Source organism: Bacillus sp. JNUCC-21 (assembly GCF_041222765.1).
Taxonomy (GTDB): domain Bacteria; phylum Bacillota; class Bacilli; order Bacillales; family Bacillaceae; genus Bacillus; species Bacillus velezensis.
Window position 1 is genome coordinate 3,072,159 of sequence record NZ_CP166019.1, and the last position, 57,671, is coordinate 3,129,829.

59 protein-coding genes and 1 other annotated feature (2 of these 60 cut by a window edge) are annotated in these 57,671 nt (G+C 47.5%); of the genes, 18 read left to right on the forward strand and 41 right to left on the reverse strand.

Annotation, left to right across the window (positions count from 1 at the left end):
- The 7 genes from JNUCC21_RS15475 to JNUCC21_RS15505 all read right to left on the reverse strand — a co-directional run.
- Positions 1-5 carry the beginning of a YtxH domain-containing protein gene (locus JNUCC21_RS15475; protein ID WP_003152380.1) on the reverse strand. 409 nt of this gene lie to the left of the window's left edge, so 5 of the gene's 414 nt are visible here — the first part of the coding sequence; its start codon is at positions 3-5; its stop codon lies beyond the left edge, outside the window.
- Between the two features lie 32 nt (positions 6-37).
- Positions 38-460: a DUF948 domain-containing protein gene (locus JNUCC21_RS15480; RefSeq protein ID WP_007408777.1), complete on the reverse strand. Its 423-nt coding sequence runs from the start codon at positions 458-460 to the stop codon at positions 38-40.
- A 155-nt stretch (positions 461-615) separates the two neighbouring features.
- A complete protein-coding gene (gene murC, locus JNUCC21_RS15485) occupies positions 616-1,914 on the reverse strand; it encodes a UDP-N-acetylmuramate--L-alanine ligase (protein WP_015418019.1) in 1,299 nt (432 codons plus the stop codon).
- Positions 1,915-2,154: 240 nt separating this feature from the next.
- Positions 2,155-4,758, reverse strand: coding sequence for a DNA translocase FtsK (locus JNUCC21_RS15490; protein ID WP_353762763.1), 2,604 nt, complete (start codon positions 4,756-4,758; stop codon positions 2,155-2,157).
- Between the two features lie 167 nt (positions 4,759-4,925).
- Positions 4,926-5,531 (reverse strand): YtpR family tRNA-binding protein, encoded by a 606-nt coding sequence (gene ytpR / locus JNUCC21_RS15495; protein WP_022552814.1) that lies wholly within the window; start codon positions 5,529-5,531, stop codon positions 4,926-4,928.
- 14 nt (positions 5,532-5,545) lie between these two features.
- Entirely contained in the window at positions 5,546-6,355 is an 810-nt protein-coding gene (locus tag JNUCC21_RS15500; protein WP_012118213.1) for a DUF1444 domain-containing protein, read from the reverse strand.
- Between the two features lie 15 nt (positions 6,356-6,370).
- Positions 6,371-6,694 (reverse strand): thioredoxin family protein, encoded by a 324-nt coding sequence (locus JNUCC21_RS15505; protein WP_369878302.1) that lies wholly within the window; start codon positions 6,692-6,694, stop codon positions 6,371-6,373.
- Positions 6,695-6,891: 197 nt separating this feature from the next.
- On the opposite strand from JNUCC21_RS15505, the gene JNUCC21_RS15510 reads away from it, so the two are divergent.
- Positions 6,892-7,338, forward strand: a complete 447-nt coding sequence (locus JNUCC21_RS15510) for a YtoQ family protein (protein ID WP_012118214.1) — start codon at positions 6,892-6,894, stop codon at positions 7,336-7,338.
- 33 nt (positions 7,339-7,371) lie between these two features.
- Here the strand turns inward: JNUCC21_RS15510 and JNUCC21_RS15515 are convergent, their stop codons facing one another.
- On the reverse strand, positions 7,372-8,445 hold the full coding sequence (locus JNUCC21_RS15515; RefSeq protein ID WP_003152370.1) for a M42 family metallopeptidase: 1,074 nt from the start codon (positions 8,443-8,445) through the stop codon (positions 7,372-7,374).
- A 157-nt stretch (positions 8,446-8,602) separates the two neighbouring features.
- On the opposite strand from JNUCC21_RS15515, the gene JNUCC21_RS15520 reads away from it, so the two are divergent.
- Positions 8,603-8,920, forward strand: a complete 318-nt coding sequence (locus JNUCC21_RS15520) for a PepSY domain-containing protein (RefSeq protein WP_003152366.1) — start codon at positions 8,603-8,605, stop codon at positions 8,918-8,920.
- Positions 8,921-8,975: 55 nt separating this feature from the next.
- Here the strand turns inward: JNUCC21_RS15520 and JNUCC21_RS15525 are convergent, their stop codons facing one another.
- From JNUCC21_RS15525 to trmB, 3 genes are all read right to left on the reverse strand, one after another.
- Positions 8,976-10,673 (reverse strand): NAD-dependent malic enzyme, encoded by a 1,698-nt coding sequence (locus JNUCC21_RS15525; RefSeq protein ID WP_239033932.1) that lies wholly within the window; start codon positions 10,671-10,673, stop codon positions 8,976-8,978.
- Positions 10,674-10,751: 78 nt separating this feature from the next.
- A complete protein-coding gene (locus JNUCC21_RS15530; RefSeq protein ID WP_239033931.1) occupies positions 10,752-11,597 on the reverse strand; it encodes an MBL fold metallo-hydrolase in 846 nt (281 codons plus the stop codon).
- A 58-nt stretch (positions 11,598-11,655) separates the two neighbouring features.
- Positions 11,656-12,309 carry a tRNA (guanosine(46)-N7)-methyltransferase TrmB gene (gene trmB, locus JNUCC21_RS15535; RefSeq protein ID WP_003152359.1) on the reverse strand — a complete coding sequence of 218 codons (654 nt, stop codon included), beginning with the start codon at positions 12,307-12,309 and terminating at the stop codon, positions 11,656-11,658.
- Between the two features lie 185 nt (positions 12,310-12,494).
- On the opposite strand from trmB, the gene JNUCC21_RS15540 reads away from it, so the two are divergent.
- Positions 12,495-12,773: a YtzH-like family protein gene (locus JNUCC21_RS15540; protein ID WP_003152357.1), complete on the forward strand. Its 279-nt coding sequence runs from the start codon at positions 12,495-12,497 to the stop codon at positions 12,771-12,773.
- Here the strand turns inward: JNUCC21_RS15540 and JNUCC21_RS15545 are convergent, their stop codons facing one another.
- The 4 genes from JNUCC21_RS15545 to thpR form a co-directional block, all read right to left on the reverse strand.
- Positions 12,774-13,571 carry a phosphotransferase family protein gene (locus JNUCC21_RS15545; RefSeq protein ID WP_003152355.1) on the reverse strand — a complete coding sequence of 266 codons (798 nt, stop codon included), beginning with the start codon at positions 13,569-13,571 and terminating at the stop codon, positions 12,774-12,776. It abuts the gene before it with no gap.
- 270 nt (positions 13,572-13,841) lie between these two features.
- The gene (locus tag JNUCC21_RS15550; protein WP_108654998.1) at positions 13,842-14,771 is read right to left on the reverse strand and encodes a YegS/Rv2252/BmrU family lipid kinase; all 930 of its coding nucleotides are present in this window, start codon (positions 14,769-14,771) and stop codon (positions 13,842-13,844) included.
- Between the two features lie 52 nt (positions 14,772-14,823).
- Positions 14,824-15,756, reverse strand: coding sequence for a hypothetical protein (locus JNUCC21_RS15555; RefSeq protein ID WP_369878303.1), 933 nt, complete (start codon positions 15,754-15,756; stop codon positions 14,824-14,826).
- Positions 15,757-15,782: 26 nt separating this feature from the next.
- On the reverse strand, positions 15,783-16,334 hold the full coding sequence (gene thpR / locus JNUCC21_RS15560) for an RNA 2',3'-cyclic phosphodiesterase (RefSeq protein WP_012118221.1): 552 nt from the start codon (positions 16,332-16,334) through the stop codon (positions 15,783-15,785).
- 89 nt (positions 16,335-16,423) lie between these two features.
- Between thpR and cysK the strand changes: the two genes are divergently transcribed.
- Complete coding sequence (gene cysK / locus JNUCC21_RS15565; protein WP_020954278.1) at positions 16,424-17,395, forward strand: cysteine synthase A; 972 nt, start codon at positions 16,424-16,426, stop codon at positions 17,393-17,395.
- Positions 17,396-17,432: 37 nt separating this feature from the next.
- Here cysK and pepV read toward each other — a convergent pair whose 3' ends face one another.
- On the reverse strand, positions 17,433-18,824 hold the full coding sequence (gene pepV / locus JNUCC21_RS15570) for a dipeptidase PepV (protein WP_305175905.1): 1,392 nt from the start codon (positions 18,822-18,824) through the stop codon (positions 17,433-17,435).
- A gap of 95 nt (positions 18,825-18,919) precedes the next feature.
- Here pepV and JNUCC21_RS15575 point away from each other — a divergent pair, with 95 nt between their 5' ends.
- Positions 18,920-20,224 carry an NCS2 family permease gene (locus JNUCC21_RS15575; RefSeq protein WP_072589476.1) on the forward strand — a complete coding sequence of 435 codons (1,305 nt, stop codon included), beginning with the start codon at positions 18,920-18,922 and terminating at the stop codon, positions 20,222-20,224.
- 33 nt (positions 20,225-20,257) lie between these two features.
- On the opposite strand, the gene JNUCC21_RS15580 is transcribed toward JNUCC21_RS15575, so the two are convergent.
- Both JNUCC21_RS15580 and JNUCC21_RS15585 read right to left on the reverse strand, forming a co-directional pair.
- Positions 20,258-21,418, reverse strand: a complete 1,161-nt coding sequence (locus JNUCC21_RS15580; RefSeq protein ID WP_043021702.1) for an ABC transporter permease — start codon at positions 21,416-21,418, stop codon at positions 20,258-20,260.
- Positions 21,415-22,119 carry an ABC transporter ATP-binding protein gene (locus JNUCC21_RS15585; protein WP_014418670.1) on the reverse strand — a complete coding sequence of 235 codons (705 nt, stop codon included), beginning with the start codon at positions 22,117-22,119 and terminating at the stop codon, positions 21,415-21,417. Before JNUCC21_RS15585 ends, JNUCC21_RS15580 begins: the two co-directional genes overlap by 4 nt.
- Before the next feature lie 280 nt (positions 22,120-22,399).
- Here JNUCC21_RS15585 and JNUCC21_RS15590 point away from each other — a divergent pair, with 280 nt between their 5' ends.
- Positions 22,400-22,621 (forward strand): DeoR family transcriptional regulator, encoded by a 222-nt coding sequence (locus JNUCC21_RS15590; RefSeq protein ID WP_003152337.1) that lies wholly within the window; start codon positions 22,400-22,402, stop codon positions 22,619-22,621.
- A 127-nt stretch (positions 22,622-22,748) separates the two neighbouring features.
- On the opposite strand, the gene JNUCC21_RS15595 is transcribed toward JNUCC21_RS15590, so the two are convergent.
- Both JNUCC21_RS15595 and JNUCC21_RS15600 read right to left on the reverse strand, forming a co-directional pair.
- Entirely contained in the window at positions 22,749-23,468 is a 720-nt protein-coding gene (locus tag JNUCC21_RS15595; protein WP_007408795.1) for a pseudouridine synthase, read from the reverse strand.
- A 56-nt stretch (positions 23,469-23,524) separates the two neighbouring features.
- A complete protein-coding gene (locus JNUCC21_RS15600; protein ID WP_003152313.1) occupies positions 23,525-25,162 on the reverse strand; it encodes a polysaccharide biosynthesis protein in 1,638 nt (545 codons plus the stop codon).
- Between the two features lie 207 nt (positions 25,163-25,369).
- On the opposite strand from JNUCC21_RS15600, the gene JNUCC21_RS15605 reads away from it, so the two are divergent.
- Together JNUCC21_RS15605 and JNUCC21_RS15610 are read left to right on the forward strand one after the other, a co-directional pair.
- On the forward strand, positions 25,370-26,635 hold the full coding sequence (locus tag JNUCC21_RS15605) for an NAD(P)/FAD-dependent oxidoreductase (protein ID WP_059368198.1): 1,266 nt from the start codon (positions 25,370-25,372) through the stop codon (positions 26,633-26,635).
- A gap of 179 nt (positions 26,636-26,814) precedes the next feature.
- The gene (locus JNUCC21_RS15610) at positions 26,815-28,350 is read left to right on the forward strand and encodes a BCCT family transporter (RefSeq protein WP_007613202.1); all 1,536 of its coding nucleotides are present in this window, start codon (positions 26,815-26,817) and stop codon (positions 28,348-28,350) included.
- A gap of 35 nt (positions 28,351-28,385) precedes the next feature.
- Here JNUCC21_RS15610 and JNUCC21_RS15615 read toward each other — a convergent pair whose 3' ends face one another.
- Positions 28,386-28,568, reverse strand: coding sequence for a sporulation protein Cse60 (locus tag JNUCC21_RS15615; RefSeq protein WP_003152309.1), 183 nt, complete (start codon positions 28,566-28,568; stop codon positions 28,386-28,388).
- A 200-nt stretch (positions 28,569-28,768) separates the two neighbouring features.
- Here JNUCC21_RS15615 and JNUCC21_RS15620 point away from each other — a divergent pair, with 200 nt between their 5' ends.
- Genes JNUCC21_RS15620 through melA form a run of 5 tightly spaced genes read left to right on the forward strand, consistent with a single transcriptional unit; the run spans position 28,769 to position 34,163 of the window.
- Positions 28,769-29,794, forward strand: a complete 1,026-nt coding sequence (locus tag JNUCC21_RS15620; RefSeq protein WP_038459551.1) for a LacI family DNA-binding transcriptional regulator — start codon at positions 28,769-28,771, stop codon at positions 29,792-29,794.
- Between the two features lie 41 nt (positions 29,795-29,835).
- Positions 29,836-31,113: an ABC transporter substrate-binding protein gene (locus JNUCC21_RS15625; protein ID WP_072589477.1), complete on the forward strand. Its 1,278-nt coding sequence runs from the start codon at positions 29,836-29,838 to the stop codon at positions 31,111-31,113.
- A complete protein-coding gene (locus JNUCC21_RS15630) occupies positions 31,110-32,024 on the forward strand; it encodes a carbohydrate ABC transporter permease (RefSeq protein ID WP_369878304.1) in 915 nt (304 codons plus the stop codon). Before JNUCC21_RS15625 ends, JNUCC21_RS15630 begins: the two co-directional genes overlap by 4 nt.
- Positions 32,021-32,842 carry a carbohydrate ABC transporter permease gene (locus tag JNUCC21_RS15635; protein WP_369878305.1) on the forward strand — a complete coding sequence of 274 codons (822 nt, stop codon included), beginning with the start codon at positions 32,021-32,023 and terminating at the stop codon, positions 32,840-32,842. The genes JNUCC21_RS15630 and JNUCC21_RS15635 overlap by 4 nt, the downstream gene beginning before the upstream one ends.
- A 22-nt stretch (positions 32,843-32,864) precedes the next feature.
- Positions 32,865-34,163 carry an alpha-galactosidase MelA gene (gene melA, locus JNUCC21_RS15640; RefSeq protein ID WP_007408804.1) on the forward strand — a complete coding sequence of 433 codons (1,299 nt, stop codon included), beginning with the start codon at positions 32,865-32,867 and terminating at the stop codon, positions 34,161-34,163.
- 36 nt (positions 34,164-34,199) lie between these two features.
- Here melA and JNUCC21_RS15645 read toward each other — a convergent pair whose 3' ends face one another.
- The 4 genes from JNUCC21_RS15645 to JNUCC21_RS15660 form a co-directional block, all read right to left on the reverse strand.
- The gene (locus JNUCC21_RS15645; RefSeq protein ID WP_012118234.1) at positions 34,200-34,676 is read right to left on the reverse strand and encodes a GNAT family N-acetyltransferase; all 477 of its coding nucleotides are present in this window, start codon (positions 34,674-34,676) and stop codon (positions 34,200-34,202) included.
- A gap of 84 nt (positions 34,677-34,760) precedes the next feature.
- The gene (locus JNUCC21_RS15650) at positions 34,761-35,072 is read right to left on the reverse strand and encodes a rhodanese-like domain-containing protein (protein WP_003152299.1); all 312 of its coding nucleotides are present in this window, start codon (positions 35,070-35,072) and stop codon (positions 34,761-34,763) included.
- Positions 35,073-35,188: 116 nt separating this feature from the next.
- Positions 35,189-37,603 (reverse strand): leucine--tRNA ligase, encoded by a 2,415-nt coding sequence (gene leuS, locus JNUCC21_RS15655; protein ID WP_015240416.1) that lies wholly within the window; start codon positions 37,601-37,603, stop codon positions 35,189-35,191.
- 108 nt (positions 37,604-37,711) lie between these two features.
- Positions 37,712-37,925, reverse strand: a binding site (T-box leader).
- 102 nt (positions 37,926-38,027) lie between these two features.
- On the reverse strand, positions 38,028-38,363 hold the full coding sequence (locus tag JNUCC21_RS15660) for a DUF4257 domain-containing protein (protein WP_015418038.1): 336 nt from the start codon (positions 38,361-38,363) through the stop codon (positions 38,028-38,030).
- A 387-nt stretch (positions 38,364-38,750) separates the two neighbouring features.
- Between JNUCC21_RS15660 and JNUCC21_RS15665 the strand changes: the two genes are divergently transcribed.
- The gene (locus JNUCC21_RS15665; protein ID WP_031378730.1) at positions 38,751-39,536 is read left to right on the forward strand and encodes an STAS domain-containing protein; all 786 of its coding nucleotides are present in this window, start codon (positions 38,751-38,753) and stop codon (positions 39,534-39,536) included.
- 41 nt (positions 39,537-39,577) lie between these two features.
- Here JNUCC21_RS15665 and JNUCC21_RS15670 read toward each other — a convergent pair whose 3' ends face one another.
- The 14 genes from JNUCC21_RS15670 to JNUCC21_RS15735 all read right to left on the reverse strand — a co-directional run bounded on the left by JNUCC21_RS15670 (position 39,578) and on the right by JNUCC21_RS15735 (position 53,229).
- Complete coding sequence (locus JNUCC21_RS15670; RefSeq protein ID WP_216061820.1) at positions 39,578-40,762, reverse strand: MFS transporter; 1,185 nt, start codon at positions 40,760-40,762, stop codon at positions 39,578-39,580.
- 195 nt (positions 40,763-40,957) lie between these two features.
- Positions 40,958-41,677 carry a TIGR02206 family membrane protein gene (locus JNUCC21_RS15675; protein WP_007408810.1) on the reverse strand — a complete coding sequence of 240 codons (720 nt, stop codon included), beginning with the start codon at positions 41,675-41,677 and terminating at the stop codon, positions 40,958-40,960.
- A gap of 107 nt (positions 41,678-41,784) precedes the next feature.
- Positions 41,785-43,725 carry an FtsX-like permease family protein gene (locus tag JNUCC21_RS15680; RefSeq protein ID WP_369878306.1) on the reverse strand — a complete coding sequence of 647 codons (1,941 nt, stop codon included), beginning with the start codon at positions 43,723-43,725 and terminating at the stop codon, positions 41,785-41,787.
- Positions 43,722-44,474, reverse strand: coding sequence for an ABC transporter ATP-binding protein (locus JNUCC21_RS15685; protein ID WP_012118239.1), 753 nt, complete (start codon positions 44,472-44,474; stop codon positions 43,722-43,724). Before JNUCC21_RS15685 ends, JNUCC21_RS15680 begins: the two co-directional genes overlap by 4 nt.
- 105 nt (positions 44,475-44,579) lie before the next feature.
- Entirely contained in the window at positions 44,580-45,584 is a 1,005-nt protein-coding gene (locus JNUCC21_RS15690; RefSeq protein ID WP_369878307.1) for a sensor histidine kinase, read from the reverse strand.
- Entirely contained in the window at positions 45,577-46,272 is a 696-nt protein-coding gene (locus tag JNUCC21_RS15695; protein WP_007613229.1) for a response regulator transcription factor, read from the reverse strand. Before JNUCC21_RS15695 ends, JNUCC21_RS15690 begins: the two co-directional genes overlap by 8 nt.
- A gap of 63 nt (positions 46,273-46,335) precedes the next feature.
- A complete protein-coding gene (locus tag JNUCC21_RS15700) occupies positions 46,336-47,646 on the reverse strand; it encodes an ABC transporter permease (RefSeq protein ID WP_369878308.1) in 1,311 nt (436 codons plus the stop codon).
- Positions 47,636-48,331 (reverse strand): ABC transporter ATP-binding protein, encoded by a 696-nt coding sequence (locus JNUCC21_RS15705; protein ID WP_007408816.1) that lies wholly within the window; start codon positions 48,329-48,331, stop codon positions 47,636-47,638. The genes JNUCC21_RS15700 and JNUCC21_RS15705 overlap by 11 nt, the downstream gene beginning before the upstream one ends.
- 15 nt (positions 48,332-48,346) lie before the next feature.
- On the reverse strand, positions 48,347-49,327 hold the full coding sequence (locus JNUCC21_RS15710; protein WP_369878309.1) for an ABC transporter permease: 981 nt from the start codon (positions 49,325-49,327) through the stop codon (positions 48,347-48,349).
- 36 nt (positions 49,328-49,363) lie between these two features.
- On the reverse strand, positions 49,364-50,350 hold the full coding sequence (locus tag JNUCC21_RS15715) for an ABC transporter permease (protein ID WP_015240425.1): 987 nt from the start codon (positions 50,348-50,350) through the stop codon (positions 49,364-49,366).
- Positions 50,351-50,365: 15 nt separating this feature from the next.
- On the reverse strand, positions 50,366-51,352 hold the full coding sequence (locus tag JNUCC21_RS15720; RefSeq protein WP_369878310.1) for an ABC transporter permease subunit: 987 nt from the start codon (positions 51,350-51,352) through the stop codon (positions 50,366-50,368).
- Positions 51,346-52,224 carry an ABC transporter ATP-binding protein gene (locus tag JNUCC21_RS15725; RefSeq protein WP_007613240.1) on the reverse strand — a complete coding sequence of 293 codons (879 nt, stop codon included), beginning with the start codon at positions 52,222-52,224 and terminating at the stop codon, positions 51,346-51,348. Before JNUCC21_RS15725 ends, JNUCC21_RS15720 begins: the two co-directional genes overlap by 7 nt.
- On the reverse strand, positions 52,217-52,609 hold the full coding sequence (gene ytrA / locus JNUCC21_RS15730) for a GntR family transcriptional regulator YtrA (protein ID WP_015240427.1): 393 nt from the start codon (positions 52,607-52,609) through the stop codon (positions 52,217-52,219). The genes JNUCC21_RS15725 and ytrA overlap by 8 nt, the downstream gene beginning before the upstream one ends.
- A gap of 347 nt (positions 52,610-52,956) precedes the next feature.
- A complete protein-coding gene (locus tag JNUCC21_RS15735; protein ID WP_003152272.1) occupies positions 52,957-53,229 on the reverse strand; it encodes a YtzC family protein in 273 nt (90 codons plus the stop codon).
- A gap of 236 nt (positions 53,230-53,465) precedes the next feature.
- On the opposite strand from JNUCC21_RS15735, the gene JNUCC21_RS15740 reads away from it, so the two are divergent.
- The 3 genes from JNUCC21_RS15740 (at position 53,466) to JNUCC21_RS15750 (ending at position 55,329) form a co-directional block, all read left to right on the forward strand.
- Entirely contained in the window at positions 53,466-54,434 is a 969-nt protein-coding gene (locus JNUCC21_RS15740) for a TIGR01212 family radical SAM protein (protein WP_007408822.1), read from the forward strand.
- Positions 54,431-55,012: a class I SAM-dependent methyltransferase gene (locus JNUCC21_RS15745; RefSeq protein WP_007613246.1), complete on the forward strand. Its 582-nt coding sequence runs from the start codon at positions 54,431-54,433 to the stop codon at positions 55,010-55,012. Before JNUCC21_RS15740 ends, JNUCC21_RS15745 begins: the two co-directional genes overlap by 4 nt.
- A 122-nt stretch (positions 55,013-55,134) precedes the next feature.
- Positions 55,135-55,329 (forward strand): hypothetical protein, encoded by a 195-nt coding sequence (locus JNUCC21_RS15750; RefSeq protein ID WP_003152265.1) that lies wholly within the window; start codon positions 55,135-55,137, stop codon positions 55,327-55,329.
- 53 nt (positions 55,330-55,382) lie between these two features.
- Here JNUCC21_RS15750 and JNUCC21_RS15755 read toward each other — a convergent pair whose 3' ends face one another.
- Together JNUCC21_RS15755 and JNUCC21_RS15760 are read right to left on the reverse strand one after the other, a co-directional pair.
- Entirely contained in the window at positions 55,383-56,462 is a 1,080-nt protein-coding gene (locus JNUCC21_RS15755; RefSeq protein WP_072589832.1) for a tetraprenyl-beta-curcumene synthase family protein, read from the reverse strand.
- A 20-nt stretch (positions 56,463-56,482) separates the two neighbouring features.
- On the reverse strand, positions 56,483-57,262 hold the full coding sequence (locus JNUCC21_RS15760; RefSeq protein ID WP_052827754.1) for an alpha/beta hydrolase: 780 nt from the start codon (positions 57,260-57,262) through the stop codon (positions 56,483-56,485).
- A gap of 46 nt (positions 57,263-57,308) precedes the next feature.
- Here JNUCC21_RS15760 and JNUCC21_RS15765 point away from each other — a divergent pair, with 46 nt between their 5' ends.
- Positions 57,309-57,671 carry the 5' portion of a gamma carbonic anhydrase family protein gene (locus tag JNUCC21_RS15765; RefSeq protein ID WP_025285156.1) on the forward strand. It continues 153 nt past the right edge of the window, so only the first 363 of its 516 coding nucleotides appear in the window; the start codon lies at positions 57,309-57,311; the stop codon falls past the right edge of the window.

Below are 57,671 nucleotides of genomic sequence, written 5' to 3' on the forward strand. Positions count from 1 at the left end.
CTCATTATGATTCCTCCTTAGTGGATTTTTCTTATGATTAAAGCGATGTTTTTTTCTTTTGCTTCCACTTGTCCCATATTTCCATAGCGGCCTGGCTCCAGGTGACAACCTGACTGATCTTATCCTGATTCTCTCTTACAGAGGCCGTAACGGAACCTGCTGCCTGCTTTATGGATGTATTAAACTGCTGGACGGAAGTTCCCACTTCCTGGACAGCATGGACAACCGTATTTAATTTCTCTGATTTTTCCTGAATGTCTTCCGCGAGACGGTTTGTCTTATGTAACAGCTCGGTTGTCTCTGCGGTAATGCCTTTCATCTGCCCTTCAAGGCCGTCTAAAGTCGAGGCAACGTTTGTTAAAGTCATCTGCACGGACTTTAATGTTTTGGACAGATAGATGACGAGGATGAGAAATGCAACGGCAATGAGTGCGACGCTTAAGTAAAGAATGATGATCATCTAATACCTCCTTAATGCAGGATATAGTGGTATATACCCAATTCTTAAAATGATAAACATATATGAAAGATCTGTATGTATACTATTTCTCCGTTTCTCGGTAAATCCCTTTGCAGCACGCGCAAAAAAGCAGTGAGAGCCCCACTGCTTTTTCGTTACGCTATGACGTTTTCATAGGCTCTCATATATTTTTGAATGTCTCCGGCGCCCATGAAGATCAGCACTGCGCCTTCATGCGCTTTTAACACGGATGTGTCATTTTCTTCAATGAGTTCTGCGTTAGCGATTTTTTCCTGAAGATCCGTGATCGTGAGCTTGCCGACGTTCTCGCGGGCAGAGCCGAAAATGTCGCACAGGTACACGCGATCGGCCGCGCTTAAGCTTTCTGCGAATTCATCCAGGAATGATTGCGTCCGTGTAAACGTATGCGGCTGAAATACCGCGATGATTTCACGTTCGGGATATTTTTGACGCGCCGCCTCAATCGTGACTTTGATTTCAGTCGGATGGTGGGCGTAGTCGTCGATCAGTACCTGGCTGCCGATCACTTTTTCATTGAATCTGCGTTTGACGCCGCCGAATGATTCAAGTCCGCGCTTAATCATGTTCACGTCTATCTCTTCATAGTGGCAGAGCGCAATAACCGCTAAGGAATTGAGGACATTGTGATGCCCGTATGCCGGGATGTAGAACGTATCGTAAAACGTATTGCGGACAAAGACGTCAAATGTCGTGCCTTCCGTATTTTTCACGATGTTTCTCGCTTGAAAATCATTTTCTTCTCCCGTGCCGTAATAAACGACAGGCACATTGGCGTGAATTTTCGGCAGGTACTCGTCATCACCGCAGGCAATGATGCCTTTGTTGACTTGAAGCGCCATGTTTTGGAAAGCATCAAACACATCGTCAATGTTGGCGAAATAATCAGGGTGGTCAAAATCAATATTCGTCATAATCGCATAATCAGGCTGATAGCTAAGAAAATGACGGCGGTACTCGCAGGCTTCAAATACAAAGTATTCGCTGCTTTCATTTCCTCTGCCCGTTCCGTCCCCGATAAGAAACGAAGTCGGCTTCGCCTGCTGCATCACGTGTGCCAAGAGGCCCGTTGTGGACGTCTTGCCGTGTGCGCCCGTTACCGCGACACTTGTGTATTTTTTCATATATTCAGCTAAAAATTTATGATATCTGATGACAGGAATCCCTTCAGCGAGCGCCTTTGCGATTTCCGGATGAGAATCAGGGAATGCGTTTCCGGCGATTACCGTTAAGCCGGGTTTGATGTTATCGGCGCTGAACGGATAGATCGGGATATTTCTTTTTTCAAGGGCAGCCTGAGTGAAAATCTGCTTCTCGATATCCGATCCCTGCACCTGATACCCTGTATCATGCAGGATTTGAGCAAGCGGGCTCATACCTGTCCCTTTTATTCCAACAAAATGATAAACAGTCATAATCGTACCTCCAACAAACGTCTATCTGTTCCCCAGTATATGACGCTCATTTCATTTTGCGACCGCCGCGGGCGAAAAGCCCGCACAGCGGCGCTTCCATTTATTTTTACGTTATCGTCAGTATCTGTAACTTTCTTTTTGATTAAACCTGCCGCATGATATTTCAGCGCGTGACAGTGATGCAGTTTTGATGGTCCATCCACTATCATACCATGTTTGTGAGAAAAATGAACGATATTCTTATTCTTGAGCAATGTCAGCGGCCGTAATCAGCACTTCACGGGGTTTGCTGCCCTTCGCTTCTGAGATCATGCCTTCGGCTTCCATCATGTCAATCAGCCTCGCGGCGCGGTTATAACCGATTCTGAACCTTCTTTGAAGGCTTGAGGTGCTGGCGCTGTTTTGCTCCACGACGAATTGGCACGCCTCAGGAAACAGTTCGTCTTCTTCCTTAAGGGCGGTTCCCTGCCTGATCAGTTCTTCCTGTTCAAACAAATAAGAAGGCGGCAGCTGCTTTCTGACATGAGAGACGACGCGGTCAATTTCTCTGTCGGATACAAAGTTGCCCTGCAGGCGCACCGGTTTTCCGGTACCGTTTTCCCAGTACAGCATGTCGCCTTTTCCGAGCAGCTTTTCCGCTCCCGCCATGTCGATGATCGTTCTCGAATCTACCTGGCTTGAGACGGAGAATGCAATCCTCGTCGGTATGTTTGCCTTGATCATTCCGGTAATGACATCGACAGACGGACGCTGTGTCGCGACAAGCAGATGAATGCCGCAGGCTCTCGCTTTCTGCGCGATTCTGGCAATGCTTTCTTCCACATCGTTCGGCGCGACCATCATTAAATCGGCAAGCTCATCAATGACCACTACGAGGTACGGAAGCTTTTCGCCTGTCTTATGATCGGCGGTTAATTCATTAAAGCGGCCGATATCTCTCACACCCGAATGGGCAAACAGTTCATATCGCCGTTCCATCTCTTCCACAACCCATTTTAACGCGGCGGTCGCGGCTTTGGCGTCCGTGATGACGGGGCTGACCAAATGCGGAATTTGGTTATAAGGCGCAAGCTCGACCATTTTCGGATCAATCAGAAGCATTTTGACATCACTCGGATCCGCCTTATAAAGCAGACTGACCAAAATGGTATTGATGCAGACGCTTTTTCCCGATCCTGTCGCACCCGCTATCAACCCGTGCGGCATCTTTTTCAAATCAATGACGACCGGGTTTCCGGAAATATCGACACCGAGCGCGGCTGTAAGCGGAGACGGATTCGTCCTGAAAGCGGCGCTTCTGATCATCTGCCTTAAATCGACGACTTTGCTTACGCGGTTCGGAACTTCAATGCCGATCGTGTTTTTACCGGGGATCGGCGCCTCAATCCGAATATCCTTGGCAGACAGGCTCAGTTTAATATCATCTGCTAAGTTTGTAATTTTGTTTACTTTCACTCCGGGCTCAGGATGCACTTCAAAACGTGTGACGGACGGGCCTTGTGTGACATGAACGACTTGGGCGCGCACATTAAAGTTTTTCAGCGTAACGTTTAAAAGCTCGCGCTGTTCTTCAATCCACGATTGGTCGTCATGTCTTTGCGCCGGCGGTACGTCCAGAAGCGACAGATTCGGAAAGACATAGCTCGCTCCGCCCTCTGGCGTCTTCGCCTGCTTGTGTTTATCGCTTTTAAGCATCATGACGTTAAACGGTACATTGCGCTCTTTCGGCCGCTCCGCTTTTTTCACAGTCTGAGGCTGTCCTTGATGCTCCGTTTTTTCTTCGGCAGGCCGGGACGGGGCATCGGCCGTCTCGATGCTTGCAGGTTCAGGCTCGGGGTCTGAATGCCGCGTGACTTCATTGTACTCAGGCTGCGAGTCTGTTTCCTGTTCCGCGTCGGTTTCAGCTGATTCGGGCTTGTCTTCAGACTGCGGCTGAACTTCCTCATCGTATCCGGGTTCTGTGTATGTATACACCGTTTCTTCTGCGGTTTCAAAAGGCGGTGCTTTTTCCGGCTCAGGCTCCTGATATTCCTCCTGCGGCGCCGCTTGTTCCTCTGTGTTTTCAGCCGTTCGGGATGCTTCATACTCAGGCTCTTTAATAGGCTGCGGGCGGGTTTGTTCATGCTCTTGTTCTTCTGTAAAGCCGGCAGACTCCGCGCTTTCCGTGTGCTCCCGCTCTTCAGTCTGCTGCGGTTCTGCTGCTGCAAACACTTGCTCTTTTGCATTCTCAGCCTCGGTGTGAAGCTCCTCTTTTTTAACGGCCGGGATTTCTTCCGTTTCTTGTTTCGCAAACGGTTCTGGCCGGTCATTCGTCTGTTTTGTTATGCCGGATGTTGTGAAGACGGGCTCTTTTTCTGTTTCCTGGCCGGCTTTTGGCGGAACAAATTGCTCCTCTGAAAGCAATGTTACGTTCTCTTCACGCCGCTTTTCGGAATTAGGCGCTTTTTTTATGCTGTGCTGAGATTGAAAGCCGTAAACCGGTGAAGGAATGGATGACGGTTTAAAGGGCTTTTTCACCGTTTCAGGCTCTTTATGTGTATGCTGTTTCCGCTCGGTTTGCTCCTTCCCGGCGGCATAATCCCGGGACGGCTGGCGGCGTTCGTGCCTTTCCCGCTGTCTTTGGTTTTGCTCCGTTCGCTTATAGCCGTCCGGAACGACGGGGAAGCGGAAATTCCCTTTCGGATATTCGTAATATATTTTAGGATCTTCCATGCGCGTGAATTTGCCTTCTGGCTGATCCGGTATCTGCTGTTTCGGGATTTGGGCATGCGTGTTTGGTTCACGTTCATGCTCTTCTTCTTTTTCACCTAAAAATAAGTCAAAAAATTTATTCAGCCAACTCATGTTTAATCACTCTCTAACTCCCTTTTTAGTAGTCTGGGACGATATTTAGTATACCATTGCCGGGCGGCTCAGAAAAGATTAAGCTCCCAACTGAAGAAAGCCGTTAAGCAGGCCTGCTTAACGGCTTTCTCTCACATCATTCGATTCTGTGCGCTTATTTATGGGAGTTAGAATTGAAATGCTTCGCCGGCCTCGCGGCTGTCTTCAAGAACAAGAATCCCTTTTTCCGCCGGCGCATCCGGCAAAGCGAGTTCTTTCGCGGAGCAGATCATGCCGCTTGACGGAACGCCTCTTAATTCAGCGTCTTTAATCACAAGCCCGCTTGGCATCACCGCGCCGACTTTAGCGACGACGACTTTTTGCCCTTTGTCCACGTTCGGCGCGCCGCAAACGATTTGAAGGGTTTCCTCTCCCACATTCACTTGGCAGATATTCAGTTTATCCGCATTCGGATGTTTTTCTTTCGATTCAACGTGACCGACAACAAATTTCGGAGAAAGGTCAACCGTCAGCGTTTCTGAAACGCCGTTTCTGTTCAGTATTTCATTCACATCCTGAACGAATGTCTCAGACAAAGCGACGGGGCCGTTGTCCTCAATCTGTAGATAAGAAGACACATTAAAAATGTTAAAGCCCGTCGTTTCTTTTGTTTCTTTGTTAAAGATTCTGATGACATCGCCTTCTCTTTCATAGGCGATTTCTTCGCGTGCCGCATCTTTAAGAGAGATCAGAAGCGTATCTCCCACACCTTCTTTATTGTAAAAAGCGTTCATAAGAAAAATCCTTTCTAATCCTTTTTCGGCCGGCTTTTCGCCATGATAAACACAGGTTCCAGTCTGCCTTCATTATACAGAAATGAAAGGGCCGTAATCGGCACCGTGCCGCTTGCAAAGAAGCTCATGGACATTTGCCCTAAAATATCATAACCCGATTCATTTCGAATGTCAGCAAGTATTAATACATCCTGATGCGGGACGGAAATCGCCAATTCGCCTTCAGCGGCCTGCTTGTATTCATGAAGAATCGAATCATTGAGAATCCGGCTGGCGTCATAGCCGTCATTCGCCCTGAAAAAATAAAAATAATTGTCCGCAACCGTATCCTGTTTCACAACTGAAGGAAGAGAGCGGAGATTGAATGACGCCGTCTCCCTGATCCGTTCTTTTGTCCAGTTTTCTTTCTCGAGCATCCGGCTGTCAATTAAGCGGTACGTCTTGCCGAGGTCAAGCGCGTAGTAGATTCTTGTTTCGGCCGTATGGTCATCATACACGAGCGGAATGCCGTCGCTCGTTTGATCGGGAAATGATGTGGAGCGGATGACCGGATAGATTCCGGCTTCCTTTCCGGACATCTCCTGTCCGCTGCCTTCCATCGCCTCCATTGCTTCTGACACATAGTAGACGATTTCGTCGATCGCTTCTTCTTTTTTCGTCTCCCACTTCGCAATGATCGGCGGGAGCTCCAATGTGATGCCTTTTTTGGTCGTTTGATCCTCAACACGGAGGGTGTCTTTTTCTCTGTCAAAAAAGAAGGATCGGTTCTCGTGCTGCAGGCGCTGTTTTAATAAATCCGCCAGCTTCCTTGACGTCATTTTCAAAGCCCGTGGCCTCCTTTATGCTTTAGCAAGGGAATCGGTTAAAAATTGCTCAATTTCTTCTTTTGTTTTACGGTCTTTGCTGACGAAGCGGTTCACTTCTTTTCCTCCGTTAAACACAACAAAGCTCGGAATGCCGTAAATTTCCCATTCCGCGCATGTATCAATAAATTGATCGCGGTCTACGTAGTAATAAGTGAATTCAGGAAAGTCCGCTTCCAGCTCAGGGAGAAACGGCTCCACAAAGCGGCAGTCCGGGCACCAATCCGCTGAAAACATAAATACCGCCCAATCGTCTTGTACCGCTTTTTGCAATTCTTCCGCGCTTTCAATCTTTTTCATTGTCATTCCTCCATCTGGATTATGAGTTTTTTATATGCTGATGTTTGTCCAATTGGATCATACCAGACTGTTTACAGCAAGACCAACTATATGCAATATCATTATCATATTTCATTTGCATTATCAAGCAAGTTTCGTTTACCATTTTGCTTGTAGCCGTACGAAAATCTGAATATGTACATAAGGAGGGGCAAAAGATGCAGTTTGTCGTGTATTTAGCGGGTGAAATCCACAGTAATTGGCGGGACGAGATCAAACAAAAAGCAACATCGCTGGACCTGCCGATTACGTTTGTCGGCCCGATGGAAAACCATGAACGCTCAGACAATATCGGAGAAGAGATTATGGGCGTGCAGCCCGATTCTGTTTTAAAAGACGCCAGAGCTTCTGATATCAACAATTTCCGTACAGAGGTGCTGATGGAAAAAGCCGATTTTGTGATCGCCCTGTTTGGCGAGAAATATAAGCAGTGGAATACCGCGATGGATGCTTCTTATGCCATCGCAAAAGGAAAGCCGCTCATTCTCATCCGTCCGAAAGAACTTCATCATCCGCTGAAAGAGCTTTCCGGAAAAGCGAATATCACGGTCGAAACCGTCAATCAAGCGATGAAAGCACTCTCTTATTTATTTGAAACAGAATAAGCAGGCCGCCTTTATGCGGTCCTGCTTATTTTTTTACACATTTTCTCTGATCGTTTCGACCGTCTGTTTGTCACTCGCCATGACCAGCTTAATGAGCATTTCTTTCGCCGCGGCATAATCATCGACATGGATGATGGCGGCATTTGTATGAATGTATCTTGAACAAATGCCGATGACGGCAGACGGAACCCCGCTGTTTGATATGTGGACCCGTCCGGCATCCGTTCCCCCGCCTGAAGCGAAATATTGATAAGGGATATTGTGCGTTTCCGCCATATCAAGGACGAACTCTCTCATCCCGCGGTGCATGACCGTCGTTCTGTCGAGAATGCGGAGCAGCACCCCCTCGCCGAGACGGCCGAACAGCTCCTTATCGCCGCTCATATCATTTGCCGGGCTGGCATCAAGCGCGAAAAAGAGATCAGGCTGAATCATGTTGGCCGCTGTCTGCGCCCCTCTCAAGCCGACTTCCTCCTGAACGGTGGCCCCGGCGTACAGATTGTTCGGCAGGTCTTTTCCGTGCAGCTCTTTTAATAGTTCAATGCTTAACCCGCAGCCGTAGCGGTTATCCCACGCTTTGGACAATATTTTCTTCTCGTTGGCCATCGGGGTGAACGGGCAGACAGGCACGACCTGCTGTCCCGGTCTGATCCCCATTTTGACCGCGTCCTCTCTGTCATCGGCACCAATATCAATCATCATATTTTTGATCTCCATCGGCTTTGCGCGCTGGGCATCCGTTAAAATGTGGGGAGGGATGCTTGAGATGACGCCGATAATCGGTCCGTTATCCGTCTGCACCTCGACGCGCTGGGCAAGCAGCACCTGACTCCACCAGCCGCCGAGCGTCTGAAATCTCAGCATGCCGTTATCCGTAATCTGTGTCACCATAAACCCGACTTCATCCATATGCCCGGCTACCATAACGGTCGGCGCATCTTCAGCGCCGCGCCTTACTCCGAAAACACTTCCGAGTCTGTCCTGCACGATGTCATCCGCATATTTCGCAAGCTCCCGTTTCATAAAGGAGCGGACCTGATGTTCATTTCCCGGTGCGCCGGGAAGCTGCGTCAGCGTCCGGAAAAGCGTTTTCGTTTCCTCATTCATATTTTCCCCTCATTTCTATGTAATGCTTTTATTTTATTAGAAAAACAACCGTTTTCCAAGCGCTCAGATGAATGGGCTGTAAAACCGCCGCTTTACTTAACACCGTCTGGCATCTTCTGTATAATAAAAACTACGACATAATTGGAGGTGCTTCATATTGAAATTACGTCATTTTCTCTTAGGTGCAGGAGTCGGATTATGCGCTGCCATCGCAGTGAAAAAGTATGCGATGAAACCTTATATCTCTTCAGAAAAAGCGCTCCGTATCGTGAAAGCGGCTTTTAAACAGCGCGGGCCGATAGACGGATCATGGATTTACACAGAGCCGGAGCCCTACCAGGTAAACGGAGAAACCATCCAGGTATACAAAACCGGCGTGACACGTTCGGCATTCGGCGAACTGGAGCAATATGAAGTTATGGTCAATGCAAAAACAGGCCAGATTGTCGATGTCATTGATTCTGTCGCCTCATAATTCGGACAAGCAAAAAATAAAGCCCAAAACCATCAGCGTTTTGGGCTTTATTCGGTTACATCGGCCGAATTCGTTTATATACAGGGTGCCACATCGCGTCCTGCACCGCTTGGATCAGATCCTCGGGTTCCGTTTCCGCTACACCGTCCTGAATCGCAGCTTTCGCTACAGCTACCGCCACAGTTGCCGATACCGTCCTGAGATCCTCCACTTTCGGAAGCATCGGCGCCCCCGGCTTGCCGACGTCCACCATACCGGCGATGGCATTCGCGCAGGCAACGAACATATTGTCCGTAATGAGCCTTGCTTTTGTCACAATCGTGCCGAGTCCGAGTCCCGGGAATACGAGCGCGTTGTTCGCCTGTCCGATATGGTAGGTAACGCCGTTATACGCGACAGGCGGGAATGGACTTCCCGTCGTGACAAGCGCGCGGCCTTCCGTCCATTTAATTAAATCTTCAGGTTTTGCTTCTGATAATGTGGTCGGATTTGACATCGGCAAAATAGCGGGCCGTTTGACATGCGAGGCCATTTCTTTGACGATTTCTTCCGTAAATGCGCCTGATACGGTGGATGTGCCGATCAGAATCGTCGGCTTGGCCTGACGCACCGTCTCCGCCAGATCAATTGATCCGCCTTCACCGCTGCGGCCGTACTCTTTCACTTCATCAGCAGAGCGGGCGTACGGAACCTGAAAATCACGCAAGTCCTTCATATCATCCGTTAATAATCCGTTTCTGTCGATACACCAAAAATGGCTGTAGGATTCTTCTTCGCTTAATCCGTCATGCACCATGGCTTCGCGCAGCTGCTCAGCAATTCCGATACCGGCCGTTCCCGCGCCGAAGACGACGACTTTATGCTCTTTTAAAGGCACTTTTGATGCTTTCGCACACGCTAAAACAGCTGCAAGCGACACCGCGCCCGTTCCTTGAATGTCATCATTAAACGTACAGACTTTATCTTTATACCGTTTCAATATGCCGCGGGCATTAGCCGTACCGAAATCCTCCCAATGAAGCAGCGCATTCGGGAATGTTTCCCGGGCAAGCGAGACATACTCATCAATAAAGCGGTCATATTTCTCGCCGCGCACTCTTGAATGCTGGTTTCCGACATACAGCGGGTCATTTAAGAGGCTTTCCTGATTTGTCCCCGCGTCCAACACGACCGCAAGCACTCGTGACGGATCAATTCCGGCCGCCGCCGTATACACCGCAAGTTTTCCGACAGAAATGGCGATGCCGCCGACGCCCCAGTCACCGATTCCCAGAATGCCCTCGGCATCTGTCGCAACGATTAAGTCAATGTTTTCATTTTTTCCGAACTGCTGAAATGCGGCGCGCATTCCTTCAGGGTCATCTATTGACAAATACAGACCGCGGGGTTTTCTGTACTCATGGCTGTAACGCTGGATCGCAGTGCCGACGGTCGGCGTATATACGATCGGCAGCATTTCGCCTAAATGATCATTTAACAGCCTGTAAAATAACGTTTCATTCCGGTCATGGAGAGCGGTCAAGTAGACATTTTTGCTCAGCTCATCAGGCTGCGAACTGAATTGTTCGTAGGCCCGCCTCGCCTGCTCTTCGATTGTCAATACTTTCGGCGGCAGAAATCCCTCGAGCCCGAGTTCCTTTCTTTCCTCCTGTGTAAAGGCCACCCCTTTATTTAAAAAAGGCGTAGAAAGCACTTCTAATCCGCGCAGAGTTGTTTTGATTTCTCCATCTTTCGTCACTTGAAATTGATTCACCTGTCTCTTCCTTTCAAAGCAATTTGTCTTAGGTTTGCTTTTATTCCCGAAATTCATACAGGTAAATCATCGATCCGCCTATTTTTTCTCCCGTCTGACAGATGCAGCCACTTCGCCGTCTTCTCCCCATTTTACCGCTCTGTAAATCGCGTCGTGATAGAAAATCAGCCAGGCGTCTTTTTCTGCCGCGAACGTCTGCCATTTCTGCTTTTCTGGAATAGAGGTCATCGGATAATCATCATAGGCCAGCACCCATAACGGATTTTTATGCGCATTCGTCGGCATCAGGTCGGCAAAATGCACAGCCGTCTCCCCTTCGTCTTCTAAGACGATGACGCTGTGGCCGTCGCTGTGGCCGCCGGTGTGGTGCATCGTAATGCCTTCTGTCAGCTGATACTCGTTCTCAAAGGTTTCGACCTGATCTTGTACCGCCTCCCAATTTTCTCTCCAATATGTATTTTTCGATCTGATATTAGGGTTTCTCATTTCGCGCCACTCTGTCGCAGAAGTGATAATGCGGGCATTCGGGAAAACAGAGACAAGCTCCTCTCCGCTGTATTCCGTCAGGCCGCATGCATGGTCAAAATGAAGATGGGTCATCGCGGCAATATGAATGTCCTCACAGGAAAGCCCGAGTTCACGAAGAGATTGTTTCAGATTGGATTCCTGTGTTACGCCGTAATTCCTTTTTTGTTTATCAGAGAATTTCCCTCTGCCGATACCCGCGTCAATCAATATATTCAGGCCGTTTTTTCTGATCAGAATCGGGTCTGTTCTTAATTCAATCTGGTTTTTGTCATTTACGGGGTATTTTCTCGACCATAAAGGCTTCGGGACAACGCCGAACATCGCTCCTCCGTCCATATGCGTTACACCGCCGTCCAGCCATGTTAATGAAATATTCCCAATATTCAATGTCTCCATCTTGATCCCTCCTGATGTAATGGTAGCAAATGGCGGCATAAAAAAACAGACTCCCGCATCAGAGTCTGTCTTTTGTTCTCCATTCAACTTCGGCCCGGTAAATCGGCTGGCCGAGCGCGGAGAATTTTTCTTCGTATTCTGTCATAATATTGCCCTTCGGATCGCTGTTGTGCAGATCAAGGCTGACTTCCGTCAGAAGCAGGCCGTATTCGGAAAAGCTTTTCAGAGAGTATTCGAATAAACCGCGGTTATCGGTTTTAAAATGAATCTCACCTGTTTCGCCCATCACTTCTTCGTATTTTTTCAAGAACGTTTTAAATGTTAAACGGCGCTTTTCGTGACGGTTTTTCGGCCACGGGTCAGAAAAGTTTAAATATACGCGCTTGATTTCTCCCCGTTCAAATACGTCATTCAGTGTTTCCGCGTCTATATTTAACAAACGGACATTGTGAGCCCCGCTGTCCTTTACTTTTTGGACGGCAGTGACGATGACGCTTTTAAACAGCTCAATTCCGATATAGTTGATATCCGGATTCTGCTTGGCCATTCCTGAAATGAACTGCCCTTTTCCCGTACCGACTTCAATATGGATCGGGTTGTCATTGCCAAAGACCGTGTTCCATCGCCCTTTATACTGGGCCGGATCACTGATGGCGATGTCAGCGTTTTCTGCCAGAAAATCATTCGCCCAAGGTTTATGGCGCATTCTCATATGATTGACACCTCTATCTATAATTTCGAGTAACAACATACCATGAAACATAAAGAGCCGCAAGCGCCTTTTAAAGGCGCCGGCCGCATAAAAAAAGAGGCTCCCCCGTCCGGAACACTCATGTGATGCATAAAACCGCACCGCTTTGCACAATGTATGACACAGAAAGGATGTGTATATGAATCATGGGCTTAACAAGCGAACATCAGGTCCGGTTATTAAAGGACATATTGGCCGACCATCAATTGGATTGCTGCGGCACGGTTGCCGAGTATGAACAGCTCGAGCGCGTCATCAAATCACTGATGGCCAACACCGGGCTTGATTCAAATATAAAAAACGTGCTCGAGGATGTCTACCGCTACAGCCAGTCCGGCATCACGGCCGATTCCATCGACACGCATATTCAGGAGCACCAAAACCATTTGTCCCAATGGGTGGAGCAGATGGATTCGTACTCCTGACTACTTGACAATCCGCTTCATCAGGGCATGAAGCTCTTCCATGGCATCATGATACGCTTTGTCGTTTCCTTTTGATTTGTGCCAGGCGATGAAGGTGATGGTCTCCGATAACATGTACCACGCCATCCGCAGCCGAAGCCCTTCCGTGAGCTTCATGCCGTACATCCCAAGCCAGCTGTCCCACGCTGGCTCTTCGACGTAATGATACAATAAAGGGCCGAGATCCATGGCCGGATCGGCTATCATGGCGCCGTCCCAATCTATTAAATACAGCTGGTTGTCTTCAGACAGAAGCCAGTTATTATGATTCACATCACAATGGCAAACGACTTTTTCACCGAATTGCACCTGATCCACATGAGCTTCCAAATAAGCAAGGCCTTCCTGAATAAGCGGCGAAAATTGCCGCACGGCAAAGACGGCCTGCTTCAGCTGCGACAAAAGGGCGCCCGGATCAAGCGGTTCTTTTCCCAATCTTTTCAGCATGTCGAGCAAAGCTTTTGATGTGTGGATTTTGCGGAGCAGCTCAGCCACCGGGCGTCCGCTCATATCCTTTGCCTTCAGCTCCCTGCCCGCCATCCAATGCTGAGCCGTAATGACGTCTCCGTTTTCCATCCGTTTCGTCCAAACCAGCTTCGGAACAATGCCTTCGGCGGATAACACGGCTAAAAAGGGCGAGCTATTACGTTTTAAAAAAAGCTGTTGGCCGTTATGTTTCGCATAATATGCATCTCCTGTAGCTCCTCCGGCGGGGAAGATCTCCCAATCGCTACCTAGTAATTGTCCCAACCAGTTCATATCAATGTTCAACCCATCATTTCTTAAAATATTTTAGAATAGGCCTCCAGCCTTTCTCTATTGGCGGAGCGGCCTGTCATAAACAATTTCATGAGAATAAAAAAGACAGCTATTGAGAGTCTCATATGCTAATCAATAGCCGTCCTATAAATTTTAGCGCTACAGCACAAACTTCGTCAAGCAAAACTAGCAAGAACACCTGTGAATTCTGAAGATTTATGCCGCGAACCGCTCTTTGCCGTGAAACATTTGACGGGTTTCATTTGTTTATTATGTTTTTATTTTCAACGGCGTACCGCCCGGCATAAGCCGAAACGGCGTCGTTCCGATCAGCTCGCCGTCAGCGTGAAACGGAATTTTCCCATCTGTTTCAAAAACGAATTCCTTCCCCTTTATCATCGTCACTCCGTCCATTTTGATATGCCGGCCGAAGCTCATCGCCCATAAAAAACGATACAGCGAGAAAAAGGACAGGTTTTCTGCGATGACAATATCAAAATGGTTTTGACGGGGATTTGCTGAAGGCGCCGCTTTCATGCCGCCTCCGTAATAAGGGTGATTAGCCGCAATGACAAACCAGACATTGCGGAATTCACGCCTCTGGCCGTCTGCCGTGCAAACAAACCTGAACGGCTGAAACCCCGAGGCCGTATGTAAATGCGCGAGCGGGTAAATCACAAAGCCGAGACGCAAAAACCGAAGAACGCGCGATAACGGAAAATTCGCGGCTGCCTTCAAAACTGAGGCATCGAAGCCGACAGACAGGTGGTTAATAAAATAAAGTGATTGCGCTTTGTCATGAAAAAAGTTGATGCTTCCCGCAAAAAATTTCCGTGTGAGCGGGCGGTGCAGACTTTTGATTTCTTGGAGGAGCGCCGACTTCTTAATACCGAGCCCTTTGGAAAAGTCATTGTACGAACCGGCAGGCACAAAGGTCAGCTCAATCTGATCCGTTCCTTTCAGTCCGTTAATGACTTCATGCATCGTCCCGTCACCGCCGATGACGAACAGCCGCTTAAGCTTATGATCCTGCATCATTGAAATCTGCCTCGCCAGCACCTCCGCATGTCCGGGATGCCCGGTCAAAAAAGAGCGGTGGCTGGCCCCGCGCCTGGTCAGCTCTTTTTGAACTGATTTCCAGACACGCCGGCCCCGCCCGCCTCCTGAGACCGGATTAATAATAAAAAACCATTGACTCATCGTTTGTTTTCACCTGCTTCATAGATGAAGAGACAGCCGGCAAACATCCGTTTTAATCAAGCCATTCCTGTCTCCGGCTTGAATCGCTCAAGCCGTAAGACAAAAGAGCCTTCGCCGCCTTCAGCTGGTGGTGCTTGATCGGCGCCGTATTTTTCTGCTGCTTTTCCAGCCACTCTGCGGCAGTCCGTTTATCAGCTATTTCCAGCCCGTACGGCGGCTCCGGATAATCAATATAAGACGTTCTGCTGAGCAAAAGCTTCCGCACGGGAATGTCGGCCTGCTTTTCTTTTACGATTTGCGAAACGACCGAGCCCGTCCGGTGCAGGCTGAGAGACGGATTCAATACTTGGCGCGTGCTGCCGGAGCCTCTTTCTTCCCAAAAACGGTGTTTTGATCCGATATATACGCTGTCCTCTTCCGCTTCCATAAAAGCAGCGCAGAAAATCTCCAGCGGCGAGATGATGATCATGCTCAGTTCGACGGACGCCTGCTGAATTTGCAGAACCGGATGATACATCACAAAATAGGAATCGGGCAGCTTTTGAGCCAGCATTTTTAACATCCCGTCCCTTTTAACCGCCTGCGAAAGCTCAGACTTTTGAGAAAGCGTGGAGCTCGCCCATTTTAATTGAAAGTCATACAGCTGATCTTTGAAAAAAGGCGCGAGCTCAGACTTTTGAGACGGAAGATTCCCGAACAGCGCCTCTTCTCCCTCCGGCTCATCAAACCATTGGTGCCTCTTTTCATTTATATCGGCCGTATTTTCTTCTTTTCTCTTTTTTAAGGAAAATTTTTTCCTGGCCGGCGCTTGATCGGTTTCCCCGCCTGCAGCCGTTTCCGTTTCTTTTTCTTCCGTCTTCCGGTCAAACGCTTCAAGAAGCGCCTCCCAGCGTTCTTTCTTCAGCCGGATAAACTGGTTCATATAATGATATGGATCAAGTTCATATCTGGATATGCAGTCGTGAATTTTGATGATCTGTGCCATGTGATTTCTCCACTCCGAATATTTGTTTATGTCAATTGAAACTGTGCGATTTCTTCGTATTTAGGCGACCGGTCAAGATGGGTCTGAAACAGGGAAAACCGGCTGACGGCACTTTGCACCCTGCCGCTTTCAAACGGCACATCGTCAGGAAACGGCCGGTCTCCCGCCCACTTCCGCGCCATCGTCATATGAGGGTGATACGGGCGTTTTTCCACTTGAAAACCGGCCTTCAAAACAGCCTGTTTTGTTTTTTCCCGCAAATCAAAGAGCAGTTCATTCCGTTCGGGCTCAAGGTGAAGCACTCTCGGCTGTCTGCGGTCGCCGAAAATATCCAGATGCTGAAACTGTACGGTAAACGGCTGCGCTGCCGACGCAGCATCTGCGAGCAGAGACGATAATTTCGCAAGCCGTTCTTCATCCGCGGCTCCGAGAAAAATGAGTGTAATATGATAGTCATGCGGGTGCACCCATTTTTTGAATGATAACGCCGGCTCCTTTTTGGCTGCTTCCCAAATCGGTTCAGCAATGTCAGCCGGAATCGGAATGCCGATAAAATAATGCGGCAATGAAGCTTTCATACGAGGATCTCCCCCTCTTTGGTTATGGTGTTATTATAAAACGGATAAGCGGAGAGGAGAACCCTGTCCGCTCATTATGATAGGATATTATGTACCGAACGTTTTATACAGAAAGGAATGAGCCGGCCTTGAAAATCGTAAACAGCACGGCGGAGCTGATCGGCGGCACACCGATCGTAAAGCTCAATCGTCTTCAGCCAGAACATGCAGCACAGGTCTATTTAAAATTAGAATCGTTTAACCCGAGCGGCAGTGTCAAAGACAGAGCGGCTTACAATATGATCATTGAAGCGGAAAACAGCGGGCATTTAAAACCCGGCTCTGTCATCATCGAACCGACAAGCGGCAACACAGGCATCGGCCTGGCGATGAACGCGGCGGCGCGCGGCTACAAGGCAATCCTCGTCATGCCTGACACGATGACGAAAGAACGCATCAACCTCCTGAAAGCGTACGGCGCGGAGGTTGTGTTAACACCGGGGGCGGAAAGAATGCCCGGAAGCATCAAAAAAGCGAAAGAACTCGCCGAACAGATTCCGGGAAGTTTTATCCCGATGCAATTCGATAACGGCGCAAATCCAGATGCCCACCGAAAAACGACCGCCATTGAAATCTATCAGGCCGTTCAGCAGCTCAACAGACCGCTCGGTGCTTTTGTGGCAACGGCGGGAACGGGCGGAACCATTACCGGAACCGGAGAAACGCTGAAGGAGCTTTTCCCGGATATGATTGTTCATGTCGCCGAGCCCGCGGGATCTCCCGTCCTGTCTGGCGGAAAACCCGGCGCTCATAAGCTTGTCGGGACAAGCCCCGGATTTATTCCCGGCATACTGAATCAGGACGTTTACGATGAAATCATGAAAATATCTGATGAAGATGCGTATACGACAACACGCCGTCTGGCCCGGGAAGAAGGTATACTCGTCGGCCCGTCTTCAGGCGCCGCCTGCTTCGCCGCCATTGAAACCGCAAAACGCCTCCCTTCCGAACAGATCGTCATCTGTATGACGGCCGATACGGGAGAACGTTATTTATCAACGGATTTATGGTCATTTGAATGATAAAAAGGGATGCCGCTTTCGGCGTCCCTTTTTATTATCACTTGGCAAGCTCATAAATGGCTTCGGCGTATAAAGCGGTTGACCGGAGAAGGTCATCGATTTCAATGTACTCATCCTTTTGATGCGCGCTGTCAGGCCGGCCGGGGAACAGCGGCCCGAACGCGACGCCCGCCGAAAGGGATCTCGCATACGTTCCTCCGCCGATTGAAATCAGATCCGCTTTCTTTCCCGTCTGTCCTTCGTAAACCTTTTGAAGCGTCTTTACGAGCGGATGATCGGCTGAAACGTGGTGCGGTTTGCTGTCTTTAAATTCTTCAAGCCGGAATTCTTCAGCAGACGTAAAAGCATCACGGATGACATTGCTGTCTGAAGTGACGGGATAACGGATGTTGATGCCGAGTTCTCCTTCCTCACCCTTTCTGTATGTAAAGGTGCCGACATTCAATGTAAGCTCTCCGCTGATGTCATCCCTGCAATCAATTTTCAGCTTTTTGCCTCGTGTATCATTTAAAAAATAGTCACTGACGGTTTTGACAAAGTGCTTTCCGGCTCCATCCAGCTCCGTTCCGTTAAGGCATTCAGCAAGCTTTAAGCCGGCATTGACACCATTATCCGGTTCCATCGCGTGGCACGATTTTCCGTATACCCGAAGCGTCAGTTTTCCATTTTCCGAAACTGCTTCACCTTGTGTTTTTGACTGCTCAAGCCATTTGCTGAAATATGCGTGCACGGCATCAAGACCGTACCCTTCAATAACCGCTTCAGCCGCATCCGGCACCATGTTCAAGCGAAGTCCTGAACGGAATGACAGAAGCCCGTTTTTTGCGTCTTTGTCAGAAGCGCTTTGTGCAATGCGCAGTGACGCATCTATAATTCCTTTTTCCGCGTTAATGATCGGAAAATCCGCGTCAGGAGCAAAACCGATGTCAGGCATTTTTTCGTGTTTGAAGTAGTGATCCACGCATCTCCAATCACTTTCTTCATCCGTTCCGATGATGATTCTCACGCGTTTGGATAAAGGAAGCTGCATGTCTTTGACGATTTTCAGCGCATAAAACGCCGCCATTGTCGGCCCTTTATCATCAATGGCGCCTCTGGCATATATCCGGCCGTCCCTGATATCGGCTGAAAACGGATCGCTCGTCCAGCCGTCTCCGGGCGGAACGACATCGACGTGGCACAAAACGCCGACGATTTCGTCACCCGTTCCCCATTCAATATGGCCCGCATAGCCATCAAGATTCTTTACGGTGAAGCCTTCTTTTTCACCGAATTCCAGCAGTGACGTCAGGCTGGCATTGACGCCTTCTCCAAACGGCCGGCCGGGACCGGCTGTTGATTCGTCCATTACGCTGTTGATCTGCAAAAACTTCTGCGTGTCACGGATCAGATCTTCTTTGTTTCTGATGACTTCAACTTCCCAGTTCATCACAAATCCCCTTTCTTGATAAAGACTTGCAAAATGTCGATAAAACGAATAATATAGATGATGTTTTGAAAAAATGTTCGTCATTGGAGGTACTTATGTTTCATCTCGACAAGCATCAAACGACAATAAAAAGAGAAATTACCGCGGGATTGACCACCTTTTTCACAATGGTGTATATCATTGTCGTCAATCCGGTGATCCTTTCCAATGCGGGAATTCCGTTTGACCAGGTATTCACCGCGACGATTATCGCTTCCATTGTCGGAACTTTATGGATGGCTCTCGCTGCGAATTATCCGATCGCCATTGCCCCCGGCATGGGCTTAAACGCGTATCTTGCCTTTCACGTTGTCGGCACAGGCAGCGGCATTACGTATCAGACGGCTTTCAGCGCCGTTTTTATCGCGGGAGTCATCTTTATTATTTTATCGTTAACGCCTTTAAGAAAACAACTTATAGAAGCGATTCCGGACAATTTAAAATACGGAATTACGACCGGCATCGGCTTATTTATCGCTTTTATCGGCTTACGCCAATCCGGAATCATCACGGCTGATAAATCTAATCTGGTCGCACTCGGCGATCTTCATTCGCCCGCCGTCATTTTAACGCTTATCGGGCTTATCATCAGTATTGTACTGATGGTGCTGAATGTTAACGGGGCTCTGTTCATCGGAATGGCGCTGACCGCTATCATTGCCTTTTTGACCGGTCAGATTCATTTCGCGAAAGGATTCATGTCCTTCCCGCGCCTGCCGGAGGGGCTTTTAATCACAAATCCGTTCGGAGCCCTCGGGGATGTCGTGCATCACGGTCTGTACGCTGTTGTGTTTTCTTTTCTTCTCGTTACGATTTTTGACACGACCGGCACCATGATCGGTGTCGCCGAACAAGCGGGATTGATCAAAAACAATCAGCTGCCGAATGCCAGAAGAGCGCTTTTGGCTGATTCGACCGCTACGACGGTGGGAAGCATCTTCGGCACCAGCCCGACGACCGCGTTCGTTGAATCTTCAGCAGGTGTGGCGGCCGGCGGAAGAACGGGTCTGACGGCGCTGACGATTGCCGTTATGTTTGCCGTTTCCATGTTTTTCAGCCCGCTTGTCAGCGTCTTATCGGAAGTGTCCGCGATTACGTCACCGGCTCTGATTATTGTCGGCAGCCTGATGATGGGTGCGGTATCGAATATCCGCTGGAATGAGCTTGATGAAGCGTTCCCGGCCTTTCTCGTCATTTTGGCGATGCCTCTAACGTCCAGTATTTCAACCGGAATCGCACTCGGCTTCATTTCATATCCGCTTGTTAAAGCAGCTAAGAAAAAATGGCGCGAAATCCATCCTTTAGTCATCATCTTCGCCGTGCTGTTTTTTATTCAGCTTTTTATTTTGAACGGACATTAAGAAAAATCCCTTTCCTTTTTCGGAAAGGGATTTTCACATATAAAGAACGGAAAGAATCGCGGCAATGAGACACCAGGCGGAACAGATGATTTGAATGACGGTTAATGCGCTGTTTCGCGCCCTGAAATAGTCATCACTGTCTCTCTTGATACCGCTTAAAACCGGTTTATCCGTGATCCGGTCAAATAAAAGTGACGCGGCATAGCGGCTGACGATCGCAAACAAAATGAGGACTGCCGGCTTCACTAAGAGCGGAAGAACGAGAATAAGAGCCGTAAAAGCCGCGGTTAAAAGGTAAAGCTGCCGGAGATACCCGCCGTTTCGAATCAGCACTTTAAAGAACAATTCTTTCCACGCCGTATACGCCGACCGTTTTGTAAAGATGTGCTTTGAGCCGGGATATAAAAACGGCTTGCTCCGCCCTTTATGTTTACCATTCGGGAGCTGCACATCATGGCTGAGCATCAAAACAGAGGCGGCGAATGAAAGCTTGCGCCTGTTCTCCTCAAGCACTTCTTCCTCAAAGGCTGATAATGTCTCCGTCCCTTTCCAAGTCAAAAGAGCGGAACAGATGAACAATATACATCCCGCCGGCCAAAGCCAATACCATTCGGCGGCAAAGACGATCATAAAAAACGCACCCGCCATCAGAACCATCACTTTCAGCCAGCCCGCCGCCTGATTCCCGAATGTCCGCCTGCTGTTTTTTCTGTGCCGGTGCACCGCTAATATTGCGGTATGGAAGCCGAACAGACAGCAAAACATACCCGAATATGCCGGTAAGGTACAGTCACCGTATTGGCGCCATAAGGGAAATAACAATACGGCAAGCGCACCCCATTTGATAAGGGAAAGGAACATCGAATACAAAAGCGCGTACCGTTTCAGCTTTTGCATCAGATGTTTTGCATGCACCAAAAATACGTGATCCGCTTCCAGCAAAAAGGTATGAATAAAACCCGTGCACAACAGCAGGGCACTGAATACATACAGCCAGCCCCATCCTAATACTCCTGCCGCTCCATTAAGAAGCCCCCTGCCGTTCAGCCATTCAGCATATTGATAAACGGCAAATGCGGCAGCGGGAAGAACGATATACAGCGCGACCGTCCAATCAATGACCGTCTGAAACACCTTCCATTGATACCGCCAATAATGAAACAGCCTTTGAAAAAACAAAGCCCGCCCGGTCATCGCTGACTGCTCCGAACCGCTGAATAAAAGCAATCCAGCAGTGAACGGCTCCCCGTTTTTTCCTGAAGCTCCTCTAACGTGCCTTGAAGAAGCAGAGCGCCCTGATCCAGCAAATAAAACCGGTCGCAGATTTTTTCCGCCGTATCCAGAACATGAGTGCACATCAAAATCCCCGCGCCCCTTTCTTTCTCAGCAATCAGCATGTCGGTAAACAGCTTCGTTGAGATCGGATCAAGTCCGATAAAAGGCTCATCAATGATGTAAATATCCGGCTTCGCCAAAAATGCCTGTATGAGCATCAATTTTTGCTGCATCCCTTTTGAAAAACCGGAAGGCAAATCATGTTTTACAGACGTCAGCGAAAACTCTTCAAGCAGCCGCCCTGCCCGCTCACGGCATTCTTCTCCTTCTATACCCCGCAATGACCCGGTCAGCTCGAGATGCTCCCAAAGCGTCAGTTCATCATAAAAACTCGGACGCTCCGGTATGTAAGCATAAGATGAATCATTCCACTCAATTCCGCCCTCTATATCCCGGGAAAGCCCGAGAACCGCCTTTATCACTGTACTTTTCCCCGCGCCGTTCGCTCCGATTAAACCGGCAATTTCACCCGCATTGACTGACAGAGATACATCAGAAATCACCTTCGGCCTGTCAGCATAACCGGCGCAGACAATGTTTGCATTCAATAATTCTCCCAAACTTCTCACTCCCCCGTTTTCATACGGACATGTATAAAAAAAGTTTCAGTTTCCATAATAATAAAAGCGGACCGGGCATAGTAATGCACCAAGGCGGCACCCATTTGGAAAAAATTATCTGCGCTTATTCCTAGATTCATGTTGTCCATATCGTGTATAATGGAGGCAGTTAAAAGAGAAAAAACAGAATGTCATCCTTTGTTGCTTATTCGTACGAAGTTTTAGAGTCGAAAGTTGTGGTATATCAAGTCCATCCGATCTTATGATAGGGAGTGGTTTTTTGAAACCTTCAACAAATCGTATGCTGACTCGGATTAAATCAGTTTACATGTTCATCCAGGAAAAAGGCCTTGTGACAACACAGGAACTGGTTGATGAATTCGGCATTACACCTAGAACCATTCAGCGAGACTTAAATGTGTTAGCATACAATGATCTTGTTCATAGTCCTAGCCGAGGCAAGTGGGAGACAACACGAAAAAAAGTGAAAATTACATCTTAAGCGAACAATTACATAAGGCCCTTTTCGGCCTGACATGCTGCAAGGCAAAGCAGCGTCTTTGCCTTGTTTTTTGTTCCTCTATATAAAAAGCCCAAAACAAATCTGTTTTGGGCTTTTCTGATATCGATTACACTTCAGCGCCTCTCAGCGTTTCGAGCTCTTCTTCAGTCAGCTCGCGGAATTCTCCCGGTTTAAGATCCGGGTCAAGAGAAACAGCCCCCATCGAAAGCCGCTTCAAATAAGCCACTTCATTTCCGACAGCCTTTGCCATCAGCTTCACCTGATGATATTTGCCTTCTGTAATGGTCAAATGAATCACCGTTTCATCCGGGCTTTCTGTAATGATTTCAACGGCTGCTGGCTTCGTTTTATAGCCTCCTTCAATGACGACGCCTCTTTCCAGATGAACGATGTCTTCCGGTGACAGAGGCGAGGTTAACCGGACTTCATATGTTTTAGGCACATGCTTTTTCGGAGAAAGCAGGCGATGAGCGAGCTGCCCGTCATTAGTCAGAAGCAAAAAGCCTTCCGTATCCTTATCAAGACGTCCTGCCGGAAACGGTTCAAATCGCTGTTCTTCAGGTGTCAGCAGATCAACCACCGTCTGCTGGCGGCTGTCTTCGGTAGCGGACAGCACTCCTTGCGGCTTATTCATCATGACATAAATAAATTCACGATAGTCTGCCGGCTCTCCGTATACCGTGATGTCCTGTTTTTCCGGATCGACATGGGTTTTCACATCTTTCGCCGGCTCTCCGTCAATCATGACAGCCCCAGCCTTGACGATTTTTTTCACATCTTTTCTTGAGCCGAATCCGCTGTTGGCAAGCAGCTTATCAAGTCTCATCCTGATCCTCTCCTTTAAAAAGAAAAGCCCGCGATAAGCGGACTATTCATTATTTCTCAATGGGCGGAATGCCTGCCTCTCCTCAAAACACGGGGCAGACGATTTCCAAACATTTTCTGTAAAAATCCGATTCGGTACGCGGCAAACATGTACACCGCACCGCCGACAGCGGCGCAGACAAAGACGACAATCGCCGCATGCACCTGGCCGCTTTGGTATGTTACAAAGAAACTGAGCAGCCATTGAGTCAGCTTGACCGCGACTCCCATCACGACGGACAGGACTGCGATTAAAATGACCCGTTTTATAAGTACCGTATACGAATAGCCCGCATGGCGCTTAATCATGATAAAACCGTACAGAAGAGAAGCGATATAACCGAGCGCCGTTGCCAAGATGGCCCCGTCTCCCTGAAACAGCTTGATCAGCGGCACGTTCAGCACCACTTTTATAATGACGCCGATGAAAAGGCTCACGACAGCAAATTTCTGCTTATTAATCCCTTGCAGGATCGCGGCGTTTACGGTAAACAGAGAAAACAGTATCGCGACAGGCGCGTACCAGAACAATATATCCTGTCCGATATCCGGGCGAAGACTTTCAGAGCCGTAGAAGAACGTATAGGCCGGACCCGATAACACGGACATCCCGACAACGGCGGGAATAACCAAAAACAGAATGATTTGCATCGTCTGGTTAATCTGCTGGTTCAAAAGCTTATAATTCCTGCTCGTAAACGATTCAGTAATCGTCGGAATCAGCGTCAGACCGAAAGCGGTCGCCAGAGAAACCGGGATCATGACAAGCTTCGGCACATAAAGGGTGACAATCGCAAGCATGTCCTGGCTGATATCCTTGTGGCCCGCCGCAATCATCGCTTTATTAAACGTATTCGTATCGATATACGAATACAAAGGAATCGCCAGTCCGACAAATACGTAAGGAGCGGCATAACTGAAAAGCTCAATGAACATTTTTTTATAACTTAAGTTCGCAGACGGGACGAGATTCGGCTTCATCGCCAGAAGATCGCCCTTCCGCTTATTCCAGTAAATATAAAGGACGACAAGCCCTCCGAATGATCCGATCAGCGCCGCGAAAGTCGCGTATCCGACCGCGATGACAAGGCCGCCGTTGATCACTCTTAAAATCAAATACGTTGCGCCCAATAAAAAGATGATCCGGGCAAGCTGCTCCACAACCTGTGAAACGGCTGTCGGCCCCATCATCTGATGACCTTGGAAAAAACCGCGCACAAGACTCATAATCGGCACGACCAAAAGTGCCAGACTGACCATCCGGATGACATAAACGACGTGGTCAATCGTAAGTCCGTTGTTACTCGTGCCGCCGAGAGATGTTTCCGCAAAAAACGGCGCCGAAATATAAAGAATTGAAAAAGCGATCATCCCGGTTACGAGCATAACCGACATTCCCGCTCTCAGCATCCGCCTGCTCGTCTCATAGTCTCCTTTGGAGTTATATTTCGAGACAAATTTTGAAACCGCGGCGGGAAATCCCATCGTGGCAATGTTTAAAAACAGTGTATATTGATTATATCCGTATTGAAACAAAGCTCCGCCCGTCGCTCCGACCATCGCTCCGAACGGGATCAGATAAATCATCCCTAAAATCCGCGATATATAGGTGCCGAGCGTCAGCACGAACGTGCCCCTTAACAATTTGCTTGACATGTTTCCTCATCACCATTTTCTACGAAGATTCAACTTTTCTATTTTAACACAACTGGGCAATTAGACGGTAATAATTACAGCGGGAAACTTTTTGGGAAAACTCTTTAAAAAACAAAATACGTTTAAGGATTCCCTTTCTTTCGCTATAATAGCAGAAAGCGGACATTTCCGCCTATTATACGTGAAAAAGAAAGTTGTTGATGAAAGATGAAACAGTATGACGTGATTGTGATCGGCGGCGGCCCGTCCGGTTTAATGGCTGCGATTGCCGCAGGCGAAGAAGGCGCGGACGTATTATTAATCGATAAAGGAAACAAGCTGGGACGGAAGCTGGCGATTTCCGGCGGCGGGCGCTGCAACGTGACCAACCGCCTCCCCGTTGAAGAAATCATCAAACACATCCCCGGCAACGGCCGCTTTTTATACAGCGCGTTTTCCGAATTTAATAATGAAGATATCATCGCCTTTTTTGAAAAACTCGGCATTCAGCTGAAAGAAGAAGACCACGGGCGCATGTTCCCGGTGACGGACAAAGCGCAAAGCGTTGTCGATGCGCTTTTGAACCGATTAAAACAACTGAACGTCACCATCCGCACAAATGAAAAAATCAAAGAAGTGCGGTACGAGAACGGCAGGACAGCGGGCATTACGACAAACAATGACGAACACATTAACGCAGACGCCGTCATTATCGCGGTCGGCGGAAAATCAGTCCCGCATACCGGCAGCACCGGAGACGGCTATGCATGGGCGGAAGCGGCCGGTCATACCGTGACCGAACTCTTTCCGACGGAAGTGCCGGTTACGTCGTCAGAACCGTTTATTAAACAAAAAACACTTCAGGGGCTGTCTCTTAGAAACGCGGCCGTCAGCGTCCTGAATAAAAAAGGCAAACCAATCGTCACACACGTGATGGACATGCTGTTTACCCATTTCGGCTTGTCAGGCCCCGCCATTCTCCGCTGCAGCCAGTTTGTCGTCAAAGAACTGAAAAAGCAGCCAGAGGTCAAACTCCGCATCGATCTGTTTCCCGGCATCAACGAGGAAGAGTTATTTCAAAAGATGCACAAGGAACTGAAAGACGCACCGAAAAAAGCGCTCAAAAACGCGCTGAAGCCGTGGATGCAGGAACGGTACCTGCTTTTTCTTCTGGAACGGAACGGTCTTGATCCGCAGACAAGCTTTACGGAACTGCCGAAGGATCAATTCAGGGCTTTTGTCAAAGACTGCAAACAATTTACGGTTGCCGCTGACGGAACGCTTTCTTTGGACAAAGCGTTTGTCACAGGCGGAGGTGTTTCCGTAAAAGAGATTGAGCCGAAACAAATGGCGTCTAAAAAAATGGAAGGCTTATATTTTTGCGGAGAAATACTCGACATTCACGGCTATACCGGGGGCTACAATATCACTTCAGCCTTTGTCACAGGGCGTCTCGCCGGTTTGAATGCAGGACGTTTCTCACGCTCGCTCTAAATGGTTTAAAGCGCATTTACCTGAGCGTCCCCGTTGATAATTGACCAAAAACATGATAGAGTTTTCTGCGTTTTGTTTCACCTGATAGAGGGAATAGGAAGAAAGGAATGATCTGCAATCGTACGACCATACTAAAACAAAATGGCGTATTGAAAAAAATAGTCAGAGGGTGAGAACGTTTGAAGAAGAACATCTCCAGTGTTTTTTGGATTGTGATTGTCATCACAGCCGCTGCGGTTTTATGGGGGGCCATTTCTCCTGACAGCCTGCAGCAAGTCACTGATACGGCACAAAAATTTATTACGGATTCTTTCGGCTGGTATTATCTGCTGGTCGTTTCTATATTTGTCGGTTTCTGTCTCTTTCTCATTGTGAGTCCGATCGGCACAATAAAACTCGGAAAACCCGGGGAAAAACCGGAATTCGGCTTATTATCATGGTTTGCCATGCTTTTCAGCGCGGGCATGGGAATCGGTTTGGTATTTTACGGGGCTGCGGAACCGATCAGCCATTACGCCATCAGCTCTCCCTCAGGTGAAACAGAAACGCCCCAAGCATTTCGTGATGCGCTCCGGTACACATTTTTCCACTGGGGGCTGCACGCTTGGGCCATCTATGCGGTCGTCGCTTTATGTATTGCATATTTTCAATTCAGAAAAGACGCGCCCGGTTTAATCAGCAGCACACTGACACCGCTTTTGGGCGATAAAGTAAACGGGCCGATCGGCAAAGCGATTGACTGTATCGCCGTGTTTGCGACCGTTGTCGGTGTGGCGACAAGCTTAGGGCTCGGAGCGACTCAGATCAACGGCGGTCTGCATTATTTATTCGGCATTCCGAAAACATTTTCCATTCAGCTGATCCTGATCGCTGTCGTGACCGTGTTATTTTTGATTTCTGCGTGGAGCGGAATCGGCAAAGGGATTAAATACTTAAGCAATACCAACATGGCGCTCGCGGCTATTTTAATGATCTTTATGCTCATTGCAGGCCCGACGGTGCTGATTATGAACTCATTTACCGATTCTATCGGCCAATACATACAAAATATCGTGCAGATGAGCTTTCGCTTGTCTCCGAATGATCCTCAAAAGCGCGAATGGATTAACAGCTGGACCATTTTCTATTGGGCCTGGTGGATATCCTGGTCGCCGTTTGTCGGCATTTTTATCGCCCGTGTATCAAGGGGCCGGACGATCCGGGAATTTTTAATCGGGGTATTGGTGACACCTTGTATATTGGCTTTCTTATGGTTTGCGATCTTCGGTGTATCCGCGATGGATCTTCAGCAGAAAGGCGTATTCAATGTCGCGGGAATGTCAACGGATACGATGCTGTTCGGCGCACTCAGCCACTATCCGCTGACAATGGTGACATCCGTATTAACGCTTGTTCTGATCGCTGTATTCTTTATTACATCAGCGGATTCAGCGACATTTGTGCTTGGAATGCAAACGTCTTACGGCTCTTTAGACCCGTCAAACCGGGTGAAAATCATCTGGGGCATCATCCAGTCCGCCGTGGCAGCGGTTTTGTTATATTCCGGCGGTCTGGCCGCACTGCAAAACACGGCCATTCTCGCCGCGGTTCCGTTTTCAGTCGTGATCCTTCTGATGATCGTGTCTCTGTACAAGTCATTAGCGAGCGAGAGAAAAGGAATCAAACAAGCGGAGAAATACCAAAAACCAAGAAGTCCCCGCGTCAAAAAAGCATAATGAACAACGAAGCCCGGCATTTCGTCCGGGCTTTTTTATTTTCGGTATAAAATGAGAGCGGAAAAACAATAAAGCTGCTCACCTTCAGGATCACAGGCCGCCGCTACCGTATATTTAATATCAACGAGCTGTTCATCAGAAATCCCCTTTAAAAATGTATTGACTTCAGTCTGCAGATCCTTTTCATGCTCCTCATCAAAAACAGCTATCTTCAGCACATCACCCTCTCCTTTCTCTATCAATTTATTCCGGTTCAATTGAAATATGATAGAGAAAAACAGATTTTCTTTTTTACTGATTTTTACTAAAAGTAACCGAAAATAGTTGTTGAAAACGCTTACTAACGTATGATAATATCATTTTAACAATAACCAGGTCATTTCTGTTTAGTAAATATTTAGTAAAAAGGAGATGCGAAATGGTCCGTCTCAAAGATATTGCCTTACAGGCATCTGTATCCAGCGCGACAGTATCGAGAATTTTGAATAAGGATGACTCTTTGGCTGTGACTGATGAAACAAGAGAAAAAGTTCTGAGGATCGCTGATGAGCTGGGCTATCAGCCGTCGGCAAAAAAACGGAAGAACCGCAGCCGCAGCGATTCAGCGCCCCTGATCGGCGTTGTCAGCTGCCTGTCACCCGAAGAAGAACGGCAGGATCCTTATTTTTCAGCGATCCGTAAAGGCATTGAGGAAGAATGCTTTCGGCAAAAAGTTTTTATCACATCTTCTATCCATCTCGGTTCTTTTCAAGAGCATATGTTTCACGAACTGGACGGCGTGATCGTAATCGGCAGCCTGCAAGACGAGGCGCTTACGAATATCAGCGCCGCTTTCAGGCACGCGGTATTTGTTAACGGCACCCCCGATCCCGCCCGCTACGATTCCGTCAGCGTGGATTTTTATGCCGCAGCGCAAAAGGCGATAGAACATCTTCTGTCGCTCGGTTACCAGCGGCTCGGTTATATCGGCGGCCGGGAGCGGGAGCATACCGTCATAGACGGTGTAAACAGCAATAAAACGATTGAGGATAAGCGTCTGACCGCTTTCTTACAAATGGCCGGCGCCGAGCCGGAGCATGTACTGATCGGCGAATACAGCATGCACGAAGGGTTCCGGCTGATGAATGAAGCCATCAAAGGCGGAAGTCTCCCCGATGCCTTTTTTATCGCAAGTGATTCGATGGCTGTCGGCGCTTTAAAAGCCTTGCAGGAAGCCGGCCTTCAAGTCCCGCGCGATACGGCGGTTGTCAGCTTCAACGGAATTGATGAGGCAGAATACGCCAGCACGCCGTTATCAACGGTAAAAGTATACACGGAAGAGATGGGCCGGACGGGTGTCAAATTGCTTCTCGACCGTTTAAACGGCAGAACCGTCCCGCTGGCCGTGACGCTCCCCACTTCATTGATTGTCAGACAAAGCTGCGGCTCACAAGAAAGGAGGTGACGTGTCCCGCAGCGTTTATATCATATTTAAAGGAGGAAAAGATGAAACGCTTACTGGCTTTGTTTCTTTCTTTTACTTGCATGATACTTCCCGGCTGCTCGGCAGAACAGAGCGGCGCCGGAGAAAAGCAGAAAACATTGACAGTCTATTCCACCATATCCTCAGACAGCGAACGCGCCGTATTCAGAAAGTTGGCTGATTCATTCCAAAAAGAACATCCGGACATTCAAGTAAACGTTCATTTCCCAGGCAATGACTACGAAAATATGATGAGGGTCAGAATGGCAGCCGGCGACATGCCCGATCTTTTTGACACACACGGCTGGGCCAAAATCCGCTACGGAGAATATACCGCCGACCTCAGCGGCATGTCTTGGACGAAGCGGCTCGATCCGAATTTAAACAGTATGCTCAAAGATGCCAAAGGCAGAATATACGCCTTCCCTCTGAATCAGGCAAAGGACGGACTGGCCTACAATCGCACATTGTTGGAAAAATACAGAATCAAACCGCCGGAAACAATGGATGATTTTATGAAGGCATTGAGACAGATTAAAGAAAAAAGCGGCGGAACAGCCATCCCCTTCTGGTTTGCCGGCTATGAGAAAAGCTCATTTGCCCAATATTACGATCAATTCGCCGCACCGCTTCTCATCACAGATCCCGCACACCGTTACAAAAAACAACTGTTAAACGGAACCTTCCGCTGGACACACTTCACCTATTTATCTGACAAACTGAAAGAGATGCAAAAGGAAAACCTGCTCAATATAGATGCCGTGACGGCAAAACGGTCCCAGCTCATTGAACTGATGGCGCAAAACAAAATCGCCTTTACGCTGCAGGGCGGCACCCTCGGCCAAGACGTCGCTCAAATCAATCCGAAGGTAAAAGTCGGCATCATACCGACCCCGGCCGTCCACAAGGGAGACGCGCCGGTTTGGATCGGAGGCGAACGTTACACGCTGGCGGCATTCAAGGATTCCCCGCGGCTTAAAGAAGCGAAACAGTTTATCGCATTTATGGCCCGACCCGAGCATGCAAAATCAATTGCCGAAGCGACCTCGCTTCCAGCCGGATTAGTGAATGTGCAAACGGACATTTTCTACGCAAATGACTATAAGCGCTATCAGCATATTAAGGTGCAGCCTTATTTTGACCGCCTTTATTTGCCGAACGGAATGTGGGATGTGATGGGAACAGCCGGGCAGGAGCTGATGGCCGATATCTTAACCCCCGCTGAAATTTCAGCGAAACTCGGCAGTGAATATAAGCGGCTCCGGCTTCAATCTGATTCACAGGGAGCTGAAAAAGAATGAGTGATCTTGCAAGAGAAACCCAAGGATTTCAACATCAAAAGCCGGTAAAATCCGCGTCACTATGGTGGATGTACGTTCCCGCTCTTGCCACGGTTTTTATTTTCATGATTTTTCCGTTTGTCAAAGGCGCTTTTATCACATTTACAAACTGGAACGGCTTCTCACAGACGTATCAATGGGTGGGAGTCACTCAATATAAAAGGCTTTTTACAGATCCGGACACGTGGCTTGTTGTGAAAAACACTTTGCTTTACGGCATCGGAAGCACTTTATTTCAGAATATGCTCGGACTTTTATATGCGCTGCTTTTGAATCAGAGCTTAAAAATGAAGGCGCTCACAAGAACGATCGTCTACTTGCCCGTCATTATCAGTCCGCTGATAATGGGATACATTTGGTATTTTATTTTCTCATATGACGGGGGTGCGCTGAATGATGTACTTGGCGCACTGGGAATCGGTCCTGTCAACGCCTTGGCAAGCCCTGCGGCAAACCCGTGGATTATCGTCATGATTAACACGTATCAATACGCAGGCATTGCGATGATTGTATATTTGGCGGGGCTGCAAAGCATTCCGAAAGATTATTACGAAGCCGCAAAAATGGATGGCGCGGGAGGTCTTCAGCCGTTTTTCACCATCACCCTTCCTTTATTGATGCCGGCTGTCACCATCAACATGGTCATCAATATCATCGGCGGGCTGAAGCTGTTTGATGTCATTATCGCGCTGACCGCAGGCGGGCCGGGCAATTCCTCTCAATCGATGTCAACGTTTATGTATGATTTATATTTTAAACGGCAGGATGCGGGATATGCCGCCGCCCAAGGCGTGTTTATGTCCGTCATGATTCTTGTCATCAGCTTTTCGGCTCTCGTGTATTTCAAGCGAAAGGAGACGGAAATGTCATGAAAACAGCCCGAATGCGGATTTTTACGCTGTTGGCAGCCGTTATCTCGTGCGTTCATATTGTCCCCTTTTATATTTTGCTGACCACGTCATTAAAAGCAAAAGGTGACTACAGTTCAAAATGGTCGCTGCCATCCGCCTTTTCATTTCAGAATTTTCGTGAAGCATGGGAACGTGCCTCTCTCGGGCAATCCTTTCTGAACACGATCATCATTACAGCCGTTTCCGCCGCTTTATTAATTTTCATGGGTTCGCTTGCCGCATACCCGCTCGCAAGAAGAAATACAAAGCTGAACAAAATCGTCTTCGGCCTTTTGATTTCAATCATGATCATCCCGCCTTTGACTTCCATGGTTCCTTTATACAAGATGGTCGCTGATGCGGGGCTGATCAATACGCATGCCGCAGCCATTCTCATTAATACGGCTGCATATATGCCGCTGACCGTTTTCTTATATTCAGGGTTTATCCGCTCTTCCATTCCGAAAGAGCTTGAGGAAGCCGCCAGGATGGACGGCGCGGGATTGATCAGGACTTTTTATACAATCGTGTTTCCTTTGTTGAAACCGATTACCGCAACGGTCTGCATTATGTCCTGCGTGTTTATCTGGAACGATTACCAATTTGCGATTTTCTTTTTACAAGATCAAAAGGTGCAGACATTGACCGTGGCCATGGCGGGATTCTTCGGCGAAGATGCGAACAATCTTCACTTAGTCGCCGCAGCCGCAATTATGGCGATGCTGCCGATGGTCGTATTGTTTTTGGCGCTTCAAAAATATTTTATCTCAGGGCTGTCCTCCGGGGCGGTCAAAGGCTGAGAAGAAAAGGGAGGAATTTCTGTTGAAGAAAATTACGTTTATCGGAGCGGGGAGCACGATTTTCGCAAAAAATGTATTGGGGGACTGCTTACTGACTGAAGCATTAAACGGGTTTGAATTCGCGCTTTATGATATTGACGCTGTACGGCTGAAAGAATCCCAGCTCATGCTGGAAAACATGAGAGACCGCTACAATACGAGTATATCCATCATCTCCTACGATGACCGAAAACAGGCGCTGAAACACGCCGGCTATGTGATAAACGCCATTCAGGTCGGAGGCTATAAACCCGCGACGGTCATTGACTTTGACATCCCGAAGCGGTACGGTCTCCGCCAGACGATTGCCGATACCGTCGGAATAGGCGGCATTTTCCGTTCCCTTCGCACCATCCCCGTTTTATTTGACATCGCAAAAGACATGGAAGAGGTCTGCCCGGATGCGTGGCTGTTAAACTATACAAATCCGATGGCCTCTCTGACCGGAGCGATGCTCAGACATACAAATGTCAAAACGGTCGGCCTGTGCCACAGCGTCCAGGTATGTACCAAAGATCTGTTTGACTCACTCGGCATGGATCACGAAGGTACGGAAGAACGCATTGCCGGCATTAACCATATGGCTTGGCTTTTGGAGATTAAAAAAGACGGAATTGATTTATATCCTGAAATTAAAAGACGGGCACGCGAAAAACAAAAGACGAAACATAAGGACATGGTGCGGTTTGAGCTGATGGATAAATTCGGCTGCTACGTAACGGAATCATCTGAGCATAATGCCGAATATCACCCGTATTTTATAAAAAGCCGGTATCCTGAGCTGATAGATGAACTCCAAATTCCGCTTGATGAATATCCGAGGAGATGCGCGGAACAAATCAACAATTGGGAAACGATGAGAGACGGCATCATCAACAACCAAAACCTGACGCATGAACGCTCAAAAGAATACGGTTCGAGAATTATTGAAGCGATGGAGACGGGCAAACCGTTCACATTCGGCGGCAATGTGCTGAATACCGGGCTGATACCGAATCTGCCGGCGAAAGCGGTCGTTGAAGTGCCTTGCACAGCCGTCAAAAACCACATTATGCCGTGCTATTCCGGCGAACTTCCCGAGCAGCTCGCGGCGCTCAACAGAACAAACATTAACACACAGCTTCTAACCATCGAAGCGGCCGTTACATTAAAAAAGGAAGCCGTATATCAGGCGGCCATGCTTGATCCGCATACGAGCGCCGAGCTTTCCATGAATGACATCATATCTTTGTGCGATGACTTATTTGAAGCGCACAAAGACCGGCTTCCGGCTTATCACTGATCATTCGCGTTCCGGTCCTGGGCGGGCCGGACGCTTTTATATGTTCAGTACCAGTTTGACCGTCTGTAAAGTGTGTCCTTTAAAGTCTTCCTCAAATTCACATACCCATTGAAACCCTTTCGCTTGATAAAAGGATAAGGCAATGCGGTTCTCTTTTTCTGCATGGACATAAAGCTTTTTTACCCCGCCGGACTGCCTGATGCATTCTTTAAGGAGTGCCGTGCCTATCCCGCTTCCCTGGCAATCCGGGTCAATATAGATGGCGGTCAGCTCCGCATTTCCGTCTTTTTGAACCGGGGTGGCATTTGCAAAACCGAGCACTCGCCCCTCTTCTTCTGCCACAAAGAACAGAGAATGCAAGAGCCGGCGTTCCATCATCTCATCCTGATAGGCGGATTCGAGAAACTGATCCTGAATGTGTCTGGGAATAATCCCTTCATACGTATGATGCCAGCTTCGTTCTGCGACTTGCCGGACCTGTTTGATATCGTTTGTTTTCATCGCGCGGATCATCGGTTTCACCTGATTCGCCTCCCGTTTTTTTATAAAAAAAGAAGAAAAAGACGCACGTCCCTTTTCTTCTTTCACTTCAAAGCGTTATTTCTTCGGCTTTGTTTCGCCTTCCCACTCCAGCATGCCGCCTTCAACATTAACCGTACGGAAGCCCTGCTCATGTAAATACATACAAACGTTCATGCTTCTTTTTCCGGAACGGCAGATAAATACATATTCCTTGTCCTTGTCTAACGCATCCATCTTCTCAGGGATGTCCCCCATGCGGATGTGAACGGCCTCCGGAATCATTCCTTCGGCAACTTCTTCGTCTTCTCTGACATCAATCAGATACAGCTCTTCTCCCGCTTTTAATTTTTCTTCCAGTGCGGCTGTGCTGATTTCATTTATTTTCAATGTGTGACACTCCCATTCATCTTTATGGTGTTAAGTATACCAAAGCCCGCGGTGTAATTTCTATGATAGAGGCCTGATAAAAAAGCCCCTCTCTGTAGGAGAGGGGCTTCGCCCGGTCAGTTTGCCACGATATTGACAAGCTTGCCCGGTACGGCAATGATTTTTCGGATCGTTTTTCCTTCAAGCTGCTCTTTTACTTTTTCGTCAGCTTGTGCGAGCTGTTCTAACGCTGCTTTATCAGCATCAGCCGGAACCATTAATTTCGCTTTTACTTTTCCGTTCAGCTGGACGACGATTTCCACTTCATCGTCCACCAGTTTTGATTCGTCATAAGCAGGCCAAGCCTCGTATGCAATCGAACCTTCGTGGCCGAGTTTTTCCCACAGTTCTTCCGCCAAATGCGGCGCAATAGGAGAAAGCAGCTTCACAAAACCTTCGATATATTCTCTCGGCAGTTCATTCGCTTTGTAAGCTTCATTAATGAAGACCATCAGCTGAGAAATGCCCGTGTTAAAACGAAGGGCTTCGAAGTTTTCTGTCACTTTCATGACCGTTTCATGATAGACGCGCTCAAGAGTTTCGCCTGCGCCTTCTGTCACTTTGCCCGTCAGCTCGCCGTTTTCCTCGATAAACAAACGCCATACGCGGTCAAGGAAGCGGCGCGCTCCGTCAAGGCCTGATTCAGACCAGGCGATAGATGCATCAAGCGGCCCCATAAACATTTCGTACAGGCGGAGCGTATCTGCTCCGTGAGACGCCACAATTTCATCCGGATTGACGACGTTTCCGCGGGATTTACTCATTTTTTCATTGTTTTCCCCGAGAATCATTCCTTGGTTATACAGCTTTTGGAACGGTTCTTTCGTCGGCACGACACCGATATCGTAGAGGAATTTATGCCAGAAACGCGCGTACAGAAGGTGAAGCACGGCATGCTCCGCTCCTCCGATGTAAATATCAACGGGCAGCCATTTATCCAGTTTCTCAGGTGAAGCGAGCTGATCCGGATTTTTCGGGTCGATAAAGCGGAGGAAATACCAGCAGCTTCCCGCCCATTGCGGCATCGTGTTCGTTTCTCTTCTGCCTTTTTTGCCCGTTTCAGGATCAGTGACTTCCACCCACTCTTTAATGTTGGCAAGCGGTGATTCACCTGTTCCGCTCGGTTTGATTTCATCGGTTTTCGGCAGAATCAGCGGCAGCTCTTCCGCCGGAACGGCTGTTGACGTGCCGTCTTCCCAATGAATAACCGGAATCGGCTCGCCCCAATAGCGCTGGCGGCTGAACAGCCAATCACGCAGACGGTATGTCACTTTTTTCTCACCGTTTTTCGTTTCTTCAAGCCAGGCGATCATTTTTTCAATCGCTTCCGCTTTATTCAGTCCGTTCAGAAAGCCGGAATTGACATGCTCTCCGTCTCCCGTGTACGCTTCTTCTTCCGTGTTTCCGCCTTTTACGACTTCTTTGACAGGCAGGCTGAACACTTTTGCGAATTCAAAATCACGTTCATCATGCGCCGGCACGGCCATTACAGCGCCTGTTCCGTAAGAGGCGAGGACATAATCCGCTATCCAGATCGGCAGCTTTTCCCCATTTGCAGGGTTTACGGCATATGCGCCCGTGAAGACGCCCGTTTTTGTTTTCGCAAGATCCGTCCGTTCCAGGTCACTTTTCGCCTGAACTTCTTTAACATAAGCGTCTACCGCTTCTTTTTGTTCAGGCGTCGTGATGGCCTCCACAAGCTCATGCTCAGGAGCCAGTACGGCATAAGCCGCGCCGAACAGCGTGTCCGGTCTTGTCGTAAACACGGTAAACGTGTCATCAGTGCCGTCGATCGCGAAATGCACGTTTGCGCCTTCTGAGCGTCCGATCCAGTTGCGCTGCATGTCTTTAATGCTTTCCGGCCAGTCAAGGTCTTCTAAATCTTCAAGAAGCCTGTCCGCATAAGCGGTGATTTTCAGCATCCATTGTCTCATCGGGCGGCGTTCAACCGGATGGCCGCCCCGCTCGCTTTTGCCGTCAATGACTTCTTCGTTCGCAAGCACCGTTCCGAGCGCCGGGCACCAGTTGACCGGCACTTCGTCTACGTAAGCGAGCCCTTTTTCGTACAGCTTGGTGAAGATCCACTGCGTCCACTTGTAATAGTCCGGATCAGTCGTATTGATTTCACGATCCCAATCATATGAAAATCCGAGCGATTGAATCTGGCGGCGGAAATTATCTATATTTTGTTTTGTGAACTCGGCCGGATCATTCCCCGTGTCAAGCGCGTATTGCTCGGCAGGAAGCCCGAACGCGTCCCATCCCATCGGATGAAGCACATTGTATCCTTGCATGCGTCTCATGCGCGAAAGGATATCGGTTGCCGTATAGCCTTCCGGATGTCCGACATGCAGGCCGGCTCCTGAAGGATACGGGAACATGTCAAGCGCGTAAAACTTCGGCTTGTCATTCTCTTCACTGACGGCGAACGTTTTATGATCCAACCAGTAATTCTGCCATTTCTTTTCTATTTTTTCATGCTGAAAACTCAACGTAAAAACCTCCTTCTGATTGAATACGGCGTATGTAGTCCAAGTATTGACGGGATGAGAAAGATTATATTCAGATTATTCTAAAACTAAAAAAACTCCCTCATCCCAAAAAGGGACGAGAGATTTTTATTTCCCGCGGTACCACCCTCGTTAGCGCGGTTTTGAGCCGCACTCACTTGATACTTTTAACGCAGTTATGCGTCAGCGGTTTTGCCGCTGCAACTCTGAGGCGAGTTCGGAAACAGACTTGATTGACTTGCACCGGCCGTCAACTCTCTGATTGCAAAATCTGCTTCTTACTGCTCCTCTTCACTGTTCTTATCGCTACCGTAATCTTACCTGTATTTTATAGAATTCTGTTCATAAGTGCAAGCAGGTTTGTATACAATGGGAATGTACCCGGAACGGGTCATGAGCGGGGATATTATTTTGATGGAGGATTTTTTTGCTGGTGTGGTTTTGCTTCGGCCGAATCACTGTTTTGTTCTCTGACAAAATCAAAGCTCCTGAGAACAGCTTCTCCGCCGTAGCCTGCGATTATGGATAAGATGACGAGTTGAATTCCTGAATCGGGGTCAGCGGATAAGACAAGTAAGATGGAAGCAGCCATTCCGATAAAACCATCTTCCAAAAAACCGAGATAGATAAACCGCTTTGTCATTCTGGGTTTCTCCAGCCTGCCTCTCTTTTTCACATGACCGAGAACCCCCATGATTCCTCCAATTACACAAGCAATTATTACCTGATGCAGCATCTTCATCACCTTCCTAAAGCCCTTATTTAGTAAAGCGACTTCAGGCCATCCAGCCCCCTTACGAATACGATGATTTTCGATATCTACATACCGGCGATTGAGCAGGAAAGTAAAAAGCTTGTTTCTTCCATTATATGTGAACACATGATCGGTAAGCTTGATGCATTAGATTCATTTTTCACCCAGTGACAATGACCTAGTCACTTACTTAGCGATGATGTGCCTTCCCTTTATATATTCAGTGTATATGAGGACAAGCCCGAATGACAAATTGCAAACTTCGGCTGCTTGAATCAGAACATATGTTATGCTACGGTTACTGTAGATTCATTTAAAAAGGGGAGAAACACGGCTGAAAAAGCGCGCAGCTTTACGGCCAAAAGGGGGTTTTACATGGCTGACTCAAATGTATCCGGAAAACTGGAGCAGCTGGAGCTTATCAAAAAGGCGCTTGATCACGCACGCATCGGCGTGGTGATTACAGACCCCTCTCTTGAGGACAATCCCATCATATATACAAATCAGGGATTTATGGATATGACAGGCTACTCTTCCGAAGAGATATTAGGTAAGAACTGCAGATTTCTGCAAAGCAAAGAAACCGACCGTCAACAAGTCGCGAAAATCAGAAAGAGCTTAACCCAGAAAGAAAAGATCACGGTGCGGCTGAAAAACGTCAAAAAAGACGGCACCCCATTTTGGAATGAACTCAACATTGATCCTCTTTATGTTGAAGACAAGCTCTATTTTGTCGGTTTTCAAAAAGACATTACAGAGCAGAAAGAATACGAAAAGCTCCTTGAGGATTCCCTCACAGAAATCACGACGCTGTCAACACCGGTTGTTCCGATCCGAAACGGCATCTCCGCTTTGCCGTTAGTGGGAAACTTAACGGAAGAACGATTTGATTCAATTGTGACAACTTTGACGGACATATTAACCGCATCTAAAGATGATTACTTAATTATAGACTTATCAGGTCTGGCCGAGGTAAACGAACAGACCGCAGACCGGATTTTCAAATTGCACCACCTGCTTAAATTAATCGGCACGGAATTGATTATCACCGGTATCAAGCCTACCCTCGCCATGAGAATGAATCAGCTTGATGCCAGCTTTTCTTCATTAAAGACGTATTTAAACGTTAAGGACGCCGTCAACGTGCTTCCGGTCGTATAAACAAAAAAATCCCGCCGAAACAGCGGGATTTTTTTATGTCGTCATCGCACTTGGACGTTTTGTTTATTAACGGTTTTCAGGCGTTTGTCGTACAGCACCGTCGCTGCGATGCTGACAACAAGAAGCACCATCAGGATCAACAGCAGCACGCTCATTCCGTACTGATCAACCAGCACGCCGCCAAGGAGCGGCCCGATCATTCTGCCGCCCGTCGCCGCACTGTTGACGAATCCTTGGTAAAATCCTTCTTTCCCCTTAGGCGCAAGCTGATTGGCAATGGTAGGCACGGCAGGCCAGACAAGCATTTCTCCGACGGTTAAAATCACCATTGCGGTGAGGTACATCGGAAATTGCTTGGCGCTGAGAAGCACGCCGAACGAGACGATAAAAATACAAAAGCCGATGACCATCTGCGTTTTTAACGCACCGGACCATTTTTTCAGAACAGCTCCCATGAGAGGCTGTCCGGCGACAATTAATATTCCGTTTACGGTCCAGAGCACACTGTATAATGAAAGCGGCATACCGATGCTTTGAGTATGTGACGCAACGGTTGTGGACCACTGCGAATAGGCGATCCACCCGAGAACATACCCGCCGCTCAATATGAGAAGCGCCGTAAATTTCGTTCTGCTGCTGACAGGCTCGTAGTCCAGAACAGAAACCTGGCTCGCATTTCCGGTTTTGATATTTCGAAACCCGAAAAATACGATAAGGAAAAACAGCACATACAGCAAAGCATTGGCTAAAAACACGTACGTAAACGAGTACGCCGCAACCATCCCGCCGAGTGCCGAGCCCACGGCGACACCTGCGTTCTGAGCTACATAGATCGCATTAAAAGCTCTCCGCCCGCCTTCTTTCCATACCGCTCCCGCCATGGCGTAGCTGGCCGGAAACACGATACCGGAACCGAAGCCGACAATGATGAGCAGCCAAATATAAACAGGCCATTGATGAAACAGAACGAGTCCGAGAAGACTTGCCAATGTGATCATAATGCCGAGCATAATGGATTTGAATCCGCCGATTTTATCAAACAAAAATCCGCCGCATAAATTCCCCGCCACACTGGCACCGGAATTCAGCATCAGAACAATCCCCGCAACAGTCAGCGATTTCCCTAAATGATTATGAATATAGATCGTATTCAGCGGCCACAAAAAAGATGCGCCCGTCACATTGATAAACATTCCGATGATTAATATCTTCAAAGCGCGCGGCATACCGATCCCCCTCTCTCTATAAAAAACCCCATGAAAAAACGGAAACCGCAAGCCGCGGCTCCGTATCGAACACGTTATCATAGCACATTCATTCTATCGCCGCGGACGTCTTTTTTCAACATCAGAATCTGAAAAAAATAATGCCGGAATGTTGAAAAAATTACAAATGATTGGATTCGCAAAAACAGGCCGGCCTCACGCTCTTTTCCTCAGCAGCCAAAACGGAATATACAGAATGAAAAAGCTCAATATCACCGCCGCTTCCATTGATAGAAGATACCACGGCCAAGGTCCGAATACGTTCAGAAGCGAAGCGGTCTTCGGTTTTTTCATTAAATATAGGTAATTTGCATTCAGCACACGATCAATAAAAAAGACACACGCCCCGTACAGATTTACGATCAGCACCGATACCCACAGTCCGCGCGCGGACGGCCTGTACCTTTCTGAAGCGGCCATGAATAGGCAGGTAAGAAAAACACAGCCGTGGGAGACGAAAAACACGATGTACCGAAAATGAGGGAAAGAATACGCCCCTAAATCAGGTGTTGCCATCGCCTGTACGGCGCTGCCCAAACCGGCAAAATAGAGGAAGGCGAACAGTTTTTTGCTTTTTGTCATGACCATCAGCATCGCCAAATAGACGGAAAGGTCGCTCAGCTGCAGCGGCAGAGCTGTTTTCAGCGACCAGGCATGATGACAAAGCAGCCATATATGATAGCTGATCTGCGACACGGCAAGGAGAATGAACAGCACATAGCGGAAAACGCGATTCGGCCGGCCGTAGTTGAGCTTTTTCCGGAATACGATCACGCCCGCCCCCAGCAATCCGATGATCAACAGCGTGAAAATGTGTTCCTTGGAAAAAAGATGAAAGGCTCCTGTTTCAGATTTCAATTGAAAATACTTCTGCATAAGGCTCCCCCGCGCGAGAAAATGACGTATGTCTATTCTTTTAAAAATCGCTTTCTTCTATTCATACAAAAAAAGCCTCCGCTTATGCGGAGGCTCCTCAACTTGTTTTACAATGCGGATTGAATGACCTTTTTATAGTATAGCACCGACAGCATGCCGAAGATGGAGTACAGCAGCGTATACAGCGCCATGACGATGATCATCGGCGTCCACACTTCCGTTCCGAATAAAAACCATCCTGACTGAACGGCAAAATAGCTGTGGAACAGCCCGAGAACGAGCGGAATCCCGAAATGATACGCCTGCTTCCGGCGGATGCCTTTCAGCAGATCCCCCGTTGTGAAGCCGAGCTTCCGCAATATCGTGTAATCAGCCTTCTCATCCTCACACTCGCCCATTTGTTTAAAATAAAGGATACAGCCTGAGGTGATCAGAAAGGTTAACCCCAAAAAGCCGACAATAAACATGATCAGCCCCATATTTTTCTTTTGGGTGTCAGCCGTTTCAAATTGTGAAAGCGCGCCGTCAGAATAGTGCTGCGCCTGAAACAGACCATCAGCTTTTTGGATGTCCTCTTCACGTTTGAGTGTAATGCCGAAAAACCGATTTGATTTTCCCTGAATGGACGGGTCGATATCTTTCTCGATCCGGTCAAATACCTGCTGCGTGACGATAACGGTCGGCAGCCCTCCGCTTGTAAATGTATATGACAGGAGGAAGTCGTTCTTCAAGCCCTTATACGCCAGCGGTATTTTATCCGTTTTGCCGTTTATATCAATGGATCCTGACGTTTTCAGGTCGAGAAATCTTTTCATCATATCATTATATCCGGTAAACACGGCTTCTCCGTCAGAAAGCTCCGTCCCTTCTGCGTCTTTCTCGCTTATAATCGGCAGCGCCAAGCTGGACGGGTCTTGTTGAAAGCTTTTCATGTCGCCGTTTATGATGTTCTTCATATTGACACCGGCTTGAATGGTCTTGATTGTTTTCACTTTGTTTTCAATTCCGTTTTTCTTCAATAAAGCGGTAAATGAGTCAGTCTCCTTTTGGTTATCAAACGCAAAGTCCGCGGCGGTATTTTGCTCAGCCGATTTTTCCGCGGAATAGTACGAGATATAGCTTAAAGACAGCAAACCGATTGCCAGCGCCGAAAGAGTCGTAATAATCGTCAGCAGGACGGCGTTTGACTTCATCCGGAACATGATGGATGACAAAGACAGCACTTCACTGACATTCAGATACCCGCCTTTTGATTTCCGGATGAGATTTGCCAGAAAGCTGACCGAACCTTTATAAAACAGATAGGTTCCGATAATGACCGAGCCGAGAATAAACACCATGGCCGAAAACAGTTCATTCATGCTCGTAAAACTGCCTCCGAATAAATCCGCGGACACGGCATAGCCGGCGATAATGGCCGCAATACCGACAACGCCGATCGACATCTGCACCCAAGAAAGCCGTCTTATGCCGCTTTCTGACGATGACGCGGTTTTAAATAAAGACAAAATGCTTTGCCGTTTAATAAATAAGTAATTCATCATCATAATCAGCACGTAAATCGCCCCGAACACAATTAACGTCTGAACGAGCGCCTTGCTTGAAAAAAACAGTGAGACAGAGGCTTTCACACCGACTGTATGAAACAGCATCATCATACATAATTTCGAGAGAGAAAAGCCGGCAAAAATACCGATCCAAATCGATCCGAAATACAAAATGAAATTTTCTGTGCTGAGTATGCGGAAAATGTGCATTTTCGTCATGCCGATTAATCGGAATAAGCCGATTTCCCGGCCGCGCCGTTTAATAAAAATGGTGTTGGCGTATAAAAGAAATACCGATACGATCGCCACAAGCAGTACAGAGGCGGCCCGGATTGCCGCCGCTCCTTTTATGGAGCTTTTCATTTCATCAAGCGCCGGATCGTATTGCATCGTGACAAACGCGAAATAAAGGGCGGCGCTGAACACCAGCGCAAAAACGTAAAGGTAATAGTTTTTCATATTCTTTTTCAGGTTCTGGAAGATCAAATGATGAATACTCATGCCTGAATCCCGCCCAATACACTTTGCGTTTTCATAATATCCTGAAAAAAGTCCGGTCTGTCCTGGCCGCCTTTATTCAGCTGTGTATACACACGGCCGTCTTTAATGAAAACCACACGTCCGGAATAGCTGGCGGCAACCGGATCATGCGTCACCATCACAATGGTGGCGCGGCGTTTTTGATTCAGACGGCTGAGTTTATTCAGTAAATCCATGGCAGCCTTTGAATCGAGCGCTCCGGTCGGCTCATCAGCAAAAATAATGCCCGGTTCGTGAATAACAGCTCTTGCGGCAGACGTCCGCTGTTTTTGCCCGCCGGAAATTTCACTCGGATACTTATGTCGCAAATCATAGATCCCAAGCTCCTCTGCTGTCTCGGCAAATCGCAGGTCCGCCTCTTTCTTAGACATTTTCGTAATGGATAACGGCAGGAGTATGTTTTCCTTCACGGTCAGCGTGTCCAATAAATTATAATCCTGAAAAATAAAGCCGAGATGCCGTTTTCTGAATTCGGCAAGCTGTTTTTCTTTCATGGATGTAATCTCCGTCTCATTCAGTTTAATGGTGCCCGCGCTCACTTTATCAATGGAGGAAAGCACATTCAAAAGGGTCGTTTTCCCTGATCCCGACGGGCCCATAATGCTGACGAATTCCCCTTTGTGAATCTGAAGATCAATTCCTTTCAGCACCTCTTGTTTATTCAGCTTGTTTCCGTAGCTTTTTTGGATATTGCCTGCTTCTAAAATCATCGCGTTATGATTCTCCTTTTACATTGGTTATCTTTATTTTAAAAACAGAAGCCGTTTTTTTCGTTTGATTAAGCGAACAAAAGAGAAAAGCATGTGACACTTTTGTCACACGCTGAACATGCTGACGGCATCGTTCTGTTTCGGAAACACCAAGGTAAAAACCGTGCCGCTTTCCGGCTCAGAGCGCACGCTGATCTGGATGAGAAGCGGAGCCGCAGCTTTTCGAGCCAAATACAGGCCCATCCCCGTTGACGCGTGATCTCGCCTCATTCGCGTCGAGGTAAATCCCTTTTCAAAAATGCGCGGAAGATCTTTGGGCTCGATGCCGATACCGCGGTCTTCGATATCCACATGCACCCGGCCGTTTTGTTCATAGCTTTTTACGGTAATGTCATCCGCCTCACTGTATTTGACGGCATTGCTTAACAGCTGTCTGATGATGAAGGAAAGCCATTTTCCGTCACTGAGAACGTCCGGTGAATCAAGCTGAATGTCAAACCCGATCCCTTTTTGTATACACCATGATTGCAGATTTTTAATTTCTTTGAAAACGAGCGGTCTGAGCTGAATGCGCTGGAATGATAAATCATTTTCAATAAAGGACAATCGTTTCTGATGAAGCTGCTGGTCCAGAAGATGGTGAATCCGCAGCCATTCATACAGCAAAGGGGCTTTCAGCGGCTGTTCATCAAGGCGCTCAATCATGAGATGCATCGCTGTCAGCGGTGTTTTGACCTCGTGAATCCATGACATCAGATCGTCCTTTTCATGCTCTGAAGCCGCCTGAAGATGAAGTGAGCTTTTTCTTAACTGCTCTGTCTGCCCTTCAATGCTTTCTTCAACGATAGACTCAAACGGACTTTCAGGCGCTTTAAGATAAGACATGTCTAAATTGGCGTCCCACTCTCTTAAGCTTTTATAATAGGCTGTCTCTTTACGATAGCGGAACAAGAGAAATACAAGAAACACAAGAAGCGACAGGTAAACGAAATACAGCACTGAAAGAAACGGAATAGACGGATCAATATATGCCGCAAAAAGGAGCACAGCCTGCTGCAAAAGAAACATCGCAATCCAGCTTTTTCTTTCGAGCAGAAATGATTTAATCATAAAGACCGTCTTCTTCCTTTGCGATGTATCCCTGCCCCACCTTGGTTTCAATCATTTTCCCGATGCCTAATTGTTCGAGTTTTTTCCGCAGCCGGTTGACATTCACCGTCAGCGTATTATCACTGACGAAACGTTCATCATTCCAAAGGCTTCTGATGAGTTCTTCCCGACTGACGATTTTATTTTTCTGCTCAGCCAGCAGTTTTAAGATCAGCATTTCGTTTTTGGTCAGCTCGACCGAACCGTTTTTACGGCTGACCGTGTTGGTTTCTGTGTCAATGACCGCCCCGCACCATCTTTTCATCAGCGCCGGTTCTGTGCCGTATTGATGCACACGGCGGAACACCGCCTGTATTTTCGCGATTAACACATCAAAGTGAAAAGGCTTCTGAATAAAATCATCTGCCCCGAGCTGCATCGACATGACCATATCCGCGGGATGATCGCGCGAGGACAAAAAGAGAATCGGCACGTTTGATTGGGAGCGTATCATTCTGCACCAATGAAAGCCGTCAAATTTCGGCAGCTGTACATCAATGATCACCAAATCAGGCTTGATTTCGGAAAACTCCCGGATGACCCGGCTGAAATCTTTTATTCCGTGCACCGCAAATGACCAGCCCGTTAACCTCTCTTTCATCTCGTGAAATAAAGTGTTATCATCTTCTATTAACAAAATGTGAAACATGGTATCCGCCCTTTTCTGATAAATAGAGGAAAAACCGGCTGATGTCCAGCCGGCTTTTTTCCTTTACAGTTCTCTTCTTAATGCGGTCAGAACGTTGGTTTTTGTCGCTTTGCGGGCCGGGTTCATACCGGAAATCACCGCGACCCCCGCACAAATGACAACTGCGATCGCAACGAGACTGAGCGGGATATAGGAGAAGGTATAATGAAGATCTTCAGCTCCGGTATTTCCCCCTACCGCTTTCAAGATAACCGGCACAGCCAGATTGACGGCAAAACTCACTCCGTAAGAAATGATAATCCCGATGACAGAACCTAATATCCCGATATAGGCGCTTTCCATCAGGAACATTCTGCGGATGATGGACGGGCTTGCGCCGATCGCTTTCATAATCCCGATTTCCTGCGTTCGTTCCGTCACCGCCATCGTCATCGTATTGAAAATACCGATGGCAGAAATCACGACGGCGATAAAGCCGACAAAGATCAGGCCGATTTTAAAGACAAGGAAAAAGGTGTTGACGCCCTTCAGCTCGGTAGTGACAGATCTGACATAAAAGCCGTCATCCGTGAGGTCATGGGTAAGCTGATCGACATGATCGAATTTGTCCGCATACACATTAATGCTTTTTTCCGCATTTCCATTCTTCAGATCCAAGAATGTTGAGAAGTCTTTCTTGAATTGATCACTCACAAAAATATTTGTATCCTCCATCCAATCTTGGGACGGTTTTTTTGTAATTCCGACTACTTTAAAGTCGTACGTTTTCGTTTTCTCAACGTCTCCGTCTTTGTTTGTTTTGGAGATGCTCAGCTGTATCGTTTTATTAAGCAGGTCTTTCGTATAGCCTTTTGGTTTTTTCACCTCCGACATGTCGCCTTGGTGATCATTTAACTCTTTGTCGTAAGCGTCAGCCTCTTTTTTCGTCAATAGGTTCTTCGCAAAATCATAGCCGACCACGATTTCATTCTCTGTACGGGCGACTCTTCCCTGATCAAGCTCCATATTGGCTTTGACTTCATCGTTCATGTTTGTCAGCACAATGGCTGAATCTTCATTTGTTCGGTTTCCCAATGACGCTTTGTTCGGTTCATACACTTGTGTTCTTTCAACGACAGACTTGACATTTTTATACTTTTCCAAGTCTGATTTCTTCACGGCTTTTCCGTTCTCTTGGCCGAGCACGTTGATTTCCGTAACAATCTGCTGGCTCATCGTAATGTCTGTAATCGTTTTTTGGATGCCGAATCCGACGGAAGCCAGCACCACTAAAAACGCGCACGCCATTGTCGTCGCCAGCACCGTCATGAAAACACGCAGCCGGTTTTTCTTCATATTTCTTCTGATAAAGTGAATCTGATCCTTAAATCTCAACAGTAACGCCCCCTTTTAATACACCGTCATGCAGCTGGAATTTTGAATGCGCGATCGAAGCGACTTCATCGTCATGCGTAATGATGACAAATGTAATCCCGCGCTCCCGGTTCAGCTGCTGAATTAATGCAAGCACCTCAAGTTCCGTTTCTGAATCAAGGCTTCCCGTCGGCTCATCAGCTAAAATAATTGACGGATTTAAAATCAGGGCTCTTGCAATACTGACACGCTGCTGCTGGCCGCCTGACAGCTCATTCGGATAATGATTCGCATGATTCTCAAGTCCGACCCGTTTCAGCATGTCCGCGACTTTCTGCTTGCGTTCAGACGGTTTGACGCCTTTTAAGGCAAGCGGCATTTCAACATTTTCATAGGTTGTCAGACTCGGAATGAGCTGAAAGCTTTGAAAAATAAAGCCGAAATGCCCGAGGCGGAACTGCGCCCACTCTTTTTCACTGAAGCCCGTCACATCAGTGCCGTTAATGACGATACGGCCCTTCGTCGGCGCTATGTATCCGGATATTAAATTCAGAAGCGTTGATTTTCCGGAACCGCTCCGACCGACGATACAGGCAATTTCCCCTTTTTCAACGGTCAAAGAGACATCCTTCAATACCGGAACCTCACTCTCTCTGCCTTTCCTGCCGATTTTAAATGAATGATCAATATGCTGTACTTCTATCACGTACACCACTCCCCCTTATATCTGTTTCGTTTTTTTATAGATGAAGTAATAACTGATGAAAAACCCGATAACCGCGCCGATATGCATGCCGAATATGTAACCGGTATACGAACCGTTATAAGCATATCCGCACACCCCCGCACTTCCCAGCATACTGAGCGACATGACGAGCACTTGAATGGTGCGTTCAATGTGTTTGCTCAGGATAAAATGTCCGCTTCGTTCACTCGGCATTTTCAGGAAATTCACATAACCGAATAGATAGAAACAACATCCCATTAATGCGGAAATTAACAATGCGTGTTTCATGTAATACATCCATGATGTATGGATGTAAGCGGCAGGCATGAAATAGATCAGAAATCCGCTCCAAGGGAAATCAATATCCGGCACAGCCTGCCTGCCAAAAAGGAACTCAGCGTTTAACAGGTAAATCGTCATAACCACGATCGGAAAGACGGAAACCGTGAACGCTGTGATCAGCTGCGCCGCTAAATTGCCCGTTATCGTGCCGGCAGCTGTCACTAATGCATAAATCATCAAGCTGATGACCAGCATCCCTGCGCTGAACGATTGAAAATGATGGACAGCGTCAGGATTAAGCGCTAGAAACAATATGTCAGATACTCCGTAAGAAACAAACTGCGAGCCGGCTAACACGGCTGCTCCCAAGAAAAACTTCGTATGAAATATCCGGCTTCTCGAATACGGAAGACTCAGTGTAAACATCCTTTCAGCCCGGCCTCCTCTTATCAGAAAAAGCCCCATCATAACCGGAGGAATGAAATGCAGCCCGATCAAATTCCGATTGCTGTAATCAATGCTGAACGTACAAACTGAACCTGAATATTGATGAAGCGCACTCAAACAATCCTTATAGTGAAAATACTCATTTATAATTGCCAAAGGGCCTAAAATAGCTAAGAACCCCGCTGTAAGAAGCAGCAGCATCTGCCGCTGCTTCCATTCTTTATAAAGCAAACCGCTAATCGGCACCTTGCCTTCCTCCAAACTGCTCATTTTCAAACAGATCTACATATGCTTTGACTTCCTGTAAACCGTAAAATAACTGATGAAAAACCCGATAACCGCGCCGAAGATAATGCCGGCTAAATAGCCGAACATCGTGTCTGTGACCCCATATCCGAAAACGCCGAAACCCATAACGGCAAAGGCAATCACCAAGATCTGCACCGGCCGGTCCAATTTTCTCCAAAGAAAGAATCTGCCGTTCCGTTCATTCGGGTGTTTCAGAAAGCTGACATAACCGATCAGATAAAAGACAAGGCTCATCACAATCGGAATGATTAAAACCAAATCCCTTTCTCTGATCCAGTCGTTAAACACATATCCAATAGGGGTTACAAATATAAAAAGACGGGATTCGATATAACTGCTGATAAAAGAAAATTGATCTCCGACACTAAAATCGAAAACAACCTCTAAATTCGCGGCCGGCAGACCGATGAGTAAAAAGGGCAGAACCGTGACGGTAAACGCCGTTAACAGCTGGGCGAATATCTGTCCCGTTAATGCGCCGGATGCCATTAACAAGGCGTAAGCCATAAAACTGATGACAATCATTCCGATTGAAAAATGATCAAAATCGTACGTATGGCTCGGTTTCAGCAAAGATATCAGCAATGACGCCGCTCCATAGCCTATCGCCTGAGGAACAACAATGACTGCTGCGCCGAGCCAGAATTTCGTCTGAAAGATTTGGCCTCTGCTGTAAGGCATGCTTAACAAGGCATCCATCGTTCCCTTTGTCCGTTCCAAGCCTAATAAGAAGACGGCAATGATGACACTTACACTCCAGCTGAAGGAAAGAGGCGACCCATTCGTATAATTGACAACGAATTCACAATCTTGAAGAGCTGGGTTATTCAAACATTCTTGATATGTTGAGTAGTTGTTATAAACCATAAAAGGGTTTGCCGCCATTAAAAGAATGCCGCTGCATAAAAACAACCACTGATTTTTCTTCCATTCTGTGTACAACAATCCCCGCGGTATCATTCCGGTCCTCCTCTCTTACACATGCTTCGTTTTTTTATAAATCACAAAATAACTGACTAAAAATCCGACCGCTCCCCCGACAATCATCCCGGCCACATACCCTGTCATCGTATGTCCCGTCGAGTACCCCGCCAGGCCAAAACCGAGAACGGCGATTATAATCACCACAATCTGAATGGGCCGGTCAAGCTGTCTCCAGAGAAAAAAACGGCCGTTCCGTTCCACCGGCTGCCTGACATAGCAAAAGTACCCGATGGCATAAAATACAATGCTCATCACTGCCGGGATGATTAATATATACTTGCTGGCAGATACCCAATCTGTATCAATGTACATGATCGGATTCAAGTATTGAAAAAGATTGTATACTTTGATATAAGCATCGACTGACGGCATCAGCTCATACATGCCGGCTCCGAAGATGACTTCTACATTGGACAACGGCAACGTAATGATCAAGTATGGTGATATCGACACGGCAAACGCCGTTAACAGCTGGGCGAACGTATTCCCCGTTAAGCAGCCTGCACTCGCAACCAATGTAAAAGCCAAAACACTCACAATAATCTCTCCGACGCTGTAATGGTGGAAGAAATATACGCGCTCAGGCTTTAACAGAAGAATGAGCAGTTCAGCCAGCCCGTAGCCGATGATTTGGAATCCGGCAATGACCGCCGCCCCGAGCCAAAATTTAGTGTGAAACACCTGAGCGCGGGAATAAGGCAGACTGAACAGCGTATCAATCGTACCTTTCGTACGCTCCAGTCCGAATAAGCAAACCGCTAAGATGACAGCGGGCGCCCAGTTCAAGTTCAGCATTCCGCTATCCAAAGAATTCACATAAAAGTTACAATATGCTTCCGGGGTGTCCAGACAGCCTTGATAAACCAGATAGGTATTTAACACTTCAAATGGATTGACCGCGGCTAAAAAAAGGCCGACCATCACAAGAACAGTTCGATTCTGCACCCATTCCCTGTACAGCAATCCCCTGTCTACCATCTTCGGTTCCCTCCAAACTTCGCGATGAAGACTTCTTCTAAGTTCACAGGAAGCTCGTTCCATACTTTCGGCTGCAGCTCTTGCAGAAAGTTCTTTTTCTTCTCATCGTTCTTTTGAATCAGCACCGTATAAAACACACCGGCATGGTCGAGAATCGGTATGTTTTGTTCTCTGATCTTCAAGGCGACGTTTTCTTCAAATGCCATTTGGATTTTCATGTACTCTTCCTTCATATCATCCAAGTCCATCACATTCGTCAGCTGATTTCCTTCCAAAAACCCGATCCGGTTGCACATTCGCTCAATATCTTCTAAACGGTGTGATGTAATCAGAATGCTCGTTTCCCGTTCAGCCACTTCATCCACCATAAGCTGAAGCACATCATGACGCGTTACGGCGTCAATTCCGTCCGTCGGTTCATCCAAAAGAATAAGTGCCGGGCGTGAAGCAAAGGCAAGGACGAGCGCAAGCTGTTTTTTCAGGCCTGTCGATAATTCACGGTATTTCTTCGTTTCCGGAATGCCGTACCTGTTCATCAGCTCATTGGCGTAAGTCACATCAAAATTCGGATAGATTCTGCTTACAATCGCAACAAGCTGTTTATATGTATACTTGTCATAAAAAGGATTTTCAACAGGCATATAAATGATGTTCTGTTTTACTTTCGGATGCCGCTTTATTTCCACCTGATTAAATAAAACCGTCCCTTGATCCGGCAGCAGAATCTGTTGAATGAGCCGGAGCAGTGTTGTTTTCCCTGATCCGTTTCGCCCGAGCAGCCCGAAAATTTCCCCTTTTCCGATGGTGAGCGAAATATCCTTGAGCACTTCTTTACCGTCTATCGTTTTTGAGAGATTCCGCAATTCAATCATGATCCTTGCCTCCTTCCACATCAGCGCTGATTTCCTTTATCCATTCCTGCAGCTTCTCCAGCTCAACTCCCGCGTAATGGGCATCGATGATGAGCTGTTTCAATTGCTCTTTTATCATCGTCATCTTCCCTTCAACCAATGTCGTTTTTGCATTCTCCGATATATACGTTCCTCTTCCCCTCAGCGTTTCAATGACACCATCGCGTTCGAGCTCCTTGTACGCTTTGCTGACTGTGTTCGGATTGGCGATAATGATCGTTGCCAATTCCCTGACAGAAGGAAGTTTATCCCCCGGCTTCATGATCCCTTTTAAACAAAGCTCTTTCAGTTGCTGTATGATCTGCTCATAAATCGGAGTTGAGCTTCTCGGATCGATTTGAATCATTTACTTCCCTTCTTTCTTTTACGAGCTGCTCTCTTTCTTTAAATGTTCTGCCATTGAAAACCGATGACGACAAGAACGACAAACAGACTGCTTGCCAAAACCGAGGCGGCGATAATAAGAGGCACATCTTGTTTTACGGATCTTTTGTTTTTCATGAAAGTTCCCCTTCCCTATGCTTAACATTTATATGTCGAATTCATTTTTTGAGTGTTTTATGTGTATTACATCAAGTAGTACACGTAATACAATAAACACACTCCGCCCTATTGTCAATTCTTTTTTAAAAAAAATACAAAAAAACCCGCCGGGATTCCGGCAGGTTTGCTGAACCATTTGAAACGGCGCGGTCAGTAATCAAAATTACGCTGCAAAATCATATTGTTTTGCAAGGTCTGCAGCTGCAATCTCATTCGGTAAAGCTGCTCTCTTTGCTGATCATTCGCAGATAATGACAGCTTGTTTAATTCATTCACCGCGTTTTCAAGCATCATTTGCGCTTCACTGTACTCATTATCATTATAATGCTCTTGTTTCGAAGCGGTCATAAATTGCTCATTCGCAAATTCATACGCCTGTTCGCTTCTTTGGAGATGTTCATCTACTGATTGTCTTGTTGCCAACGAAACCCCTCCTCAGTGAATGGGAAATCAAACTTAGTTTGAGCGGTCCAAAAATAATAACACCCGAAGGTTGAAGGAAAGAGAACCAAATTTTCCGTGTTTAACTAAAGGAATGAGAATCCTGCCTGCAGTCATAATAAACAAAAGAAAGCCGCATCCTGTTTTCAGATTGTGAACCCCCATCATTCATGCTACAATTTTAGGATGCATCTGATGTGAGGGAGGCTTTTTGAACATTGAACGAGAATAACCCTTTTCCTTATTCAAATACGGAAAAACGGTACCATACATTAAATTATCATCTGCGGGAGCATTTCGGGCATAAAGTGTTTAAAGTCGCGCTTGACGGCGGTTTTGACTGCCCGAATCGGGACGGCACGGTTGCACACGGAGGCTGCACATTCTGCAGCGCGGCGGGCTCCGGCGATTTTGCCGGCAATCGGGCCGATGACTTACTCACGCAATTTCACGATATCAAAAACCGCATGCACGAAAAGTGGAAAGACGGCAAATATATCGCATATTTCCAAGCGTTCACGAATACGCATGCTCCGGTAGAGGAGCTGCGAGAAAAATTCGAATCCGTCCTCAAGCTTGACGGCGTTGTCGGCATGTCGATCGCGACCCGTCCGGACTGCCTTCCGGACGATGTCGTGGAATATTTGGCCGAACTGAATGAGCGGACGTATTTGTGGGTTGAACTCGGGCTGCAGACCGTGCATGAGCGGACCGCCCTTCTGATCAACCGCGCCCATGATTTTGACTGCTATGTTGAGGGCGTCAATAAACTGAGAAAACACGGCATCCGCGTTTGTTCCCATATCATTAACGGGCTTCCGCTTGAAAACAGGGACATGATGATGGAGACGGCCAAAGCCGTCGCTGATTTGGATGTCCAAGGCATTAAAATTCACCTGCTTCACTTATTAAAAGGCACACCGATGGTGAAGCAATATGAAAAAGGAAAGCTGGAGTTCCTTTCTCAAGAAGAATATGTAAGTCTTGTATGTGATCAGCTCGAAATCATTCCCCCGGAAATGATCGTTCACCGCATTACGGGAGACGGGCCGATCGAATTAATGGTCGGACCAATGTGGAGCGTCAATAAGTGGGAAGTACTGGGCGCCATTCAAAAAGAGCTGGAAACACGAGGAAGCTATCAAGGAAAGCTCTTTAGAAAGATCGGGGAGGAGACCGCCCTATGACCTTGATGCACATCCTCCCTTTCAGTAAAGAATTGCTGAAGTCCGCCGCACAGGAAGGTGATATCACGGTTGACGCGACGATGGGCAACGGACATGATACCTATTTCCTGGCCGGCCTTGTCGGTGAGACAGGACATGTCCATGCCTTTGATATTCAAGCGGACGCACTCGCTAAAACGAAGGAACGGCTCGGTGCCGACTTCGGCCCGCGCGTCACGCTTCACCATAAGAGCCATGATCAAATAAAGGCATCGCTTCCTGAAGATGCGCACGGTCGTGTGGCTTGCGCCGTGTTTAATCTCGGCTATCTGCCCGGCGGCGATAAAAGCATTACGACAAACGGCCACTCAACCATTTCCGCAATCGAACAGCTCCTTGAACTGCTGAAGGAGAACGGGCTGATCGTTCTCGTTGTGTACCACGGGCATCCTGAAGGCAAGACGGAAAAAAGTGCATTACTGGAGTACTGCAGCAATCTTGATCAGGAAAAAGCGCGCGTGCTGAGCTACGGCTTTCTCAACCAGCGAAACGACCCGCCGTTTATTATAGCGATTGAAAAGAAATCTGCCGGCAAATAAAGAATCGGCCTGTCATAAGCGGGCCGATTCTTTTTGTGTTTACTTTTCAAGAAAAATCAATTACTATGAAATAATGGAAAAAAGCACATCTTTTAAGTGTAACATCTGGGAGGAGCGGCAGTTTGAATATTCTTCGCATCATATTTTCAAGTGTTCCCTATGTGATGTTCGTCATCATTTTATCAAGACATTTAGGATTTGAGTTCGCAAAAACCTATTACTGGTGGTTTGCTGCATTTTTTGTCATCGGGCTGATCGGCAAATTCGCAATGCACCTTGCGGCAAAAAAGAAACCGTTAAAAAAAGAGACAGCGTAAAATGCGCATGTCTCTTTTTCATCAGAAATATTAAGCGTAAGCACTTTCACCCATTACGAACTTTTCGTCCAAGCCATCTTCTGAAATTTGCGGTAGGCTCTTCCGTTGATATAAAAGAAAAATGACGTTTTTCCGCTAGCCCTGATCAGCTTTCGCGCGAGGCGGCCCATTTCTTTTTGGCCGGCGACTTTGTCATCGGATAAATAGACGCCGAGCAGCCCTCTGTTGATCAGCCGGTGAAAATTTTCATGCGGAATGCCTTGCAAATGTTCATCCGCTTTTTCAATAAAATGCTGCAGTCTCTGCATCATTTCTTCATGAGACTGATAATACGTACAGAAATTCAGATCGCCTTCAAGCAGATCCTCTTCCTGGTCAATTAAATAATCAAGCAGTATATGCAGCCCTTGTATGTACGGAAAATAACTGCTGCGGATTTTCTCAGCGGTATGTTCGTTAAAATCAGGCTGGAATGAGTAAGCAACGAGACAGAAAATGCCTAACGTCGATCCGGCGCAGGCCGAGAACTCAAACCACTCCATTTCCGGAAGCTGTGACCGGTACTGCTCAAACCAGCCTTTAAGCCTCGGAACGCGTTCATGCTCAACGACATGCTTATGAACCTGAAGATCGCAATAATAATCACACAGCTCAAGCAAATAAGGTTTAATGATACCGTAATGTTCTATTGACCCGAGCACCCGCTGGCATGTTCTGACCAGCTCATGAAGATAACCGCCGTCATCCCGCTCGTCTCTGTACTGATAGTACGGCCGCATCTCGGCACCGACCGTCAGCGCGTCACGCATGGAGAGATGAAGCATGCGGAAGTCCTCGGGATCAAGCGAGGTGCTGCGGTCGCACAGATTGTCCAGATAATCACTGATTGTCTGATACGCGATGATAAATTGCACGCATTTCTGTTTCTGCTCTCCCGAAAGCAGGGCTAAAATGCCGCCGCCTTCACAATGAAACGACTTATCGCGGATACTTGCGGCCGCCTGCTGCCGCAGTTCGGTATTTTTAATGGAATCTGATTTTTCCCGCCACATGTTCAATTCCTGATGAACGAGCGGAAAAATTTCCCGATACACTTTTGCCATAAGGTTAAAAGGATGTTCCGGTACTGTCAACATATGCACCCCCAGCGAATTCAAATATACTGATCTGTAAAGGCTTTTGCCGCCTTAAACACAGTTTCTCTTTCCGGTTCATTAAAAATTTCATGATAAAGCCCTTCCCATTCCCGGTACGATTTATTATGGGAAGCCACACCGGAAAACCATTTGCGGACCTTCATTTTATCGACGATTTTGTCATCTCCGCCCTGCATAAGCAAAAGCGGCACCTTTAAAAACGCATCAGTCGGCACCATAGCGGCATCAATGGTTTTTAAAAGCTCTCTGTACCATCTTACGGATACCTTCGTGACATATAAAGAATCGTTTTGATCCGCTTCAATCATATCCGCATTCCTCGTTGCCATATCAGGTGATAAGCCGGAATCCACTCTGAGGGACGGAGCGAGGACGTTCAGTCCTTTAGACGCAAAATCAAGGACTTTATTGACTTTTATTTGCAGACCCAGACAAGGTGATGATAAAATGAGTGCCGTAATGCGGGGATTTCTCTGCTGCTTAAACCATTCTATCGAAATCAGTCCGCCCATGCTGTGGCCCAAAAGGAAAACGGGCGCTTCAAGCGTTCTCGCTTTATCAATCCATATATCTACTTCATCAATGTATTCTTGGAAAGAGCGAATATGCCCTCTGGCGCGGGTCGACGTTCCCTGACCGGGCAAATCGCCCATCACCACGTTATATCCGGAAGATCTCCACATTTCAACGAGCCATTTATAACGTCCGTGGTATTCGCTTGCCCCGTGGATAATGACAATGGTACCGACGGGCCTGTCTGCTTTCCAAGTCCACATGCAGTTCACCTCTTACATAAATTTAGAGAAAGAAGGATGAGACATGATAATCTACCCTTATAAACAATTTACGCCTGACATACATCCTGAAGCGTTCATTGCGGATAACGCCGTCATTACGGGCGACGTCGTGATCGGAGAACAATCAAGCATTTGGTTCTCAGCCGTCATCCGGGGGGATGTTGCGCCGACAAGGATCGGAAAAAGAGTCAGCATACAAGACTTGAGCTGTCTGCATCAAAGTCCGAACCGCCCGCTTCTTATTGAAGATGACGTCACGATCGGCCATCAGGTTACACTGCACAGCGCAATCATCAAAAAGAATGCTTTAATCGGTATGGGCTCCGTCATTCTTGACGGGGCGGAAATCGGAGAAGGCGCGTTTATCGGCGCCGGAAGTCTCGTTCCT

Coding starts and splice junctions, on each gene's coding strand:
- JNUCC21_RS15760 (WP_052827754.1), bottom strand. CDS start 57,262: ATGTGGACTTGGAAAGCAGACAGGCCCGTCGGTACCATTGTCATTATC.
- JNUCC21_RS15540 (WP_003152357.1), top strand. CDS start 12,495: ATGGGCTTAACAAGCGAACATCAGGTCCGGTTATTAAAGGACATATTG.
- JNUCC21_RS15715 (WP_015240425.1), bottom strand. CDS start 50,350: ATGATACCGCGGGGATTGTTGTACACAGAATGGAAGAAAAATCAGTGG.
- JNUCC21_RS15625 (WP_072589477.1), top strand. CDS start 29,836: ATGAAACGCTTACTGGCTTTGTTTCTTTCTTTTACTTGCATGATACTT.
- JNUCC21_RS15530 (WP_239033931.1), bottom strand. CDS start 11,597: ATGGAGACATTGAATATTGGGAATATTTCATTAACATGGCTGGACGGC.
- JNUCC21_RS15595 (WP_007408795.1), bottom strand. CDS start 23,468: ATGAGACTTGATAAGCTGCTTGCCAACAGCGGATTCGGCTCAAGAAAA.
- JNUCC21_RS15680 (WP_369878306.1), bottom strand. CDS start 43,725: ATGAGTATTCATCATTTGATCTTCCAGAACCTGAAAAAGAATATGAAA.
- JNUCC21_RS15580 (WP_043021702.1), bottom strand. CDS start 21,418: ATGACCGGGCGGGCTTTGTTTTTTCAAAGGCTGTTTCATTATTGGCGG.
- JNUCC21_RS15675 (WP_007408810.1), bottom strand. CDS start 41,677: ATGCAGAAGTATTTTCAATTGAAATCTGAAACAGGAGCCTTTCATCTT.
- JNUCC21_RS15555 (WP_369878303.1), bottom strand. CDS start 15,756: ATGGCACAGATCATCAAAATTCACGACTGCATATCCAGATATGAACTT.
- JNUCC21_RS15720 (WP_369878310.1), bottom strand. CDS start 51,352: ATGGTAGACAGGGGATTGCTGTACAGGGAATGGGTGCAGAATCGAACT.
- thpR (WP_012118221.1), bottom strand. CDS start 16,334: ATGAAAGCTTCATTGCCGCATTATTTTATCGGCATTCCGATTCCGGCT.
- JNUCC21_RS15575 (WP_072589476.1), top strand. CDS start 18,920: ATGTTTCATCTCGACAAGCATCAAACGACAATAAAAAGAGAAATTACC.
- JNUCC21_RS15630 (WP_369878304.1), top strand. CDS start 31,110: ATGAGTGATCTTGCAAGAGAAACCCAAGGATTTCAACATCAAAAGCCG.
- ytrA (WP_015240427.1), bottom strand. CDS start 52,609: ATGATTCAAATCGATCCGAGAAGCTCAACTCCGATTTATGAGCAGATC.
- JNUCC21_RS15660 (WP_015418038.1), bottom strand. CDS start 38,363: ATGAAGATGCTGCATCAGGTAATAATTGCTTGTGTAATTGGAGGAATC.
- JNUCC21_RS15685 (WP_012118239.1), bottom strand. CDS start 44,474: ATGATTTTAGAAGCAGGCAATATCCAAAAAAGCTACGGAAACAAGCTG.
- JNUCC21_RS15600 (WP_003152313.1), bottom strand. CDS start 25,162: ATGTCAAGCAAATTGTTAAGGGGCACGTTCGTGCTGACGCTCGGCACC.
- trmB (WP_003152359.1), bottom strand. CDS start 12,309: ATGAGAATGCGCCATAAACCTTGGGCGAATGATTTTCTGGCAGAAAAC.
- JNUCC21_RS15620 (WP_038459551.1), top strand. CDS start 28,769: ATGGTCCGTCTCAAAGATATTGCCTTACAGGCATCTGTATCCAGCGCG.
- JNUCC21_RS15635 (WP_369878305.1), top strand. CDS start 32,021: ATGAAAACAGCCCGAATGCGGATTTTTACGCTGTTGGCAGCCGTTATC.
- JNUCC21_RS15510 (WP_012118214.1), top strand. CDS start 6,892: ATGCAGTTTGTCGTGTATTTAGCGGGTGAAATCCACAGTAATTGGCGG.
- murC (WP_015418019.1), bottom strand. CDS start 1,914: ATGACTGTTTATCATTTTGTTGGAATAAAAGGGACAGGTATGAGCCCG.
- JNUCC21_RS15605 (WP_059368198.1), top strand. CDS start 25,370: ATGAAACAGTATGACGTGATTGTGATCGGCGGCGGCCCGTCCGGTTTA.
- JNUCC21_RS15480 (WP_007408777.1), bottom strand. CDS start 460: ATGATCATCATTCTTTACTTAAGCGTCGCACTCATTGCCGTTGCATTT.
- JNUCC21_RS15695 (WP_007613229.1), bottom strand. CDS start 46,272: ATGTTTCACATTTTGTTAATAGAAGATGATAACACTTTATTTCACGAG.
- JNUCC21_RS15645 (WP_012118234.1), bottom strand. CDS start 34,676: ATGATCCGCGCGATGAAAACAAACGATATCAAACAGGTCCGGCAAGTC.
- JNUCC21_RS15665 (WP_031378730.1), top strand. CDS start 38,751: ATGGCTGACTCAAATGTATCCGGAAAACTGGAGCAGCTGGAGCTTATC.
- JNUCC21_RS15690 (WP_369878307.1), bottom strand. CDS start 45,584: ATGATTAAATCATTTCTGCTCGAAAGAAAAAGCTGGATTGCGATGTTT.
- JNUCC21_RS15550 (WP_108654998.1), bottom strand. CDS start 14,771: ATGAGTCAATGGTTTTTTATTATTAATCCGGTCTCAGGAGGCGGGCGG.
- JNUCC21_RS15670 (WP_216061820.1), bottom strand. CDS start 40,762: ATGCCGCGCGCTTTGAAGATATTAATCATCGGAATGTTTATCAATGTG.
- ytpR (WP_022552814.1), bottom strand. CDS start 5,531: ATGAACGCTTTTTACAATAAAGAAGGTGTGGGAGATACGCTTCTGATC.
- JNUCC21_RS15725 (WP_007613240.1), bottom strand. CDS start 52,224: ATGATTGAATTGCGGAATCTCTCAAAAACGATAGACGGTAAAGAAGTG.
- JNUCC21_RS15505 (WP_369878302.1), bottom strand. CDS start 6,694: ATGAAAAAGATTGAAAGCGCGGAAGAATTGCAAAAAGCGGTACAAGAC.
- JNUCC21_RS15490 (WP_353762763.1), bottom strand. CDS start 4,758: ATGAGTTGGCTGAATAAATTTTTTGACTTATTTTTAGGTGAAAAAGAA.
- cysK (WP_020954278.1), top strand. CDS start 16,424: ATGTACCGAACGTTTTATACAGAAAGGAATGAGCCGGCCTTGAAAATC.
- JNUCC21_RS15745 (WP_007613246.1), top strand. CDS start 54,431: ATGACCTTGATGCACATCCTCCCTTTCAGTAAAGAATTGCTGAAGTCC.
- JNUCC21_RS15545 (WP_003152355.1), bottom strand. CDS start 13,571: ATGAACTGGTTGGGACAATTACTAGGTAGCGATTGGGAGATCTTCCCC.
- JNUCC21_RS15515 (WP_003152370.1), bottom strand. CDS start 8,445: ATGAATGAGGAAACGAAAACGCTTTTCCGGACGCTGACGCAGCTTCCC.
- pepV (WP_305175905.1), bottom strand. CDS start 18,824: ATGAACTGGGAAGTTGAAGTCATCAGAAACAAAGAAGATCTGATCCGT.